This is a genomic window from Pseudonocardia sp. CA-107938 (assembly GCF_050936315.1).
In the GTDB taxonomy this organism is placed as follows: domain Bacteria; phylum Actinomycetota; class Actinomycetes; order Mycobacteriales; family Pseudonocardiaceae; genus Pseudonocardia.
Genome location: NZ_JBNJNA010000001.1, coordinates 2,389,058 through 2,442,929 on the forward strand (window position 1 = coordinate 2,389,058; position 53,872 = coordinate 2,442,929).

General features: G+C 72.9%; 61 protein-coding genes (2 of these 61 cut by a window edge). 40 read left to right on the forward strand and 21 right to left on the reverse strand.

What is annotated here, in order from left to right; genetic code table 11:
* Window positions 1–494 carry the 5' portion of an ABC transporter permease gene (locus ACQEVB_RS12075; RefSeq protein WP_432969076.1) on the reverse strand. The gene continues 304 nt to the left of window position 1, outside the view, so only the first 494 of its 798 coding nucleotides appear in the window; the start codon lies at window positions 492–494; its stop codon lies beyond the left edge, outside the window.
* Window positions 487–1,272: an ABC transporter permease gene (locus ACQEVB_RS12080; protein WP_432969079.1), complete on the reverse strand. Its 786-nt coding sequence runs from the start codon at window positions 1,270–1,272 to the stop codon at window positions 487–489. The genes ACQEVB_RS12075 and ACQEVB_RS12080 overlap by 8 nt, the downstream gene beginning before the upstream one ends.
* A 108-nt stretch (window positions 1,273–1,380) precedes the next feature.
* Here ACQEVB_RS12080 and ACQEVB_RS12085 point away from each other — a divergent pair, with 108 nt between their 5' ends.
* The 4 genes from ACQEVB_RS12085 to ACQEVB_RS12100 are packed head-to-tail and all read left to right on the forward strand — an operon-like array spanning window position 1,381 to window position 3,270.
* The gene (locus ACQEVB_RS12085) at window positions 1,381–1,611 is read left to right on the forward strand and encodes a hypothetical protein (RefSeq protein ID WP_432969081.1); all 231 of its coding nucleotides are present in this window, start codon (window positions 1,381–1,383) and stop codon (window positions 1,609–1,611) included.
* Entirely contained in the window at window positions 1,611–2,120 is a 510-nt protein-coding gene (locus ACQEVB_RS12090) for a DUF6879 family protein (protein WP_432969084.1), read from the forward strand. The genes ACQEVB_RS12085 and ACQEVB_RS12090 overlap by 1 nt, the downstream gene beginning before the upstream one ends.
* A gap of 9 nt (window positions 2,121–2,129) precedes the next feature.
* The gene (locus ACQEVB_RS12095; protein WP_432969086.1) at window positions 2,130–2,987 is read left to right on the forward strand and encodes a helix-turn-helix domain-containing protein; all 858 of its coding nucleotides are present in this window, start codon (window positions 2,130–2,132) and stop codon (window positions 2,985–2,987) included.
* Window positions 2,988–3,042: 55 nt separating this feature from the next.
* Entirely contained in the window at window positions 3,043–3,270 is a 228-nt protein-coding gene (locus ACQEVB_RS12100) for a hypothetical protein (protein ID WP_432969089.1), read from the forward strand.
* Window positions 3,271–3,335: 65 nt separating this feature from the next.
* On the opposite strand, the gene ACQEVB_RS12105 is transcribed toward ACQEVB_RS12100, so the two are convergent.
* Genes ACQEVB_RS12105 through ACQEVB_RS12115 form a run of 3 tightly spaced genes read right to left on the reverse strand, consistent with a single transcriptional unit; the run spans window position 3,336 to window position 5,536 of the window.
* Window positions 3,336–4,109, reverse strand: a complete 774-nt coding sequence (locus ACQEVB_RS12105) for an SGNH/GDSL hydrolase family protein (protein ID WP_432969092.1) — start codon at window positions 4,107–4,109, stop codon at window positions 3,336–3,338.
* Between the two features lie 31 nt (window positions 4,110–4,140).
* Entirely contained in the window at window positions 4,141–4,896 is a 756-nt protein-coding gene (locus tag ACQEVB_RS12110) for a nucleotidyltransferase domain-containing protein (RefSeq protein ID WP_432969095.1), read from the reverse strand.
* The gene (locus ACQEVB_RS12115; protein WP_432969098.1) at window positions 4,886–5,536 is read right to left on the reverse strand and encodes a hypothetical protein; all 651 of its coding nucleotides are present in this window, start codon (window positions 5,534–5,536) and stop codon (window positions 4,886–4,888) included. The genes ACQEVB_RS12110 and ACQEVB_RS12115 overlap by 11 nt, the downstream gene beginning before the upstream one ends.
* 34 nt (window positions 5,537–5,570) lie before the next feature.
* Between ACQEVB_RS12115 and ACQEVB_RS12120 the strand changes: the two genes are divergently transcribed.
* On the forward strand, window positions 5,571–6,422 hold the full coding sequence (locus ACQEVB_RS12120) for an ATP-grasp domain-containing protein (protein ID WP_432969101.1): 852 nt from the start codon (window positions 5,571–5,573) through the stop codon (window positions 6,420–6,422).
* Here the strand turns inward: ACQEVB_RS12120 and ACQEVB_RS12125 are convergent, their stop codons facing one another.
* Window positions 6,423–7,184 carry a YybH family protein gene (locus tag ACQEVB_RS12125; protein ID WP_432969104.1) on the reverse strand — a complete coding sequence of 254 codons (762 nt, stop codon included), beginning with the start codon at window positions 7,182–7,184 and terminating at the stop codon, window positions 6,423–6,425.
* Between the two features lie 86 nt (window positions 7,185–7,270).
* Between ACQEVB_RS12125 and ACQEVB_RS12130 the strand changes: the two genes are divergently transcribed.
* Window positions 7,271–8,293, forward strand: coding sequence for a GNAT family N-acetyltransferase (locus ACQEVB_RS12130; RefSeq protein WP_432969107.1), 1,023 nt, complete (start codon window positions 7,271–7,273; stop codon window positions 8,291–8,293).
* On the opposite strand, the gene ACQEVB_RS12135 is transcribed toward ACQEVB_RS12130, so the two are convergent.
* Window positions 8,262–8,825: a TetR/AcrR family transcriptional regulator gene (locus ACQEVB_RS12135; RefSeq protein WP_432969110.1), complete on the reverse strand. Its 564-nt coding sequence runs from the start codon at window positions 8,823–8,825 to the stop codon at window positions 8,262–8,264. The genes ACQEVB_RS12130 and ACQEVB_RS12135 overlap by 32 nt on opposite strands.
* 98 nt (window positions 8,826–8,923) lie before the next feature.
* On the opposite strand from ACQEVB_RS12135, the gene ACQEVB_RS12140 reads away from it, so the two are divergent.
* Window positions 8,924–9,868 carry an SDR family NAD(P)-dependent oxidoreductase gene (locus tag ACQEVB_RS12140; RefSeq protein WP_432969113.1) on the forward strand — a complete coding sequence of 315 codons (945 nt, stop codon included), beginning with the start codon at window positions 8,924–8,926 and terminating at the stop codon, window positions 9,866–9,868.
* A gap of 367 nt (window positions 9,869–10,235) precedes the next feature.
* A complete protein-coding gene (gene glgX / locus ACQEVB_RS12145) occupies window positions 10,236–12,353 on the forward strand; it encodes a glycogen debranching protein GlgX (RefSeq protein WP_432969116.1) in 2,118 nt (705 codons plus the stop codon).
* 185 nt (window positions 12,354–12,538) lie between these two features.
* Here glgX and ACQEVB_RS12150 read toward each other — a convergent pair whose 3' ends face one another.
* Both ACQEVB_RS12150 and ACQEVB_RS12155 read right to left on the reverse strand, forming a co-directional pair.
* Window positions 12,539–13,603, reverse strand: a complete 1,065-nt coding sequence (locus ACQEVB_RS12150) for a 3-deoxy-7-phosphoheptulonate synthase (RefSeq protein WP_432969119.1) — start codon at window positions 13,601–13,603, stop codon at window positions 12,539–12,541.
* Window positions 13,604–13,743: 140 nt separating this feature from the next.
* A complete protein-coding gene (locus tag ACQEVB_RS12155) occupies window positions 13,744–14,223 on the reverse strand; it encodes a winged helix-turn-helix transcriptional regulator (protein ID WP_432969122.1) in 480 nt (159 codons plus the stop codon).
* A 58-nt stretch (window positions 14,224–14,281) separates the two neighbouring features.
* Here ACQEVB_RS12155 and ACQEVB_RS12160 point away from each other — a divergent pair, with 58 nt between their 5' ends.
* Complete coding sequence (locus ACQEVB_RS12160; RefSeq protein WP_432969125.1) at window positions 14,282–15,430, forward strand: MFS transporter; 1,149 nt, start codon at window positions 14,282–14,284, stop codon at window positions 15,428–15,430.
* Window positions 15,427–16,293 carry an alpha/beta fold hydrolase gene (locus ACQEVB_RS12165; protein WP_432969128.1) on the forward strand — a complete coding sequence of 289 codons (867 nt, stop codon included), beginning with the start codon at window positions 15,427–15,429 and terminating at the stop codon, window positions 16,291–16,293. The genes ACQEVB_RS12160 and ACQEVB_RS12165 overlap by 4 nt, the downstream gene beginning before the upstream one ends.
* Here the strand turns inward: ACQEVB_RS12165 and ACQEVB_RS12170 are convergent.
* Window positions 16,269–17,162: a LysR family transcriptional regulator gene (locus ACQEVB_RS12170; protein ID WP_432969131.1), complete on the reverse strand. Its 894-nt coding sequence runs from the start codon at window positions 17,160–17,162 to the stop codon at window positions 16,269–16,271. The genes ACQEVB_RS12165 and ACQEVB_RS12170 overlap by 25 nt on opposite strands.
* Window positions 17,163–17,276: 114 nt before the next feature.
* Here ACQEVB_RS12170 and ACQEVB_RS12175 point away from each other — a divergent pair, with 114 nt between their 5' ends.
* The 5 genes from ACQEVB_RS12175 (at window position 17,277) to ACQEVB_RS12195 (ending at window position 21,878) form a co-directional block, all read left to right on the forward strand.
* Entirely contained in the window at window positions 17,277–18,668 is a 1,392-nt protein-coding gene (locus ACQEVB_RS12175; RefSeq protein ID WP_432969134.1) for a M20 family metallopeptidase, read from the forward strand.
* Window positions 18,665–19,936 carry an MFS transporter gene (locus ACQEVB_RS12180; protein WP_432969137.1) on the forward strand — a complete coding sequence of 424 codons (1,272 nt, stop codon included), beginning with the start codon at window positions 18,665–18,667 and terminating at the stop codon, window positions 19,934–19,936. The genes ACQEVB_RS12175 and ACQEVB_RS12180 overlap by 4 nt, the downstream gene beginning before the upstream one ends.
* Before the next feature lie 14 nt (window positions 19,937–19,950).
* Window positions 19,951–20,814, forward strand: a complete 864-nt coding sequence (locus ACQEVB_RS12185) for a LysR family transcriptional regulator (RefSeq protein ID WP_432969140.1) — start codon at window positions 19,951–19,953, stop codon at window positions 20,812–20,814.
* Window positions 20,815–20,888: 74 nt separating this feature from the next.
* Entirely contained in the window at window positions 20,889–21,071 is a 183-nt protein-coding gene (gene dmpI / locus ACQEVB_RS12190) for a 4-oxalocrotonate tautomerase DmpI (protein ID WP_432969143.1), read from the forward strand.
* Window positions 21,072–21,089: 18 nt separating this feature from the next.
* Window positions 21,090–21,878 carry a carbon-nitrogen hydrolase family protein gene (locus ACQEVB_RS12195; protein ID WP_432969146.1) on the forward strand — a complete coding sequence of 263 codons (789 nt, stop codon included), beginning with the start codon at window positions 21,090–21,092 and terminating at the stop codon, window positions 21,876–21,878.
* Between the two features lie 10 nt (window positions 21,879–21,888).
* Here ACQEVB_RS12195 and ACQEVB_RS12200 read toward each other — a convergent pair whose 3' ends face one another.
* The 4 genes from ACQEVB_RS12200 to ACQEVB_RS12215 are packed head-to-tail and all read right to left on the reverse strand — an operon-like array spanning window position 21,889 to window position 25,016.
* On the reverse strand, window positions 21,889–22,185 hold the full coding sequence (locus tag ACQEVB_RS12200; protein ID WP_432969149.1) for a 4a-hydroxytetrahydrobiopterin dehydratase: 297 nt from the start codon (window positions 22,183–22,185) through the stop codon (window positions 21,889–21,891).
* A 25-nt stretch (window positions 22,186–22,210) separates the two neighbouring features.
* A complete protein-coding gene (locus ACQEVB_RS12205) occupies window positions 22,211–23,062 on the reverse strand; it encodes an ABC transporter permease (protein WP_432969152.1) in 852 nt (283 codons plus the stop codon).
* Window positions 23,059–24,024: an ABC transporter ATP-binding protein gene (locus ACQEVB_RS12210; protein WP_432980310.1), complete on the reverse strand. Its 966-nt coding sequence runs from the start codon at window positions 24,022–24,024 to the stop codon at window positions 23,059–23,061. Before ACQEVB_RS12210 ends, ACQEVB_RS12205 begins: the two co-directional genes overlap by 4 nt.
* A gap of 11 nt (window positions 24,025–24,035) precedes the next feature.
* Window positions 24,036–25,016, reverse strand: coding sequence for a LolA family protein (locus ACQEVB_RS12215; protein ID WP_432969155.1), 981 nt, complete (start codon window positions 25,014–25,016; stop codon window positions 24,036–24,038).
* Between the two features lie 131 nt (window positions 25,017–25,147).
* On the opposite strand from ACQEVB_RS12215, the gene ACQEVB_RS12220 reads away from it, so the two are divergent.
* The 14 genes from ACQEVB_RS12220 to ACQEVB_RS12285 all read left to right on the forward strand — a co-directional run bounded on the left by ACQEVB_RS12220 (window position 25,148) and on the right by ACQEVB_RS12285 (window position 40,606).
* Entirely contained in the window at window positions 25,148–25,831 is a 684-nt protein-coding gene (locus ACQEVB_RS12220; RefSeq protein WP_432969158.1) for a response regulator transcription factor, read from the forward strand.
* Window positions 25,828–27,162: a sensor histidine kinase gene (locus ACQEVB_RS12225; protein ID WP_432969161.1), complete on the forward strand. Its 1,335-nt coding sequence runs from the start codon at window positions 25,828–25,830 to the stop codon at window positions 27,160–27,162. The genes ACQEVB_RS12220 and ACQEVB_RS12225 overlap by 4 nt, the downstream gene beginning before the upstream one ends.
* Window positions 27,147–27,539 (forward strand): (deoxy)nucleoside triphosphate pyrophosphohydrolase, encoded by a 393-nt coding sequence (locus ACQEVB_RS12230; RefSeq protein WP_432969164.1) that lies wholly within the window; start codon window positions 27,147–27,149, stop codon window positions 27,537–27,539. Before ACQEVB_RS12225 ends, ACQEVB_RS12230 begins: the two co-directional genes overlap by 16 nt.
* A 103-nt stretch (window positions 27,540–27,642) precedes the next feature.
* On the forward strand, window positions 27,643–28,188 hold the full coding sequence (locus ACQEVB_RS12235; RefSeq protein ID WP_432969167.1) for a hypothetical protein: 546 nt from the start codon (window positions 27,643–27,645) through the stop codon (window positions 28,186–28,188).
* Between the two features lie 58 nt (window positions 28,189–28,246).
* Complete coding sequence (typA, locus tag ACQEVB_RS12240; RefSeq protein WP_432980313.1) at window positions 28,247–30,163, forward strand: translational GTPase TypA; 1,917 nt, start codon at window positions 28,247–28,249, stop codon at window positions 30,161–30,163.
* 172 nt (window positions 30,164–30,335) lie between these two features.
* On the forward strand, window positions 30,336–32,102 hold the full coding sequence (locus tag ACQEVB_RS12245; protein ID WP_432969170.1) for an ABC transporter substrate-binding protein: 1,767 nt from the start codon (window positions 30,336–30,338) through the stop codon (window positions 32,100–32,102).
* Between the two features lie 197 nt (window positions 32,103–32,299).
* Window positions 32,300–34,003, forward strand: coding sequence for a peptide ABC transporter substrate-binding protein (locus ACQEVB_RS12250; RefSeq protein WP_432969174.1), 1,704 nt, complete (start codon window positions 32,300–32,302; stop codon window positions 34,001–34,003).
* A gap of 66 nt (window positions 34,004–34,069) precedes the next feature.
* Window positions 34,070–35,002, forward strand: coding sequence for an ABC transporter permease (locus ACQEVB_RS12255; protein ID WP_432969177.1), 933 nt, complete (start codon window positions 34,070–34,072; stop codon window positions 35,000–35,002).
* Between the two features lie 37 nt (window positions 35,003–35,039).
* Complete coding sequence (locus ACQEVB_RS12260; RefSeq protein WP_432969180.1) at window positions 35,040–35,993, forward strand: ABC transporter permease; 954 nt, start codon at window positions 35,040–35,042, stop codon at window positions 35,991–35,993.
* 1 nt (window position 35,994) lies between these two features.
* Window positions 35,995–38,103: an ABC transporter ATP-binding protein gene (locus tag ACQEVB_RS12265; protein ID WP_432969183.1), complete on the forward strand. Its 2,109-nt coding sequence runs from the start codon at window positions 35,995–35,997 to the stop codon at window positions 38,101–38,103.
* Window positions 38,100–38,510, forward strand: a complete 411-nt coding sequence (locus ACQEVB_RS12270; protein ID WP_432969186.1) for a VOC family protein — start codon at window positions 38,100–38,102, stop codon at window positions 38,508–38,510. The genes ACQEVB_RS12265 and ACQEVB_RS12270 overlap by 4 nt, the downstream gene beginning before the upstream one ends.
* A 76-nt stretch (window positions 38,511–38,586) precedes the next feature.
* Window positions 38,587–39,447 (forward strand): N-acetyl-1-D-myo-inositol-2-amino-2-deoxy-alpha-D-glucopyranoside deacetylase, encoded by an 861-nt coding sequence (gene mshB / locus ACQEVB_RS12275; protein ID WP_432969189.1) that lies wholly within the window; start codon window positions 38,587–38,589, stop codon window positions 39,445–39,447.
* A 3-nt stretch (window positions 39,448–39,450) separates the two neighbouring features.
* Window positions 39,451–39,828 carry a hypothetical protein gene (locus ACQEVB_RS12280; protein WP_432969192.1) on the forward strand — a complete coding sequence of 126 codons (378 nt, stop codon included), beginning with the start codon at window positions 39,451–39,453 and terminating at the stop codon, window positions 39,826–39,828.
* Window positions 39,821–40,606: a hypothetical protein gene (locus ACQEVB_RS12285; protein ID WP_432969195.1), complete on the forward strand. Its 786-nt coding sequence runs from the start codon at window positions 39,821–39,823 to the stop codon at window positions 40,604–40,606. The genes ACQEVB_RS12280 and ACQEVB_RS12285 overlap by 8 nt, the downstream gene beginning before the upstream one ends.
* On the opposite strand, the gene ACQEVB_RS12290 is transcribed toward ACQEVB_RS12285, so the two are convergent.
* Window positions 40,585–41,547, reverse strand: coding sequence for a GNAT family N-acetyltransferase (locus tag ACQEVB_RS12290; protein ID WP_432969198.1), 963 nt, complete (start codon window positions 41,545–41,547; stop codon window positions 40,585–40,587). The genes ACQEVB_RS12285 and ACQEVB_RS12290 overlap by 22 nt on opposite strands.
* A 90-nt stretch (window positions 41,548–41,637) precedes the next feature.
* On the opposite strand from ACQEVB_RS12290, the gene fdxA reads away from it, so the two are divergent.
* From fdxA to ACQEVB_RS12305, 3 genes are read left to right on the forward strand one after another with little or no spacing between them, the layout of a single operon-like run.
* Window positions 41,638–41,964, forward strand: a complete 327-nt coding sequence (gene fdxA / locus ACQEVB_RS12295; RefSeq protein WP_432969201.1) for a ferredoxin — start codon at window positions 41,638–41,640, stop codon at window positions 41,962–41,964.
* The gene (dapC, locus tag ACQEVB_RS12300; protein ID WP_432969204.1) at window positions 41,961–43,055 is read left to right on the forward strand and encodes a succinyldiaminopimelate transaminase; all 1,095 of its coding nucleotides are present in this window, start codon (window positions 41,961–41,963) and stop codon (window positions 43,053–43,055) included. The genes fdxA and dapC overlap by 4 nt, the downstream gene beginning before the upstream one ends.
* 51 nt (window positions 43,056–43,106) lie before the next feature.
* Window positions 43,107–43,670, forward strand: coding sequence for a hypothetical protein (locus ACQEVB_RS12305; protein WP_432969207.1), 564 nt, complete (start codon window positions 43,107–43,109; stop codon window positions 43,668–43,670).
* Between the two features lie 3 nt (window positions 43,671–43,673).
* On the opposite strand, the gene ACQEVB_RS12310 is transcribed toward ACQEVB_RS12305, so the two are convergent.
* From ACQEVB_RS12310 to ACQEVB_RS12320, 3 genes are all read right to left on the reverse strand, one after another.
* Window positions 43,674–44,585: a CHAD domain-containing protein gene (locus ACQEVB_RS12310; RefSeq protein WP_432969210.1), complete on the reverse strand. Its 912-nt coding sequence runs from the start codon at window positions 44,583–44,585 to the stop codon at window positions 43,674–43,676.
* A 126-nt stretch (window positions 44,586–44,711) separates the two neighbouring features.
* Window positions 44,712–44,921 (reverse strand): DUF397 domain-containing protein, encoded by a 210-nt coding sequence (locus ACQEVB_RS12315; protein ID WP_432969213.1) that lies wholly within the window; start codon window positions 44,919–44,921, stop codon window positions 44,712–44,714.
* A gap of 15 nt (window positions 44,922–44,936) precedes the next feature.
* Window positions 44,937–45,776 (reverse strand): helix-turn-helix domain-containing protein, encoded by an 840-nt coding sequence (locus tag ACQEVB_RS12320; protein WP_432969216.1) that lies wholly within the window; start codon window positions 45,774–45,776, stop codon window positions 44,937–44,939.
* A gap of 184 nt (window positions 45,777–45,960) precedes the next feature.
* Between ACQEVB_RS12320 and ACQEVB_RS12325 the strand changes: the two genes are divergently transcribed.
* On the forward strand, window positions 45,961–46,146 hold the full coding sequence (locus ACQEVB_RS12325) for a hypothetical protein (protein ID WP_432969219.1): 186 nt from the start codon (window positions 45,961–45,963) through the stop codon (window positions 46,144–46,146).
* Window positions 46,147–46,314: 168 nt separating this feature from the next.
* Here the strand turns inward: ACQEVB_RS12325 and dapD are convergent, their stop codons facing one another.
* Window positions 46,315–47,244 (reverse strand): 2,3,4,5-tetrahydropyridine-2,6-dicarboxylate N-succinyltransferase, encoded by a 930-nt coding sequence (gene dapD, locus ACQEVB_RS12330; RefSeq protein WP_432969222.1) that lies wholly within the window; start codon window positions 47,242–47,244, stop codon window positions 46,315–46,317.
* A gap of 44 nt (window positions 47,245–47,288) precedes the next feature.
* Here dapD and dapE point away from each other — a divergent pair, with 44 nt between their 5' ends.
* A complete protein-coding gene (dapE, locus tag ACQEVB_RS12335) occupies window positions 47,289–48,347 on the forward strand; it encodes a succinyl-diaminopimelate desuccinylase (protein ID WP_432969225.1) in 1,059 nt (352 codons plus the stop codon).
* A gap of 49 nt (window positions 48,348–48,396) precedes the next feature.
* Window positions 48,397–48,798, forward strand: coding sequence for a hypothetical protein (locus ACQEVB_RS12340; RefSeq protein ID WP_432969228.1), 402 nt, complete (start codon window positions 48,397–48,399; stop codon window positions 48,796–48,798).
* On the opposite strand, the gene ACQEVB_RS12345 is transcribed toward ACQEVB_RS12340, so the two are convergent.
* On the reverse strand, window positions 48,767–50,008 hold the full coding sequence (locus ACQEVB_RS12345) for an FAD-dependent oxidoreductase (protein WP_432969231.1): 1,242 nt from the start codon (window positions 50,006–50,008) through the stop codon (window positions 48,767–48,769). The two genes, ACQEVB_RS12340 and ACQEVB_RS12345, sit on opposite strands and share 32 nt — an antisense overlap.
* 64 nt (window positions 50,009–50,072) lie before the next feature.
* Between ACQEVB_RS12345 and ACQEVB_RS12350 the strand changes: the two genes are divergently transcribed.
* Window positions 50,073–50,648, forward strand: coding sequence for a TetR/AcrR family transcriptional regulator (locus tag ACQEVB_RS12350; RefSeq protein ID WP_432969234.1), 576 nt, complete (start codon window positions 50,073–50,075; stop codon window positions 50,646–50,648).
* A gap of 6 nt (window positions 50,649–50,654) precedes the next feature.
* Here ACQEVB_RS12350 and ACQEVB_RS12355 read toward each other — a convergent pair whose 3' ends face one another.
* Window positions 50,655–51,221, reverse strand: a complete 567-nt coding sequence (locus ACQEVB_RS12355) for a Uma2 family endonuclease (protein ID WP_432969237.1) — start codon at window positions 51,219–51,221, stop codon at window positions 50,655–50,657.
* A gap of 63 nt (window positions 51,222–51,284) precedes the next feature.
* Here ACQEVB_RS12355 and ACQEVB_RS12360 point away from each other — a divergent pair, with 63 nt between their 5' ends.
* The 4 genes from ACQEVB_RS12360 to ACQEVB_RS12375 all read left to right on the forward strand — a co-directional run.
* On the forward strand, window positions 51,285–52,049 hold the full coding sequence (locus ACQEVB_RS12360; protein WP_432969240.1) for a TIGR00730 family Rossman fold protein: 765 nt from the start codon (window positions 51,285–51,287) through the stop codon (window positions 52,047–52,049).
* The gene (locus tag ACQEVB_RS12365; protein ID WP_432969243.1) at window positions 52,050–52,595 is read left to right on the forward strand and encodes a TIGR00730 family Rossman fold protein; all 546 of its coding nucleotides are present in this window, start codon (window positions 52,050–52,052) and stop codon (window positions 52,593–52,595) included. It begins immediately after the preceding gene.
* A 7-nt stretch (window positions 52,596–52,602) separates the two neighbouring features.
* Entirely contained in the window at window positions 52,603–53,466 is an 864-nt protein-coding gene (gene folP / locus ACQEVB_RS12370; RefSeq protein ID WP_432969246.1) for a dihydropteroate synthase, read from the forward strand.
* 118 nt (window positions 53,467–53,584) lie between these two features.
* Window positions 53,585–53,872, forward strand: partial view of a glucosyl-3-phosphoglycerate synthase gene (locus ACQEVB_RS12375; RefSeq protein WP_432969249.1) — the 5' portion only. It continues 687 nt past the right edge of the window; 288 of the gene's 975 nt are visible here — the first part of the coding sequence; the start codon lies at window positions 53,585–53,587; its stop codon lies off the right edge, out of view.

The following is a 53,872-nucleotide window of genomic DNA, read 5'->3' on the forward strand; positions in this document are numbered from 1 at the left end:
CACGTGGCGATCCAGATCGCGCCGATGATCACGGCGCCGGTGAGCGGCGTGACGACCAGCAGCGCGACCACCAGGGGAGTGGCGGCGACCCCGCCCTGGACGAGCCCGGCGACGAGCACGGCCGAGCTCACCAGGACCCGGCCGAGCCGACGCAGCTGCACATCGCTGGTCAGCAGCTGCAGGAACGTGGAGAGCGGGCGGACGAGCAGCACGTCGAACGTGCCGGTGCGGATCCAGGTCGGCAGCTCGTCCAGCTGGCCGACGAGCATGTCGGCGAGCCCGAACGCGATGCCGGACAGCGCGAAGATCAGCAGCACCTCGTCGCGGGTGAAGCCACCCAACGCGTCGACGTGCCCGAACACGGCGATGATCACGACAAGCTCGCCGGCCTGCACGAGCGCCTGCGCGAACACGTCGAGCGCGAACGAGCGCGGGTAGGCGAGCTGGCTGCGGATCCGCGAACCGACGATCCGCGCGTAGATCAGGTCAGCCACCCTGCACCACCAGCTTGCGGGTGGCCCTGGCCAGCGCGACCTGCGCCATGACGGTCGCGCCGGCGAGCCACAGCACCTGGTGCCCGACCAGCGCCCAGGTGGGGCCGCGCTCGGAGAACACGTCGATCGGCGTCTGCAGCAGGCCGGGGAACGGGGTGGCGTAGACGGCGGCGCGGACGCCGTCGGGGAAGAACGCGAGGGGCACCGTCAGCCCGGCCAGCACCCCGCTGACCGCGGCGTAGAGCGAGCGCACGCCGCGCCCGTCCAGGAGCCAGAACGAGGTCAGCTCGACGAGGAACCGGACCGTGGAGCTGAGCGCGACCGCCAGCACCACGGTGACCGCGAACAGCACGAGCGTGCCGGGCGAGGTGGGCCATCGTAACGGCAGCACGAGCGCGCCGAACACCACCGGCGGCACGAACCGCCACAGCAGTGCGTGCCCCGCCCGGCCCAGGTCGGTGGCGAGCAGCGTGAACTGGAGGTTCACCGGGCGGGCCAGGTCGACGGCGACGTCACCGCTGCGCACCCGCTGCGACAGCTCCGGGTCGCCCCACAGCACGACGACCGCGAGCAGCCCCTGCCCGAGCCACACGAACGTGCCGACGCCGGCGGCGTCGTAACCCGCCGCCGACCCGCTCGCGGCCACGACGGCCAGCAGCACCGACACCCGCAGCAGCCCGAACACCGTGTTGGTGGCGAGCCCGGCCAAGGTGGCGGTGCGGTAGGTGGAATGTCTCAGGAAGCCGGCCCGGACCAGCCGGGCGTAGGGCGAGAGCACGTCGCTCGACGGTACGGGGCGGGGCAACCGCTTTTGGCCCATTGACCCTGTGTGCACGCCCGGCCACACTGAGGTCTCGCACGTTCCTGAATATTCTGGGGGGTAGGCATGCGCGCAGAGTTCCTCGGCAAGGATCCGAACTCGAAGTCGGGCGGTAGCCCAGCCGCCTACGCGACCAACCGAGCGGATCGGAGGACGTACCTGATTCAAGGCTGGCGGATCACCGACGGTGAGGCGCTGGCAGACGTCGGGCACGTGCCCGACCACGAGGGGATCAACGAGGTCCCGGTCGAGGTGTTGCGCCTCGTGGCCGTCCGCGAGGGATGGATCACCGACTGATGACGGACCGGCCCTGGCTCAGGTACTTCGACGAGTTCGAGCACACCGCCTTCCGGTTGGAGGTCCGTGACCGCTACAACGAGCCCGAGGAGCAAGCCGACTTCCAGCGCTTCCTTGCAGGCGAACCAGTGAGACTGGACTGGCGACAGGACTGGCTGACCATGATCCGCAACGGTGTGCGGGCGGGTAAGACGTTCCGTAGAGTCCGCGTGGTCAGCGAGCCGCTCACCGACTACAGCCGCTTCGGCGTGATGTTCGCGGGCCAGTCCAACGCTGCCGGCGACGACATCCGCTACCTGGGACGGGGCGAGGCCGAGGCGCTCGGGCTGCCGAACCACGACTACTGGCTGTTCGACTCCCACATCCTGGTCAAGCTGCACTTCGGTGACGACGACCTGCTGCTCGACGGGGAGGTCGTCACCGATCCGAAGGAGATCGTCGACGCCAACCGGTGGCGCGACATCGCCTGGCACCACGCCTGGTTGCGGGAAACTTTCGTCACCCAGTAGAAAGTCCCGGTGCCTTCCGTCCAGGACGCCAGGGAAGCTCTCGGCGCCCGGCTGCGTGAACTCCGCCGCGCAGCCGGGTTGACCGGTGCCGAGCTCGCATCGTCGCTGGGCTGGCCCACGTCGAAGATCTCCAAACTGGAGAACGCCCGGCAGACGCCCAGCGAAGGCGACATCCGGGCGTGGACCGAGCGCACGGGTCGGGCCGATCTCACCGCCGATCTCACCGCCTCGCTGCACACTCTCGAGGCGCAGTACGCCGACTTGCAGCGGCTGATGCGCCGCGGGCTGGCAGCCAACCAGCAGAGGTTCGGCGACAGCGAGTCCAGTGCGCGCCTGCTCCGGGTGTTCGAGCCGGGCGTGATCCCCGGCCTGCTCCAAACCGCGGACTACGCACGCAGCCAATTCGTCGACACCGAGTCCTACGCCCAAACCGGGAGTGTCGACATCGACGCCGCCGTACAGGTCCGTATGCAGCGTCAGGAGATCCTCTACCGGGCCGACAAGCGCTTCCACCTGATCCTCACCGAGGCGACCCTGCGCTACCGGCCGTGCCCCCCGGAGGTGATGCTGGGGCAGCTCGACCGCTTGATCGCGCTCGCCGCGCTGCCGACCATCAAGCTGGGCATCATCGGGTTCGACACCGTGGGGGTCTCCCCCTTGCACGGCTTCTGGATCTTCGACGACGACCAGGTGAAGGTGGAGGTCTACTCCGCCGAGTTGACCCTGGCCCAACCCACCGAGGTGGCGATCTACCGCCGGGTGTTCGACCAGCTTGCCGAGGCCGCCAGCTACGGCCGCGAGGCCCGGCTCATCATCACCCGCGTGATCGACGATCTGCTGGCCGCGACCGGCGGGGACGACGAATAGCGAACATTCGCGCACATTTCTTGGCGATGCGACGGTGCGCTCGTAGCGTCGCCCCGTGCCCGACGAGACGCGCGACGACTGCATCCGGGAAGCCGCGCGGCTGGTCGCCGGCCAGGCCGGCGCCGCCGAGCTCTTGCTCGACATCCACGTCGCTGATCGGTCGGGCCGGTGCCGCGGCTGTCGCCAGCACGACCGACCGACCCCGCTCTGGCCGTGCGTCCTCGTCGCGATCGCGCGGTGCGCCGCCGAGCGCACAAACCCGTCGAGAACGACGTTGTGGTGATCAACAAGGCCTGTTGATCACCATAACGTCGTTCTCGACGAAGGGGCCGGCGAGGGCCGCACCCCTCAACTCGTCGTGATCACCGCGCTCACCTGCGGCCGCTTGGCCACGCGGCCGTCCCCCGACGACCGCCCCGTGACCCGCCGCAGCAGCCACGGGCCGAGGACGCCGGCGGCCCAGCTGAGCTCGGTGCCGGCGCGCCGCCACGGCCGGACCGGCGGCAGCACCGGGAAGGGGTCGGCCCAGGTCGGGTCGTCGACGGGCAGGCCGAGGGCGTGGGCGGTCGCGGCGGCGATGCGGGCGTGGCCCTGCGGGGAGGCGTGGATGCGGTCGCGGCTCCACATGCGCAGGTCCGTGGTGAAGGGGTACTCGAACGCGTCGACGAGCACGGCGCCGTGCTGCTCCGCGAGGGTGCGGATGCGGGCGTTGAGCGCCAGCACGCGCGGCCGCAGTCGGCGCACCAGCGGGGCGATCAGTGCGATGTCGGGGAACGTGAACGTGACGACCCTGGCCCCCGCCGCGGTGAACGCGTCGATCATGGCGGCGAGGTCGGCGCCGACGGCGTCGGCGTCGAACCCGGGGCGGAAGACGTCGTTGAGCCCGCCCATGACGGTCACGAGGTCGGGTTCCATCGCGAGCGCCGGCGCCGTCTGCTCGGCACGGATCTCGCCGGCCAGCCGCCCTCTGACGGCGAGGTTGGCGTACGCGATCCCCGGGTTGTGCACGGCGAGGATCTCGGCGAGGCGGTCCGCCCAACCCCGGTAACCGGCCTGCTCGGTACCGTCTTCGAGGCCTTCGGTCTGGCTGTCGCCGACGGCGACGTAGCGCTGGTAGGGCACGGGCTCACCTCGTCCGGACGTCGTTGCGCATTCAGTGATCATGCACCGAGCGGCACAGACTCCTGGCCGCGTCGACCGCCGCGCGCAGGGTGTCCGGCTCTGGCGACAACCCGGCCACGATCCCGTCCACCCCGCGCAACCCGGCCCTGGCGAGCAGCGCCTTCTCGTTGGTGATCCATTCGCCGCGGGCTGCCAGCACCGCGTGCCCCGCCTGCGTCGTTGCCTGCGCCACGAGCCCCGCCACCTGGGCGAGCCGGCCGTGCGCGGCGTGCGCGGTGGCCGCGTAGTCGAAGGTGAGCGTGGCCCGGTCCCACCAGGCCCGGCGGGCGGCGGCGCGCAGCGCATCCGGGTACTCGACGGCGGGCAGGCTGCCGTGCAGCACGCGGTTCACCGCGACCTCCGCGAGCAGCAGGTACGTCGGCACTCCGGCGAGGTGGAAGAGCAGGTGCTCGATGTGCACGCGGCCCGCCCGCGCCTCGGCGATCTCGCGGTCGACGACGGCGAGGTCGCGGTAGTGCACGTCCGTGCGCCGGCCGTCGATCTCCAGCCAGGCGCCGCCGTTGTAGATCCCACCGCCCCAGCCACCGATCGGGGACACCTCGCCGGGCCAGCCGACGTCGCGCAGGTCCTGCGGGTCGAACGGGCCGCGGTAGTAGACCGCGAGATCCCAGTCGCTGCCCGGCCCGTGCGTGCCCTGCGCCCGCGATCCGCCGAGCGTGACGGTCTCGACGTGCGGCAGCGCGGCGAGCCGCGCGGTCACGTGGTCGAGGAACGCGTCATCGTCCATGATCCTCCTCGCCCGCGATGCGGCGCACCGCGCGCAGCATGGCTGCGTACGCGATCGGCATCGACGGGTGGTTCGGGTTGAGGCAGTCCCAGGTCAGCTCGACCTGCACGGCCCGGAGTCCCTTCCGCTGCAGCGCCGCGGTGACGGTGCGGCCGCGGGCCGCGAACGGCCAGTTCACGGCGGCCCGCAGCCCGGCGGCCACGGCCTCCTCCACGAGCGGCTGCCACAGCCCGTCGGCGAGCTCGGGATGGGGCCCGAGTCCCACGCAGAGCTCGACGCCGCGGTCCTTCATGATGTGCAGGTCGACGACGGGCGCGTGGCCGGCCAGCTCCGCAAGCCGCGCCGTGTAGGGGTGGTCGGCGTCCCAGTTCGGGTCGCCGGTCTGCGGCCCGTACGTGCGGATCCCGGCGCCGCCGACGGCTCTGGCCAGCGCGAACGCGAGCCGCCCTGTTCCGCGTTCGGCCTGCTTGGCCACGCCGTCGCGCAGGTGCAGCACCTCGTGCGGCGCCGAGAGCACCGGGCCGTCGCCGGGTGTGGTCTCCCACGCTCCGGTGGGTCCGGGCTCGACCGTGCCCGGCTCGGCGCCGAGCACGCGGAGCGCGGCGATCTCCTCAGGGACGACCGGACGTGCCACGACCACGGTCCGACGCTACCTCCGGGTAGGGTTCGCGGGCGTGCTCGGGATCCCGCGCAACCCGTACTCGCCGCGCGTCGCGGCCATGCTCGCGACCGCCGCGGACGCCGCGGGCGTTCCGTACCGGCCGATCGACCTGCCGACGCTGACCGTCGAGTTCGCCGCCGACGGGACGGCGACCGTGTGGGACGCCGCCGGACCCGTCGCCGTCACCGCGGTGGCACCCGCCGTGCTGTTCGGCTTCCCCGCCGCCGTGCACGGGCTGCGCGCGCTGGCCCGCACCGCCTTCCTGCAGAACCCGGTGGACGCCGGACTCGCCGCCGACGACAAGGCCGCCACCGCCGAGCTGCTCGGCCGGGCGGGCGTGCTGCAGGTGCCCACCACCGTCGTCGAGTTCGACGGGGCGGCAGCCGCGGCGGCGGCGCTCGGCTACCCGGTCGTCGTCAAGCGGACGCACGGCGCGCAGGGCCGCTGGGTGCGCCGGGCCGCCGACGCCGCGGAGCTGGGCAGAGCGCTCGCCGAGTTCGCGCCGGAAGGCCCGTCGGCCCTGGTGCTGCAGCCGGAGATCGTCGAGTTCCGCGGCCGTACGCTGCGCGTGATCGTGACGGGCGGGCGCGTCGTCGCGGCGAGCCTGCGCACCGCGGCCGGCGACGAGTGGCGCAGCAACGTCGCCCGCGGCGCGAGCCAGGAGCTCGTCACGCCCTCCGCGGAGGAGGCCGGGCTCGCCCACGCCGCCGTCGCCGCGCTCGGGCTGCGGCACGGCGGCGTGGACGTGCTGCGCACCGCGGACGGGCCGCGGGTGCTGGAGGTCAACGCCTGCCCCGACGTCACGAGCATGGTGCCGCTGCTGCCCGACCTCCCCGAACTCGTGCTGCGGGCGTGCACGCCGTAGCTACGGCGCCTCCACCGGGAACGACACGTGCTGGTGCACCATCTCCCAGCCACCCGCGCGCTTGCGGAACACCCGGGTGCCGCGTGACCAGCTCACCTGCCCGTCGTGCTCCATCCGGTTGTGACCCCACCCGACGGCGAGGTCGTCGCGAACCTGGATCTGCAGGTCGGGCACCGTCCAGGCGACGTCGAGGCCCTGGTCCAGGCCCTTCGCGCACTCGGCCCGCACCTCCTCCACGCCGTTGACCTCGCTCCCGTGCTCGTAGGAGACGACGTCGTCGGCGAGGTGGGCGACGATGCCGTCGAGGTCCTTCGCGACGGTGGCGGCGTACCAGTCCTCGTGCACGGCGCGCACCTGCTCGGTCGAGCGTGCGTCGTCGCCATCGGTGAACGAGTGGTGCTCGTGCGCCACCACCCAGCCGGAATCCGTGCGGCGCAGCCCCAGCGTGAGGCGCAGGCGCCGGATCCCGACCTCGTCGGGCATGCCGCAGCGCAGCAGCGCCCACGCGAACGCGACGTCACCGCCGGCTTCGACGTGCAGTTCGACGATCTCGAACACGGCGCCGCTCGCCTGCCACTCGAAGAACCCGGGCCAGGCCTCGCGGTAGGCGGCGAGGCCGCGGACGCCGTCCTCGGGCTCGGGCACGTCGAACATCACGATGTCCTCGGCGTGCGCGGCGAGCGTCGTCTCCAGGTCGCCGTCGTGCACGGCGGCGGCCCAGCGCTCGATCAACGTGCAGATCTGCTGTTCATCGGTCGTCATGTCCGCTGTGACCAGCCGATCGGGCCCGAGTCATCGCGGGTGTCATCGCGGAGTGGGTGGTTGCGCGCCGCAGTATCGTCGGCCGGATGGACCGTCGCGTGCCGGCGCTGCCAGCGGAGGACCACCACTGCCCGTCGTGCGGGTTCCGCTACGCCGATCTCGCCCCGGAAGCGGCGACGGCGGTGATCGCGGAGGCGCCCGCCCGCGCGGCGGCGGCAATGGTCGAGGTGCCGCAGCACCGGTGGCGGGTGGCGTCCGATCCGGGCACCTGGTCGCCCGTCGAGTACCTGTGCCACCTGCGTGACGTGGCCGTCTCCTCGACAATCCGGCTGCACCGCGCGCGCACGGAGGAACGTCCGGTCGTCGAGCCGATGCTCAACGACCTGCGCGCCCGCCGCTTCCGCTACGTCGACGCCGATCCGGCTGCCGTGCTCGCCGAGCTGGAGCGGGTGGTGGCGGGCCTGGTCGACGAGGTCGCGCGGATCGGCGACGGATGGGACCGCACGGTGACCCGGCTGCCGGGCGAGGAGCGCACCGTCCGCTGGCTGGTGCGCCACGCGGCCCACGAGTTCGGCCACCACGTGGCGGACGTCCGGCGCGTGGGCAGCGTCGTGGTGGTGGTGCGCCCGCGCGTCGAGGCGGACCTCGCCGTGCTCGCCGCGGTGCTGCGCGACCTGCGCCGGCGCGAGGGCTACCCGCTGCGCATGCAGGAGGACCTGGGCAGCTGGCTCTGCTACCCGCCCGTGCTCGGTGCGTGGGTGGCCGACCACGGCGGCGGCGTGGTCGGCCACGTCGCCCTGCGGCTCCCCGAACCGGACGATCCCGTCGCCGCGCTGGTCGACGAGCCCGCGGCCATCGTCTGCCGCCTGTTCGTCGCCCGGGACGAGCGGGGCAAGGGGCTCGGCGAGCGCCTGGTCCGCGCGGCCTGGCGGGCCGCGGACGAGCGCGGGTTGCGCCCGGTGCTGGACGTGCTCGTCCGCGACTCCGTGGCCGTCGCCCTCTACGAGCGGCTCGGCTGGGTGCGGATCGGCGAGATCACCCACACCATCGACGGGACGGTCGTCCCGGCGGTCTGCCTCACCGCTCCCGGACCCGCAGGCCGTCCATGAGCAGGTCGAGCAGGCGCGCGGCCTGCTCGGGCTCGGTGGCGACGAGCGTGAGGCCGGAGAGGCTCACGAGCACGTCCTCGGGCGCCACGTCACCGCGGACGGTGCCGGCCGCGGCCCCGGCGTCCAGCAGTGTGCCCAGGCCGGTGAGCAGCCGGGCCCGGCTCTCGGCGAACGGGTTGCCGTCGGTGCCCACGATCGCCCTCAGTGCGTCGGCCAGCCCGCGCTTGGTGGCCATGTAGCTCACGAAGCGGTCCATCCAGGCGCGCAGCGCGGCGTCCGGCGGGAGCTCGCGCAGCAGCTCGGACCCGGCCTCGCACTGGCGGGCCAGCTCGTTGCGGTAGACGGCCTCGACGAGCGCCTCGCGGGTGGGGAAGTGGCGGTACAGCGTGCCGATGCCGACGCCGGCGTCCTTGGCGATCGTCTCCAGCGGGACGTCGGGGCCGGTGGTGGCGAAGGCACGGGCGGCGGTGTCCAGGAGGCGGTCGCGGTTGCGCTGCGCGTCGGCACGCAGCTGCTTTGTGACGGGCGACACATTCCCTCCTCTCGGGAATCAACCGGAGGTTCCTCCACTTGCTAGAAGTGGATCGGAGGAACCTCCGCTTTCCACAGTACCGCGGGAGGACCGGCACGATGACCGCACTCGTCGACAGCTCCACCCCCTTGTTCCACCAGCACTTCTCGGCCACGACGACGGCGTTCGACGTCGTATCCGGCCTCGACCTGACCGGCCGCCGCGCCATCGTCACCGGCGGCGCCACCGGGATCGGCCTGGAGACCGCTCGCGCGCTCGCGCTCGCCGGCGCCTCGGTCACCCTCGCCGTCCGCGACGAGTACGCCGGCCTGCGTGCCGCCGCCGACATCGCTGCCACCACCGGCAACACCGACACCCTGATCGCGCGGGTCGACCTCGCCGAACCCGCCTCCGTGGCAGCCTTCGTCCGCACCTGGGACGGGCCGCTGCACATGCTCGTCGCCAACGCCGGCGCGACGCCGGGGCCGCTCGTCCGCACCGCCCGCGGGCACGAGCTCCAGTTCGCCGTCAACCACCTCGGCCACTTCGCGCTGGCCACCGGCCTGTGGCCGGCGCTCGCCGCCGCCGGCGACGCGCGGATCGTCACGCTCAGCTCCAGCGCCCACCTGCGCGCGCCGATGCGCTTCGACGACCTGCAGTTCACCCGCCGCCCGTACCACCCCGGCGAGGCGTACGCGCAGTCCAAGACCGCCGCCGTCCTGTTCGCCGTCGAGGCGACCCGTCGGTGGGCGGCCGACGGCATCACCGCCAACGCCGTCATGCCCGGTGGCGTCCGCACCGCCCACCGCCGCGACCCGTACCGCAGCGTCGACTTCGACGCCGCCGTCCGCTGGAAGACCGCCGCCCAGGGCGCCGCCACCCCCGTCATGGTGGCCACCTCACCCGCCCTCGCCGGCGTAGGCGGACGGTACTTCGAGGACTGCGACGAGGCCCACCCCAACGTGCCCGGCACGCGCAACGGCTACGCCGCGCACGCGGTGGACCCGGCCGCGGCGGAGCGCCTCTGGGAGGTCTCCGCCGCGCTGCTCAAGCCGCGCTGGTGAGGGCCCTCCGCCCCGCGAGTTGGCCGGTTGAGCAGGGCGAGTTGGCCGGTTGAGCAGGGCGAGTTGGCCCGCTGCCGGTGACGACTCGCGCGAACGGCACACCACGGCTAGTTCCGCGCCCGTGGAACTGCACTGGTGTGCCGTTCGCGCGGTCGATCGGGTGACAGCGTCGACAAGGCCGGCGTCGCGGGTGACGCCGCCGCCATCGTCCGCGCGGCGAACCTCACGGAGCTGGCGCGAACGCGGCCCTCGTCGTGAACGCGCAGGCGCAGGTCGCGGTGGCGGGACGGTCGGCGCCGGACCTGACGGCGATCGCGCGCGCTTCGCTCGATTAGCGGTCACTCGTCCGAGGGATGAGGATGGGGTGATGCGCGTCTGGCCCGGGCAACCCTTCCCGCTCGGCGCCACGTACGACGGCCAGGGCACGAACTTCGCGCTGTACTCCGAGGTCGCCGAGCGGGTCGAGCTGTGCCTGGTCGACGACGACCGCCGCGAGACGCGCATCGTGCTGCCCGAGCGGGAGGGCATGATCTGGCACGGTTACCTGCCGCGGGTCGGCCCCGGCCAGCGGTACGGCTACCGGGTGCACGGCCCGTACGACCCGGCGGCGGGGCTGCGCTGCAACCCGGCGAAGCTGCTGCTCGACCCGTACGCGAAGGCGTTCGACGGCCGGTTCGTGTGGAACGAGGCGCTGTTCTCCTACCGCTTCGACGACCACGGCGCCCGCAACGACGACGACTCGGCGCCGTACGCGATGACGTCCGTGGTGGTCAGCCCGTACTTCGACTGGGGCACCGATCACCCGTTGCGCATCCCGTACCACGAGACCGTCATCTACGAGGCGCACGTGAAGGGGATGACGGCGACGCATCCCGGCGTGCCCGAGGAGCTGCGCGGCACCTACTCGGGGCTCGCGCACCCGGCGATGATCAAGCACTTCCAGCGGCTCGGGGTGACGGCGGTCGAGCTGATGCCGGTGCACCAGTTCGTGCACGACCACGCGCTGGGCGACCGCGGCCTCACCAACTACTGGGGCTACAACACGATCGGCTTCTTCGCCCCGCACAACGACTACGCCTCCGCCGGCCCCCGCGGCGGGCAGGTGCAGGAGTTCAAGGCGATGGTGAAGGCGCTGCACAGCGCCGGGATCGAGGTGATCCTCGACGTCGTCCACAACCACACCGCGGAGGGCAACCACCTGGGCCCGACGCTGTCGTTCCGCGGCATCGACAACCGCGCCTACTACCGGCTCGTCGACGACGACCCGCAGTTCTACTTCGACACGACGGGCACGGGCAACAGCTTCAACGTCCGCAACCACGGCTCGCTGCGGCTGATCATGGACTCGTTGCGGTACTGGATCCTCGAGATGCACGTCGACGGGTTCCGGTTCGACCTCGCGTCGACGCTGGCGCGGGAGTTCCACTCGGTCGACCGGCTCGCCGCCTTCTTCGACCTCGTCAACCAGGACCCGGTGGTGAGCCAGGTCAAGCTCATCGCCGAGCCGTGGGACGTCGGCGAGGGCGGCTACCAGGTCGGCGGTTTCCCGCCGGGCTGGACGGAGTGGAACGGTCGCTACCGCGACACGGTGCGCGACTTCTGGCGCGGCGAGCGCGGCACGCTCGGCGAGTTCGCGTCCCGGTTCACCGGCTCGTCGGACCTGTACGAGGTGAGCGGTCGCCGGCCCTACGCGTCGATCAACTTCATGACGGCGCACGACGGGTTCACCCTCGCCGATCTCGTCTCCTACAACGAGAAGCACAACGAGGCCAACGGCGAGGACAACCGCGACGGGGAGAGCCACAACCGCTCGTGGAACTGCGGGGTGGAGGGCCCGACCGACGACAGCGCCGTCACGACGCTGCGGGAACGGCAGAAGCGCAACTTCCTCGCGACGCTGCTGCTCTCGCAGGGCACCCCGATGCTCGCGCACGGCGACGAGCTGGGCCGCACCCAGCAGGGCAACAACAACGTGTACTGCCAGGACAACGCGCTGGCGTGGATGGACTGGGTGGCCGCGCGGCACGAGGAGGTGCTCACCGACTTCGTGACGGCCCTCGCGCGCCTGCGGGCCGAGCACCCGGTGTTCCGGCGGCGCCGCTTCTTCCAGGGCCGTCCGATCCGCGGCTCGTCGATCGAGGACATCGCGTGGCTGCGGCCGGACGCACGGGAGATGGCGGAGGCCGACTGGGTCAGCTCGACCGTGCCGGCGCTCGCCGTCTACCTCAACGGCGACGGCATCCCGGAGCTCGACCAGATCGGCGAACGGGTGCGCGACGACTCGTTCCTGCTGCTGTTCAACACCCGCCCGCAGGCCGTCACGTTCGCGGTGCCGGACGAGACGTACGGGCGGGTGTGGGAGGTGGTCGTCGACACGGCCGACCCGCTGCTCGCGGTCGCCAGCCGGCGTCGCCGCCCGATCGGGCCGGGCACCCGGCTACGGGTGGTGTCGCGCAGCCTGCAGGTGCTGATCCGCCGGCTCTGAGCGCTGCACCGCTGCCCAGAGGTTCGCCGCCCGGTGATCCGCCACGCCTTCCACGACGTGGTGCTCGGTCCGGACGTCACACAGCGCGCGGCCACCGCACACACGTTGCAACCTGTGTGCGGTGGCCGCGCGCTGTGTGAGGTCGGCGGCGTGCCGTCGTTGCCGTCGTCCCGTCCCTGCGCGGCTCAGGCGCGGCGGGCCGCCACGGCGTCGGCCAGCGACTCCAGCAGGGTGGCCGTGGTGTCCCAGCCCAGGCACGCGTCGGTGACGCTCTGCCCGTACGTCATGTCGGCGCCGACGTCCTGCCGGCCCGGCACCAGGAAGCTCTCCAGCATGATCCCGGTGACGTCGCGGTCGCCGGCCGCGATCCGCGCGGCGAGCTCCGCGGTCACCTCGGCCTGCCGGACGTGGTCCTTGCCGCTGTTGCCGTGGCTGGCGTCGACGATCACCCGGCGGGGCAGGCCGGCGCGCTCGATCCTGGCCAGCGCGTCGGTGACGTCGGCGGCGCCGTAGTTCGGACCGTTCGAGCCGCCGCGCAGGATGACGTGCCCGTCCGGGTTGCCGGACGTGGAGATCAGCGCGGCCAGCCCGTCCGGGTTGATGCCCATGAACACGTGCCGGCTGGCGCCCGCGCGCACCGCGTCGACGGCGACCTGCACGTCGCCGTCGGTGCCGTTCTTGATCCCGATCGGCATCGACATGCCGCTGACCAGCTGGCGGTGCACCTGGCTGGCCGCGGTGCGGGCGCCGATCGCGCCCCACGTGACCAGGTCGGACAGGTACTGCGGGGTGATCGGGTCGAGGAACTCGCAGCCCACCGGCAGTCCGAGTGCGAGCACGTCGAGCAGCAATGCGCGGGCGGTGCGCAACCCGCGGTTGACGTCGAACGACTCGTCCAGGCCCGGGTCGTTGATCAGGCCCTTCCACCCGACGGTCGAGCGCGGCTTCTCGAAGTACGTGCGCATGACGACGACCAGCCGGTCGGACAGCCGCTCGGCCTGCGCGGCGAGCCGGTGCGCGTAGTCCAGTGCGGCGGCGGGGTCGTGGATCGAGCACGGCCCGACGATGACGAGCAGGCGGTCGTCGCGCCCGTCCAGCACGTCGACGACGTCGGCGCGGGAGCGGGTGACGCACTCGGCGACCTGCTCGTCGGCGGGCAGCTCGTGGCGCAGCAGTGCGGGGGAGAGCAGCGGGCTGATCGCGGTGGTGCGATGGGAGTCCAGCGCGGCGACCGCGGATTGCGTTCTCACGGGTGTTCCTTCGGGTTCGGTACCGACCCGTCGGGAACGCCGAGCCGGTGGTTTCCGGCTCGGGGGATGGTCAGCGCAGCGGTTCGCCCGCCGACCCCTCGCGGGCCGGATCGGTAAACCAGTAGTAGCGCGCCACGCCATCACCCTAGCGCAGTCGTCATCCTGATCTCGGTGTCACCCGGGCCGAGTCGCCGGCCGTCGGCCGAGCGCACCTCGACCGTCGCGACGGGTCGGTGCTGCTCCTTGTCGACGAGCCGGGCGCGCACCTCGTCCGGGGCGAAGAAGTGCTGGTCGCCCCACTGCCGCAGCGCGGCGAGCACGGGGAACAGGCCGAGCCCCTTCTCGGTGAGCTCGTACTCGTGGTGCCGGCTGCCGTCCGCGGCCGGGACGGTGCGCAGGATGTCGTGCGCCACCAGGGTCTGCAGGCGCGCGGAGAGGATGTTCTTCGCCAGCCCGAGGCTCTTCTGGAACTGGCCGAAGCGGCGCAGCCCGTCGAACGCGTCCCGGACGATCAGCAGCGACCAGCCGTCGCCGATCACGTCGAGCGGGCGCGCGATGGCGCAGCTCTCGTCCTGGTGGCTCGTGCGCTTGACCACGCCGCCCGCCCTTCGCGGTTGCATGTTGAAACCATGACTTGCTACGGTCCGATGGTAGCAAGTTGCAACCAAGGGGGACGGGATGTCGGTCACGACCACGCGCCGGGTCTCGCCGGTGCCGTTCGCCGTCGCGGCCGGCCTCGCGGTCGCCGACGTCTACTACGCGTCCCCGCTGCTCGCGACGATGGCCGCCGAGTTCCGGGTCGAGGAGTCGGCGATCGGCGCCGTCGTGACCGTCACGCAGGTCGGCTACGCGCTCGGCCTCGCACTGGTGGCGCCGCTGGGCGACCGGCTCGACCGGCGCCGGCTGGTCGGGGCGCAGTCGGGGCTGATGGCGGTCGCGCTGCTGGCCGTCGCGCTCGCCCCGAGCATCGGGGTGCTGCTGGTCGCGCTGTCCGCGGTCGGCGTGCTCGCGGTGCTGGCGCAGGTGCTCGTCGCAGCCGCGGCGAGCCTGGCCGACCCAGGCGACCGCGGACGCGTGGTCGGCGTCGTGACCAGCGGGATCGTGCTTGGCATTCTGCTGGCACGCACGGTCGCCGGGGCACTGGCCGAGGTCGCGGGCTGGCGCTCGGTGTACCTGGTGTCCGCCGTCGCGACGCTGCTCGTCGGCGCGGTGCTGCTGCGGACCGTGCCGCACTCGCGCCCGTCGGGGATCCCGTACCCGCGGCTCGTCGTCTCCACGCTCCGGCTGTTCGCCGAGGTCCCGGTGCTGCGGGCACGGGCGGCGCTGGCGTTCCTGGTCTTCATGGCGCTGAACGTGCTGCTGGCACCGATGGTGCTCGAACTGGCCGCGCACGGGCTCTCCACCGGCGAGATCGGCCTGTTCGGGCTCGCCGGCGTCGCGGGCGTGCTCGGCGCCACCCGTGCGGGCCGGCGCGCCGACCAGCGGGTCACGCTCATCGGGCTGCTGGTGATGCTCGTGGCCTGGCTTCCGGTCGCCCTGCTGCCGTGGTCGCTCGCCGGGCTCGTCGTCGGCGTGCTGCTGTTCGACTACGGGCTGCAGTCCGTGCACGTCGCGAGCCAGGGCCTGATCTACCGCACGCGGCCCGAGGCGCAGAGCCGGCTCACCGCCGCCTACATGCTGCTCTACTCCGCCGGCTCCGCCGTCGGAGCCATCACCGCGACCGCCGTCCACGCCGCCGCCGGATGGACCGGCGTGTCCGTCCTCGGCGCCGCGGTCATCGCCACCGCCCTGCTGCTCTGGGCGCTCACCCGAGGGAGGACCCCATGATCCGCCACCGCACCGTCGACGTCGACGGGCTGCCGATCCACTACCGCGAGGCGGGCACACCGGGCAACCCGGTGCTCCTGCTCCTGCACGGCTTCCCGGCGTCGTCGTTCATGTTCCGCGACCTGATGCCGCTGCTCGCCGACCGCTTCCACCTGGTCGTGCCCGACTACCCCGGCTTCGGCCACAGCGCCCTCCCCGACGGGTTCGACTTCACCTTCGAGGGGCTCACCGACGCCGTCGAGGCGTTCACCGAGCGGCTCGACCTCCCGAGCTTCGGGCTGTACCTGCAGGACTTCGGCGGCCCTGTCGGGTTCCGGCTGGCCACCCGGAAGCCCGAGCGCGTCGAGTTCCTCGTGGTGCAGAACGCCAACGCGTACGAGGAGGGCCTCCCGGACGGCTTCTGGGCGACGCCGCGGCAGGTGTGGGCCGACCCGTCACCGGCCAACCGGACCGCCCTGCGCGAGGCGGCCATGAACGACCAGGTGCTGGAGTGGAACTACACGCACGGCACCGTCGACCCGTCCGCGATCAGCCCGGACAGCTGGGTCCTGCAGAAGGCGCTGCTGGACCGGCCGGGCAACCGGGACGCGATGCTCGACCTGCTCGTCGACTACCGCAGCAACCCGCCGCTCTACCCGCAGTGGCAGGCGTACCTCCGCGCCCACCGCCCGCCCACGCTGATCGTGTGGGGCCGGAACGACGAGATCTTCCCCGCCTCCGGCGCGCGCGCCTACCTGCGCGACCTGCCCGACGCCGAGCTGCACCTGCTCGACACCGGCCACTTCGCCCTGGAGGACCACGCCGACGTGATCGCCGAGCACATCCGGCGGTTCGCAGCTCAGCCGATCAGCTCCACGAGGTGACCGAGGAACGCGCGCACCGCGGGCGGGAGCGTGCGTCGGGCCATCGACTGGATCTGGACGCTGCGGCGGCGCAGCTCGGAGTTGCGGATCGGCACCAGCACCATGCCGTCGGACGCGAGTGACCTCCGTACCGTCAGCGGGCCGACCAGCGTCACCCCGCCGCGCAGGGCGGCGAAGGCCTGCAGCGCGCCCGAGTAGTTGGTGACGAACGCCGGCTCGACGACCAGCCCCTCCAGCGCCACGCAGATGTCGAACAGCTGGCGGATCGTCGTCTCCTCTGTGGGCAGCGCCAGCGGGTACGCCGCCAGCTCCGCGAGGTCGACGTCGGGCTGCCCGGCCAGCGGATGGTCGGCCGGCATCAGCGCGCAGATGGGCTGCGGCTGCGAGAACTGCACCTCGATGTCCTTCTCCGGCGCGAGGCTGTAGGTGATCGCCAGATCCACGGTGCCGTCGCGCACCTGCTGCGTCGCGGCGGCCGGGCCGCCGACATTCAACCGGAATCGCACGCCGGGGTAGGTCCCGCGGAACGTCATGATCGCCTCGGGAATGAGCTCCCGCGCGAATCCCTCCGAACTGGCGAGCTTCACGGTCGTGTGTTCGAGCGCGCGCACGCCGTGCACTTCGGCGAGCACCTGGTCCGCGTCGAGCCGGCTGCGCCGTGCGTACGCCGCGAGGATCTCGCCGGCCTCGGACAGTGCCATGCCGCGCGGCCTGCGCTCGAACAGCGGCGCGCCCACGTCGTGCTCCAGCTTGGCGATCTGCCGGCTGATCGCCGACGTCGCCACGTGCAGGCGCTCGGAGGCCTCGGTGATCGAGCCGGTGCGCGCGACCTCGAGGAAGTAGCGCAACGCGATCGGCAGCAGGTTCACCGGCGGATCCTAACCGTTGCCGCACCGGCAACTCAGCGTGCGAAAACGTGCAATTGTCGTGCGGTATCGCCGTCCATAAGCTCCCCGGAAACGTTTCCGGCTGCCGGGAGAATGATGTCGAGATCCGTCGCCGTCGCGCAGTCCGTCGAATACCTCGATTCCGGCGCCTTCCGCGCGGATCTCGCCCGCCGGGTCGCCTACCCGACGGAGAGCCGTGATCCCCGGCGCGCCGCGGTGCTGCACGCCTACCTGGCCGACGAGATGGTTCCCGCCGCCGAACGGCTCGGCTGCACCGCCCGCATCGTCGATGACAGTGCCGACACCGACCTGCCGTTCCTCGTCGCGCACCGGCACGAGGCGGACGACCTGCCGACGGTGCTCGTCTACGGCCACGCCGACGTCGTCATGGGTGACGCAGAGCGGTGGCGGCCGGACCTGGACCCGTGGCGCGTCGATGCCGACGGGGAACGCTGGTACGGCCGCGGGACGGCCGACAACAAGGGCCAGCACAGCGTGAACCTGGCCGCGCTGGAGCAGGTGCTGCGGGTGCGCGGCCGGCTCGGCTTCAACCTCAAGATCATCTTGGAGACGGGCGAGGAGGTGGGCTCGCCGGGGCTGCGCGAGCTCTGCGTGCGCCTGGCCGACGAGCTCGCCGCCGACGTGCTCGTCGCCTCCGACGGGCCGCGGGTATCGGCCGAGCGTCCGACGCTCTTCCTCGGCTCGCGCGGCGCCACCCCGTTCACGCTGCGGGTGGATCTGCGGGAGGGCGCCCACCACTCCGGCAACTGGGGTGGGCTGCTGCGCAACCCGGCGACCGTGCTCGCCAACGCGCTCGCCACGATCGTCGACGGCCGGGGCCGCATCCTGGTGCCGGCGCTGCGCCCGCCGGCGATCCCCGACAACGTCCGGGCCGCGCTCGCCGACCTCACGGTGGGCGGCGACCCCGGCGATCCGGTGATCGACGATGGGTGGGGCGAGCCCGGCCTCACCCCGGCCGAGCGGCTCGTCGGCTGGAACACGGTCGAGGTGCTGTCGCTCGCCGCGGGCAACCCGGACACACCCGTCGGCGCCATCCCGGGCACGGCGCACGCGCACTGCCAGCTGCGCTCGGTGGTCGGCACGGACGTCGACAAGCTCGAGATCGTCCTGCGCGAACACCTCGCCGCGCACGGCTTCGGCATGGTCGACGTGCAGGTCGGCGCGACGATGCGGGCCACCCGCACCGACCCGGACGACCCGTGGGTGCGGTGGGCGCTGGCCTCGATGGCCGCGACCACGGGCACGCGGCCCGCCCTGCTGCCCAACCTCGGCGGCAGCATCCCCAACGAGGCCTTCGCCGACGTGCTCGGGCTCGTCACCCTCTGGATCCCGCACTCCTACCCCGGCTGTTCCCAGCACGCCCCGGACGAGCACCTGCTGACCACGGTCGCGCGGGAGGGCCTCGCGATCATGGCCGGCCTGTTCTGGGACCTCGGCGAGAACCCACCCTCCAGGAGGCAGGCATGACCACCGCCCCGGCTGCGCCGACCGTCGCGAACCCGCGTCGGGTGATCGTCGCCGCGTCGATCGGCAACGCGCTCGAGTGGTTCGACGTCCTGGTCTACGGCTTCTTCGCCGCGACGATCTCGAAGCTGTTCTTCCCCAACGACGACGAGACGGTCTCGCTGCTGCTCGCGCTCGGCACGTTCGCCGTCGCGTACGTGGTGCGGCCCATCGGCGGGCTGGTGCTCGGCGCGTACGCCGACCGCGCCGGGCGCAAGGCGGCCCTGATGCTGTCGATCCGGCTGATGATGCTCGGCACGCTGCTGATCGCGATCATGCCGCCGTACGCGCAGATCGGGCTCGTCGCGCCGATCGTCATCCTCGCCGCGCGCCTGGTCCAGGGGTTCTCGGCCGGCGGCGAGTTCGGCAGCGCCACCGCGTTCCTCGTCGAGCACCACCCCGAGCGGCGCGGTTTCATGGCGAGCTGGCAGTTCGCCAGCCAGGGCCTGGCGACGCTGCTCGCGTCCCTGTTCGGCACCGTATTGACCAGCACGCTCACCGACGCGCAGCTGGAGTCGTGGGGGTGGCGCATCCCGTTCTTCTTCGGGCTGCTCATCGGCCCGGTCGGCTACTACATCCGCCGCTACGTCGACGAGTCCGCCGAGTTCGTCGCCACCGCGGACGCCGAGCGCGCGCCGGTGCAGGACACGTTCCGCCGCCACTGGGGGCGCATGCTCGTCGCGATCGGCGCGCTCGCCGTCTCCACCGCGATCAGCTACCTGATCACGTACATGCCGACGTTCGCCGTGAAGGACCTGCACCTGCCCGCCTCGACGGGATTCGCGTCGACGCTGCTCACCGGGATCGTCCTGACCGGCCTCACGCCCGTCGTCGGCCACCTGTCGGACCGGTTCGGCCGCACCCGGATCATGCTGGCCTTCGGCGTCGCCATCCTGCTGCTGATGTACCCGAGCTTCGCGTTCCTCGTCGCCGCACCCGGGTTCGCCGTGATCCTGGCCGTGATGTTCCTGGTGGGCGTGCTGAAGTCGGGCTACTTCGCGCCGCTGCCCGCGATGCTCGCCGACCTCTTCCCGGTCACGAGCCGCGCCACCGGCATGGCCGTGAGCTACAACGTGGGCGTGCTGGTGTTCGGCGGCACGACGCCGCTGGTCATCGCCTGGCTCGTCGCGGCGACGGGCGACAAGCTCGCCCTGACCTGGTACCTGATGGCACTTGCCGTCCTGAGCCTGGTGTCGGTCGCGATCGCCCGGCGGAGGCTCGGCATCACCTGATTACCGTTGCGGCCATGGAGCTGCGCCAGTTGCGCTACGTCGTGACGGTGGCGGAGGAGCGGCACTTCGGGCTCGCCGCAGCGCGGCTGCACATCGGTCAACCCGCCGTCAGCCAGCAGATCCGCCGGCTGGAGCGCGAGCTGGGCGTCGAGCTGTTCGACCGGTCGCCCCGCCACGTGCGGCTCACCGAGGCCGGTGTGCGGTTCGTCGTCGCGGCTCGGGAGGTGCTGGCAGCGGCCGACCGCGCCCGCGCGGCCGCCACGGGCGAGGTGCAGCCGCTCCGGCTGGGCACCGCGTCCGGCCTCGGCGCGCAGCTCGACGACGTGCTGGAACGGCTCGCGGTCCCGGTCGAGCTGGAGGCGGTGCCGCCCGCCGCCCGGCTCGAGCGCCTGCTGGCCGGGGGCATCGACGCCGCCTTCCTCCGTGGCCCGGCGCCCGACCCGCGGCTGCGGGCCATCGCCACCTGGACCGACGAGCTGCTGGTCGCGCTGCCCGCCCGGCACCCGGCCGCCGCCGGATCGGCCGTCGCGCTGCGCGACCTCGCGGAGCTGCCGTTGCGCATCGTCGAGCGCCGGTTCAACCCGGCACTGGTCGACCTCGTCGCTGCGGCCTGCCACGACGCCGGGTTCGAACCGGTGCTGTCGTCGGGTCGCGGGCCGCTCGAGGAGACGATGGCGATCATCGGGTCCGGGGCGGGTGCCTGGACGGTCGTGTTCGCGACGCAGGCGGTCGTCATGGCCCGACCCCGCGTGCGCTTCCTGCCCGCGCTGCCCGCGCTGTGCCTGCCGACGTCGCTGGTCGTGCGCGCGGACCACCCCACCCCGCACGTCGACGCGCTGCTGCGAGCGATCGACGACGGTGATCGCAGCAGGTCCTGATCACGTCTGGTTCGCGGGCCCGCGCGGGGGTCGGATGAAGGGGTCAGGAACACCGATCACCAGGGAGAACCCCGATGCCCGTCGTCACCGTCCAGCAGGGCCCGCGCACCCCGGAGCTGCGCCGTGCGCTCGTCGCGAAGATCACCGAGGCGTTCGTCGACGCACTCGCGGTGCCCGCAGAGAGCGTCCAGGTGTGGATCCACGAGGTCCCGACCGACGCGTGGGGCGTCGCCGGGAAGCTGCAGTCCGACCGGTAGAGGACCTACGCTCGGCTCATGCGAGTCGCGCTGGCCCAGATCGCCTCCACCGCCGATCCCGCCCACAACCTCTCGCTGGTGCGGGACGGGATTCGCGAGGCGGCTGCGGCCGGCGCGGCGCTCGTCGTGTTCCCCGAGGGCACGATGTGCGCGTTCGGCAACCCGCTCGGCCCGGTCGCGGAGCCCCTCGACGGGCCATGGGCCGACGCCGTGCGCGCCGCCGCCGCGGACGCCGGGATCACGGCCGTCGTCGGCATGTTCACCCCCGCCGACGAGGGCCGCGTGCACAACACGCTGCTCGCCACCGGGCCGGACGTGGAGGCGTCCTACGACAAGATCCACCTCTTCGACGCGTTCGGCTTCGCCGAGTCACGCACGGTCGCGCCGGGCGCCAAGCCCGTCGCGATCACCGTCGACGGCGTGCAGGTCGGCCTCGCCACCTGCTACGACGTGCGGTTCCCCGCCCTGTTCCAGCTGCTCGCGGCCGACGGCGCGCAGGTGGTCGTGCTGCCGGCGTCGTGGGGCGACGGTCCGGGGAAGCGCGAGCAGTGGGACCTGCTGGTCCGCGCCCGCGCACTCGACTCCACCGCGTACGTCGTGGCGTGCGACCAGGCCGACCCGCGCACCGTGGGGCGCGACCCGGGGGGTGCGCCCTGCGGGATCGGGGCGAGCCTGGTGGCCGGACCGCTCGGCCAGGTCGTCACGCAGATCGGCCGCGAACCCGGCCTGGCGCTCGCCGACCTGGACCCGGCCGCTGTGGAAGCTGCCCGACGAACGGTCCCGGTGCTGGCCAACCGCCGGATCTGACGCTCACGGGTCAGCCCCCGGCCGCCGCCACCTGCTCGTCGATCGCGCGGGCCAGCGTCACGTCCAGCTCGGTGATGCCGCCCGCGCTGTGCGTCGAGCAGCGGAACGTCAGCGTGCGCCAGCGGATGTCGATGTCCGGGTGGTGGTCGGCCTGTTCGGCGACGTCGGCGACGCGGTCCACGACCGAGATCGCGGCCGGGAAGCTCGGCAGCTGCGCGGTGCGCACGAGCGAGTCGCCGTCGCGCGTCCACGCGGTCAGCGTGCCGAGGGCGTCCGTGATGGCGTCGTCGTCCAGCAGGTTCGGCATGCCGCCATCCTGCCGGTTCGACGCGTCAGGCGTCGCGGCGGAGCATGCGCCCGACCGTCACCCCGCCGCCGATCGCGACGTAGCAGAGCGCCCGCAGCGACGACTCCACCAGGTCCTCGAACGGCAGGGGGTCGCGCAGCACGTCGGCGCCCGCGCTCCAGCCCGTCGTGAGCAGGTAGGGGCGGATCCACTGCAGGGCCGGGATCGCCGCCAGCACCCCGAACACGATCAACCCGCCCAGCACCGACGCCAGCACCACCAGCGGGTGCTCGGTGAACGCCGAGATCGCCAGCGCCACCGCGCCCACCGCGACGAGCTGCCCGACCGTCCACGCGACGGCCAGCCCGACCCGGCCGAGCGCGTCACCGAAACCCACCGTCGAGCCGGAGAGGGTGACCAGCTGCCCGTCCGCCCAGCCGACGATCACGAGCCCGGCGAGGATGCCGAACACGGCGATCACCAGCGTGGCCAGCACCGCCACCACCAGCACGCCGAACGCCTTCATCGCCACCAGGCGCAGCCGCCCCACGGGCGCGACGAGCAGGCCGCGCAGCGTGCCCGCCGCGCTCTCCCCGGCCAGCGCGTCGGCCGCCGACATGGCCACGGCCAGCGGCAGCAGCAGGGTCAACGCCACCATCAGCGACGTGACCGGCAGCACCAGCCCGTTGCCCGCCACCGCGCCGATCAGTCCCGGACCCGGACCGTCGGCCTGGTCCGCGACGGCCACCCCGATCGCGATCAGCACCGGCACCAGCGCGAACACCACCAGGAACGCGATCGTGCGCGGCCGCCGCAGCGCCCACCGCACCTCCGCCGCGAGCAACCGGCCCAGCGGCGCCCGGACGACCGGCCCTGCCGCGAGGGTCCCAGCGCTCACGACCCGTCCTCCGTCAACTGCGCGAACAGCTCCTCCAGGTTGGTGCGCCGCCGCCGCGCCTCGTGCACCGGGATCCCGGCCCGCACCAGCAGCGCGATGACCTCCGGCGCCGGCGGCCCGTCCTCCCCGACGACGACGGCCGGTTCAGCGCTCTCCGCCCGGTAGGCGGTGGCGCCGGTGGCCCGCAGCGCGCGTACGGCCCCGTCCACCTCCGGGGTGACGACGACGAGCCCACCCGTGCCCGACGCGAGCAGCGCGGAGAGCTCACCCGTCGCGACCAGCCCGCCTGCCTGCAGCACGGCGACGTGCGTGCACGTGGCCTCCACCTCCGCCAGCAGGTGCGACGACACGATCACCGTCGCACCGCCCGCGTGCAGCTCGCCGATGATGCGGCGCACGTCGCGGGTGCCGGCGGGATCGAGCCCGTTCGTGGGCTCGTCGAGCACGACCAGCCGGCGCGGCACCAGCAGCGCCGCGGCCAGGCCCAGCCGCTGCTTCATGCCGAGCGAGTAGCCGCGGTAGCGGCGGTCCGCCGCGGCGGCGAGCCCGACCCGCTCCAGCACCGCCGCGACCCGCCCGCGGGCGTCCCGCGACGGCAGCAGCGGCTCGGCCGCCGCCATGCGGGCGAGGTTCTCCCGGCCGGAGAGGAACGGGTGGAACCCCGGACCCTCGACCAGTGCACCGACGTGCGGCAACGCCCGATCCGCCGCCGCCGGCACCGGATGGCCGAGCAACTCCACGGTGCCCGCGGTGGGCCGGGTCAGGCCCAGCAGCATCCGGATCAGCGTCGTCTTGCCGGAACCGTTCGGCCCGAGCATGCCCAGCACCGAACCGGCCGGCACCTCCAGGTCGATCCCGTCGACGGCGACCGTGGCCCCGAAGACCTTCCGCAGCGCGCACACCCGGGCCGCGGGCGCGGCCGCGACGCCGGCCAGCGGGTGTTCCACCGTGCCGGCCGTCATCGTCGGCCCGTTCACTTCGTCAGCGCCTCCGTCAACACCTGTTCCGGCACCGCGCCGGCGGCCACCCGGCCGTCGTCGGCGACCAGGACCGAGCCGACGGCGGAGGTGATCAGCCGCCCGGAGCCCCACGCGCCGCTGACCGGCGTGCCGAGCTTGTCCGGATCCGGTCGACCTTCCTGGTGCTGGCCCGGCGTGCGCTGGGCAATGTAGACCGTGTCCCAGCCGTCGCCCACAGTGCGCGTCGGAACGTTCGGCGCGCCGGGTGCGGGGTTCCGCACGGAGGCGCCCGGCGGCGGGGTGAACGTGAAGAGCTTCGGATCCTGCGGCCCGAACGCGATGTCGGTGAACCCGAGCCGCAGTGCCGGATCGGCCGACCCGTTGGCCAGCACCACCAGCCGCAACGGCACCCGCTTGTCCGCGTCGACGGCGATACGGATCTCGCGCAGCAGCGTCCGCTCGGTGGGCTGCGGCGCCAGCACCAGCTCGTAGGCGGGCCGGCCCGCGACCTCCGCGGTGCCGTCCACCGACAGGGTGCTCGAGGGGCTCAGCCGGTCGATGACCTCCGCGGCCACCCGCTTGGGATCGGCGCCCGGCTGCTGATCGTGGTTGGCGTCGGCGCGTCCGGTGACGACCTCGCGGGTCCGCGAGTCCCACGCCCAGAACGTGGTGCCGTCCGTGACGACGGTGCGTTCGCCGTCGGGGGCGGGCAGCTGCAGCCGCCCCTGGTGCTCCCCGCCGGACCACACACGGGCGCGGGTGGTGCCGTTGCCGATCTCGGGCATGCCGGGCAACACCGGAAGGCCCAGCGCGTTGTCCGCCTCCACGGACCCGTTGAACGGGCCCGGCTTCGCCTCCAGCACCGAACGCACCAGCTCCTGCGGGCTCACCGGCGGCAGCACCGGCGCGGCTCCGGCCCCGGCCGGGACGGCCAGCAACCCGAGCCCGACGAGCCCGGCGACGGCGATGCCGGTCGCCACGGAGCGTCCTGTCATGCGTGCGTGCCTCCCGGGGGGCGGCGAGCCGGCGGGGTGGGTGGGGCGAGCCATGGGTGAAGCGTGACCCATTGTCGCTGAGAGTGTTCTGAGGTGCGCGGTTCCGGGTGCCGGTAGCGTCCCATCCCGTCATGGCACGCGTACTGGTGGTCGACGACGAGCCCGGGATCCGCACGGCGGTCGCCCGCGGGCTGACTGCCGAGGGCATGGAGGTGGTCGCCCTCGGCGACGGCCGTGCTGCCCTCGACGCGGCCCTGACCGGCGGTTTCGACGCGATCGTGCTCGACATCATCCTTCCCGGCCTGTCCGGCTACCGGGTGCTGGAAGGGATGCGGGCGGCCGGCGTCGACACCCCGGTGCTGCTGGTGTCGGCGAAGGACGGCGAGTTCGACCAGGCCGACGGTCTCGACCTCGGCGCCGACGGGTACCTCGTCAAGCCGTTCGCGTTCGTCGTGCTGGTCGCGCAGCTGAAGGCGATCCTGCGCCGGCGCGACGCGGCGATGGGCCGCAGCGGGCAGCGGGTGCGGCTCGGGCCGCTCGTCGTCGATCCCGTCTCCCGCTCGGTGAGCTGGGAGGGCGAGACGATCGAGCTGTCGCCGCGCGAGTTCGCGCTGCTGCACACCCTGGCCAGCCGACCCGACACCGCCGTCGCCAAGGACGACCTCCTGCGCATGGTGTGGGGCGACGAGCAGGCCGCCAGCCGCAACGTCGTCGAGGTGTACGTCGGCTACGTCCGGCGCAAGCTCGACGCCGTCGGTGCCGGGCACGTCCTCAAGACCGTGCGCGGGTACGGGTACCTCGTCGGCACCCCATGAGCAGGTTCGGCGCCCTCACCGACTGGTGGGCGCACCGGTCGTTGCGCACCCGCATCACGCTGGTGGTGGGGATCGTGGCGCTGGTGGCGCTGACCGCGCTGTCGCGGCTGGGCGGGAGCCTGCTGGTCACCACGGTGGTCAGCGCGGCGGACGTGGAGCTGGAGGCGAAGGCGGAGTCGGTCGCCGAGTCGGTGCGCGCCGGCGTCGACCCGGCTGAGGTGCGGATCGCCGGTGTCCGCGTGGTCGACGTCGCGGGCCGGCCGGTCGACGGCGGTGCTGCGCTGCCGCTGTCGGACGCGCAGGTGCGCCGGATCGCGGGCGGCGAGGCGCTGTCCACCGGCGATGCCACCGATCTGCGGCGCTGGCTGGGCCGGTCCACGGTCGGGCCGGACGGCGTGGTGCGGATCGTGGTCGCGACGGCCGATCTCGTCGGCTCGTCGACGATATTGGCGAACGCGGCCGGCTGGTTCCTCGTCGGTGCGCTGCTCGCCGCGTGCGTGGTGGCGTTGGCGGCGTGGTCGGCGACGCGGGCCGCGCTGCGACCAGTCGACCGCCTGCGCGCGGCCGCGGCCGGCCTGCCGCCGGGTGCGCGGCTGCCCGTCCCGCCGGCGGACGACGAGCTGCGCGCGCTCGCCGAGGAGATCAACCTGCTGCTGGCCCGCCGCGACGACGCCGCCGCCCGGCTCGAACGGTTCACCGGCGACGCGGCGCACGAGCTGCGGTCGCCGGTCGCGGCGATCCGAGCGCAGGCCGAGGTCGCGGTGGCCCACCCCGACCCGGCGCTCACCGGCGAGACGCTGCAGTCCATCGCCGACGAGGCCGCGCGGCTGTCCAGCCTGCTCTCCGCCCTCCTCGCGCTCACGCGGGCCGACTCGGGGCAGCGGCCGCCCGCGCAGCCCGTCGACCTGGTGGCGGCCGCGCGTTCCGCCATCGACCGCGCAAGCTCCTCCGCCGCCGAGGACGCGCCCGCGCTGACGCTGGCCGCGCCGACCCCGGCCGTCGTGGCCGCCACCGCGTCCGAGGTCGCGCTGGTGCTGGACAACCTGATCGGCAACGCGTCGCGGCACGCTGCCACCGTCGTCCGGGTCGGGGTGCTGCCGGCGGGGCGGTGGGTGCGCCTCGTCGTCGAGGACGACGGGAAGGGCATCGCCCCCGCCGACCGCCGCCGCGTCTTCGACCGCTTCGTCCGGCTCAACCCGGAGGCCGGCGGCGGCGCGGGGCTCGGCCTCGCGCTCGTCGCGGCGCTGGTGCACGGCCGCGGTGGGACGGTCTCGGCAGGGGAAGCGGGCTCGGGGGGCGCGCGCTTCGAGGTGCGGTGGCCGTCCCCGTGATCGTCGTCGGCACTGCGCTCGTGCGGGACGGGCGGCTGCTCGTCGCCCAGCGGACCCGCCCGCCCGAGCTGGCCGGGCTGTGGGAGCTGCCCGGCGGCCGGGTGGAGGCGGGGGAGTCGGAGGCCGCGGCCGTGGTGCGGGAGTGCCGCGAGGAGCTCGGCGCCGAGGTCCGGGTGACGGGCAGGCTGGGCCCGGACCTCCCGCTCCCGACCGGGGTGCTGCGCGTGCACGCCGCCGAGCTGGTGGTGGGCAGTCCGGAGCCGAAGGCGCTGGAGCACGCGGCCCTGCGCTGGATCGGCCCGGCCGAGCTGGACGCGCTGGACTGGGTGGCGGTGGACCGCGCCCTGGTCCCGGATCTGCGGCCGCTGTTGCGTTGATCATGGGCAAAACGTCGTCGAACAAGATCGACCAGCAACGTTTTGCCCATGATCAACGCCAACTCGCGGGAGCCGATCCGGCCCCACGTCCGTCCAACCCGGCATGACGAACCTCGACGAGCTGCTCGCCCGCCAACGCGGCCTGCTCACCCGCGCCCAGCTGCTCGCCGCCGGCGTGCCGGCCTCCCACATCGACGGGCGCGTTCGCGCCCGCGTGTGGACCCCGGTGCTGCCCCGCACCTACCTCGTCCACCCGGGCCTGCCCGATGACGAGCTGCGCGTGCGGGCGGCCGTGCTGTGGGCCGGCGCCGATGCCGCGCTGGCCGGGTTGGCGGCTGCCTGGTGGCTGGGGCTCGTGTCGACGCCGCCCACCCAGGTGCGGGTCGTGACGCCGCACAGGGCGCGGGCGCTGCGCCGCGCGGAGGTCGTCGCGGACGTCGCCCGGCCGGTCTGGGTGGTCGAGGTGCGCGAGGTCCGGGTGACCGCGCCGCTCGACACGCTCGTCGATGCGGCCCTCGAGCTGGGCGCCGCAGGGGTCGCGCTGCTCCGTGATCTTCGACACAAGGAAGTCGGGCGCAACTCTCCGTATGGTGCAAGAATCGCTGACCACCGCGTTGTGGCCCGCTCCGTCGGCGTGCGGCCCGGATGAGCCGCTGCTCACCTCCGCGGTGCTGCTCGACGTGCCCGGGCTACCGTGTGTCGTGAGCATTTCCACCATCGCGGACACCGCGGAACGGACTCGCGGCGACCGCGAGGCGGGTGCCGGCCTCCGCAACGTCGCCATCGTCGCGCACGTCGACCACGGCAAGACCACCCTCGTCGACGCCATGCTGCGCGAGTCGGGCGCCATCGCCACCCGCGGGCCTGCCGTCGACCGGGTCATGGACTCCGGCGACCTCGAGCGCGAGAAGGGCATCACCATCCTCGCCAAGCACACGGCCGTGCGCTGGCAGGGGATGACGCTCAACGTCGTCGACACGCCGGGCCACGCCGACTTCGGTGGCGAGGTCGAGCGCGGCCTCTCCATGGTCGACGGCGTCGTGCTGCTGGTCGACGCGAGCGAGGGCCCGCTGCCGCAGACCCGCTTCGTGCTGCGCAAGACGCTGGCCGCCGGCCTGCCCGTCGTGCTGGTCGTGAACAAGACCGACCGGCCGGACGCGCGCATCGCCGAGGTCGTCGACGAGAGCCTCGAGCTGCTGCTGGAGCTGGCCGACGAGCTCGGTCTCGACGAGGACACCACGGCCCAGCTGCTGGACCTGCCGGTCGTCTACGCGTCCGGGCGCGCCGGGCGCGCGTCGCGGCTGCGGCCCGCCGACGGCGACATGCCCGGCGACGCCGGCCTGGAGGCGCTGTTCGACGTGATCGCCGAGGCGGTCCCGCCGCCCGCCGACGACCCCGACGCGCCGCTGCAGGCCCACGTCACGAACCTCGACGCCAGCACGTTCCTCGGCCGCATCGCGCTCTGCCGCGTGCGCGCCGGCGTGCTGCGCCGGGGCCAGCAGGTCGCGTGGTGCACCGCCGACGGCGGCACCACCCGCGTCAAGATCACCGAGCTGCTGCGCACCGAGGGCCTGGAGCGGGTGCCGGCCGAGGAGGCCCGCGCGGGCGACCTGGTCGCGGTCGCCGGCATCCCCGAGGTCATGATCGGCGACACGCTGGCCGACCCGGAGAACCCGGTGCCGCTGCCGCGCATCCACGTCGATGAGCCGGCCATCTCGGTCACCATCGGCATCAACACCTCGCCGCTCGTCGGCCGCGACCCGCACCCGGGCACCAAGCTCACCGCCCGCCAGGTGAAGGGCCGGCTCGACACCGAGCTCGTCGGCAACGTCAGCATCCGGGTGCTGCCCACCGAGCGTCCGGACGCGTGGGAGGTGCAGGGCCGCGGCGAGCTGGCGCTGGCCGTGCTCGTCGAGACGATGCGCCGCGAGGGCTTCGAGATGACCGTCGGCAAGCCCGAGGTCGTCACCAAGGTCATCGACGGCAAGGTGCACGAGCCGTTCGAGCAGCTCTCGGCAGACGTGCCCGTCGACAACCTGGGCGCCGTCACCCAGCTGCTGGCCGGTCGCAAGGGCGAGCTCGTGCAGATGGTGCACGGCGACACCCGCGTCCGGCTGGACTACCGGGTGCCCTCGCGCGGCCTGATCGGCTTCCGCACCGAGTTCCTCACGATCACCCGGGGTGCCGGCATCGCCAGCCACGTCTTCGACGGGTACGGCCCGTGGGTGGGCGAGATCCGGGCGCGCCTGCGCGGCTCGCTGATCGCCGACCGCACCGGCCCCACCACGGCGTACGCCATCGACCAGCTCTCGGACCGCGGCACGATGTTCGTCGGCCCCGGCACGATGGTCTACGCCGGCATGGTCGTGGGCGAGTACACGCGCGCGGAGGACCTCGAGGTCAACATCGTGCGCGAGAAGAAGCTCACGAACATCCGGTCGTCGAACGCCGACAACTTCGTCAAGCTGACCCCGCCCACGCTGCTCAGCCTGGAGCAGTCGCTGGAGTTCTGCGCCAACGACGAGTGCGTCGAGGTCACCCCGGAGTCGGTGCGCATCCGCAAGGTGGAGCTCGACTCGCACCTGCGCGCCCGGGCCCGCGCCCGCGCCCGCTCGGCCGGCTGAGCGACGTCACACACCTGCGGGCCCGTTCACACACGTTCGAACGTGTGTGAACGGGCCCAGCGGTGTGTGACGTCGTTTGCGGTGAACCCCGGAAACCTGTGCCGGGGCGCCTGGTGAAGGATGGACGGTCCGCGGGTCGGTCCGGGCCGGACCGCGTCCTCGGGAGGTGATCGTGGGCCGCCGGACGTGGATCGTCCTGCTCGCACTCGTCGCGCTGCTGGCGGCGGGGTGCACCAACGAGCCCGTCCCGCGGCCGGCGCCGACCACCCCGACCCCGACAGTGACGCCGACGCCGCCGCCCGGGAAACCGTCGGAGCTGGTCGTCGGCGTGGGGGACCTGCCGGGCGGGTTCAACCCGCACCTCCTCGCGGACGTCTCGCCGATCACCCAGGCGCTGTCGACACTCGTGCTGCCCTCGGTCTTCCGGGTCGACAGCGCCGGAACCCCGCAGCTGGACCGCACCGTCGCCACCAGCGCGACGGTCACGTCGACCGCCCCGTTCACGGTCAGCTACGAGCTGAACCTCGAGGCGTCGTGGTCGACGAACGCGCCGATCGCGGCCGAGGACTTCGTCTACCTGTGGGAGCGGATGCGGGCCGACCCGGGCGTCGCCGACGCCGCGGGCTACCGGCTCATCACCGCGGTCCGGTCGCGGGCCGGCGGCAAGGCCGTCGACGTCGAGTTCGCCAAGCCCTACCCGGCGTGGCAGCACCTGTTCTCCGGGCTGCTGCCGGCGCACCTGCTGAAGGACGCCCCCGGCTCGTGGGTCGGCGCCCTGCGCAACGGCCTGCCGGCATCCGGCGGCCCGTTCAAGGTCAACACGGTCGACCGCGGCCGCGGCGAGGTCGTGCTCGTGCGCAACGACGTCTACTGGGACACCCCGACGGGCGTCGACCAGCTGGTGCTGCGCCGCCTCGACCCGGAGGGCATCGCCACCGGCATCGGGTCGGGCGACATCGACCTCGCGGTGGCGGCCGCCGAGCCAGCCCTGCGCACCGCGCTGGTGGACCTGCAGCCCGCCCCGCACACCCAGCCCGTGCCGCGCGCCGAGGTCGTCACGCTCGGCCTGCGCACGGACAACGGCCCGCTGCGCGCCCGGGCGGCCCGGCAGGCCGTCGCCGGCCTCGTCGACCGGGAGGCGGTGCGGGCAGCCGTCGCACCCGAGGCGCTGGCCGCCGACGCGTTCGGCCGCGCGCCGTCCCAGCCCGGGTACAGCCCGTCCGCCCCGCCGCGGCCGGATGGCGCCGCCGTCACCGCGCTGCTGCAGCAGGCCGGCTGGACGCGGGCGGGCCCCTCCGCCCCCTGGACGGTGAACGGCGTGCCCGTGCGGCTCACGATCGGCGCGGGCGCCGAGCGCCCGCTGGACCAGCGCGTGGCCGCCGTCGTCGCCCAGCAGCTGACGGCCGCCGGGATCTCGACGACGGTCGTGGCCCCGCCCGCCGTCGACCTGTTCGGCGCCGCGACGGTCCCCGCGACCCCGCCGTCCCCGTCCCCGACGGCCGCCCCGACCGCCACCCCGGCGTCGACCCCGACCAGCTCGCCCACCACCACTGCAGCAGCGCCCGCCGCCGGCGTCGCCGTGGACCTGATGGTGCTGCCCCGGCCGGCGGGCGCCGACCCCGCGACGGCCATCGCGTCGGAGTTCGGCTGCGTCACCGGTGATCCGACCGGTGCCGAGGAGGCGCCCGGTCCGACCGGGTTCTGCCAGCCGCTGCTCGACCCGCTCCTGGACGAGCTGATGTCCGCCGATCCCCGGCCGAGCACGGCGGCGGTGGTGGAAAAGGAGCTGTGGGCGCAGGCGGCCGAGCTGCCGTTGTTCCAGCCGGTGGGGCTCGTCGTGAGCACTCCGGCGGCCGACGCGGCCACCGCGATCGGGCCCGGTCCGCTGCTGACGGGACCGCTGACGGGGGCGCAACGCTGGCGCGCCCTCCCGTCGTGATCGGCTGGCCCGTTCGGCGCAGCCGCCAGATCACCCTTTGGTCACGATCACAATTACCGGCTACCACGCAGTAGCAAGTCGTTTCTACCGTCCCCTGGTTGTCCGCGCACCGATCGATCACATGAGCCGGTGCGCAGCGGGGTGGGAGCGGCGGTCCGACCTGGACGCCGACGACGAAGAGAGTTCAGAGGAAACACATGAGGAGATCGCGCACGGGCTTTGCCGTGGTCGCCCTGGGCGCCGCGGCAGCGATGGTGCTCTCGGGCTGTGCCCAGCGGAGCAACCAGGGAGGCGGCCCCCAGAACACCGCGCCTGCGGTGGGTCTGCCGGAGACGGCGCCCATCCCGGTGGTGCCGGGCAAGCCCGGCGGCGTGTTCCGCCTCGGGATCACCGAGCCGACGGCGATCGACAGCTTCAACGTGCAGGAGTCGGAGGGGCAGGCGGTCGCGGGTGCGATCTACACCCCGCTCGTCACGCTGGAGCCGAACGGGGACGTCAAGCCCGGGGTGGCCACGGACTGGTCGCAGAACGCCGACTGCAGCGTGTGGACGTTCAACCTCAAGCCCAACACGCACTTCTCCAACGGGGAGGTCGTCGACGCCGCCGCGTTCAAGCGCGGCTGGATGCGCGCCATCGCCCCGAACTCCGGGTCCGAGGTCAACTACCACCTCGACGAGATCCAGGGCTACAACGAGTTCCAGGCCGGCACCGCGACCGACCTGACCGGTGTGAACGCCACCAACCCGAACCAGCTGGTCGTCACGCTGACGAAGCCGGACTGCGAGTTCAACCTGCGCACGGCGCACGTCGTGTCGAGCCCGGTGCCCAGCAAGGTCGGCGCCACCACGGACTCCAACTACACCGACGCCCCGATCGGCAACGGGCCGTTCAAGATCGACGGCAAGTGGAACCACGACCGCGGCATCCGCCTGGTCCGCAACGACGCCTACGACGCCGGTCAGAAGCCGTACCTCGACGCCATCGAGTTCACGATCCTGAACCCGACGAACGGCGTCCAGCTGGAGAGCGACGGGTTCCACAACGGCACGTTCGACTGGGCCCGCATGCCGGTTCCGCTCATCCAGCAGAACCGCGCCGACTTCGAGCCGCAGGGCAAGTGGCTGTCGAAGAAGACCAACGGCATGAACATGTTCATGGTCATGAACGAGACCGCGCCGTTGAACTCGGTCGACGCCCGTAAGGCGGTCTCGATGGCCATCGACCGCGCCGCGATCGCCCAGGGCGTGTTCAAGGGCGCCCAGGCGCCCGCCGACTCGCTCGTCCCGGCGGTCTTCCCCGACGCCTACCAGCCCGGCGTGTGTGACGCGTGCAAGTACGACCCGGCCAAGGCGAAGGAGCTCGCCGCCAAGGCGGGGCTGACCCCGGGCAAGGAGCTCAACCTGTCGTTCAACACCGGCGCCGGTCACGAGGAGTGGACCGCCGCGGTGCGCCAGCAGCTGGAGACCAACCTCGGTCTGAAGATCAACTACAAGGGTGCGCCGTTCACCGACCACCTCAACAACCAGGAGGCCAAGGGCGCGTCGGGGCTCTTCCGCTACGCGTGGGGTGCCGACTACCCGACCCCGGGCAACTACCTGATCCCGCTGCTGGCCACGTCCTCGATCAAGCCCGACGCCGAGGGCAAGGTCACCGGCAACAACTACGGCCGCTACAGCAACCCGGAGTTCGACGCGCTGGTCGCCAAGGCGGCCGCGACGAAGGACAAGGCCGAGCGCAACAACCTGTGGAAGCAGGCCGAGCAGATCGCCATCGGGCGTGACCTCGCGACGATGCCGCTGTTCGCGCGCCAGCAGTTCCGCCTGGTCGACAACAGCAAGTGGGGCAACGTCAACATGGACTTCCAGGAGAACCCGACCTTCGAGTCGATCTTCCAGAAGTAGTCATGGCGCGGGCCGGCGGCTCCGGCGATCCCGGAGCCGCCGGCCTTCGTCGTGGGGAGGAACACCATGGGAAAGTTCATCGTCCGCCGCGTCGGCCAGGCGATCCTGGTCGTGCTGGCCACGACGCTGCTGGTCTACATCGCCACGTTCGCCCTCGGTGATCCGTTCGCCTCCACCGGCGACCGGCAGGTGCCGCCGGAGGTCGCCGCCGCCAACCGCGCGCTGTTCGGCCTCGACAAGCCGCTGTGGCAGCAGTACCTCACCTACCTCGGCCACATCGTCACCGGTGACCTGGGGATCGACTACGACCAGAAGCGCCCGGTCGCGGAGATGATCGGCGCTGCCCTGCCCGCCACCGTGCGGCTCGCGCTGGTCGCGATCGTCATCGACATCATCATCGGCGTGACCGTCGGCATCATCGCCGCGGTCAAGCGGTACTCGTTCGCCGACGTGCTCGTCACGGTGGTCTCCACGGTCGCCATCGGGTTGCCGACGTTCGTGATCGGCATCGTGCTGCTGGCCTACCTCGCGGGGGTCGGGCCGTTCCCGGTGGTGCCGCGCAGCTTCGCCACCGAGGTGCCCTGGTACCAGGAGGTGCTGCTGCCGGCGTTCACCCTCGCCATCGTCGACGCGGCGTTCGTCGCCCGCCTGATGCGCGGCTCGATGCTGGAGGTGCTGCGCGCCGACTACATCCGCACGGCCCGCGCGAAGGGCCTCGCGGAGCGCACCGTGATCGGCAAGCACGCGCTGCGCAACTCGATCATCCCGGTCGTCACCTACCTCGGGGTCTCGCTCGGCGTGCTCATGGGCGGGGCGCTGATCACGGAGACGATCTTCCAGTACAACGGTGTCGGGTACCTCCTCTTCCGGTCCATCGCGGGCAACAACGTGCCGGTCATCGCGGCGGTCGTGATCTTCAGCGTGCTGGCCTTCGTCGTGCTGTCGCTGATCGTCGACATCCTGTACGCCTACCTGGATCCGCGGATCCGGCTGAACTGACGTCCCGCCCACCACCACCACCTCGAGGCGATCCCTCATGACGAGCCTTCCTCCGCCGACCGGCGGATCCGGCGACCAGATGACGGCGCTCGTCGTCGCGCCGGCCGACCCCACCCAGGAGCAGGAGCCGACCAGGGCGCAGGGGCAGTTCCGCGACATCTGGACCCGCTACAAGCGCAACAGGCTCGCCCTGATCGGGCTGGTCGGAGTGATCCTGCTGGTGCTGCTGGCCATCTTCGAGCCGTTCATCACCCCCTACGACCCGTTCGAGCAGAACCTGCTCAACACCACGGCGCCACCGAGCGCCGACCACCTGTTCGGCACCGACGTGCTGGGCCGCGACATGTTCTCCGCGCTCATCTACGGCACCCGGCTCGCCGTGATCGTCGGGCTCGGCACGATGCTGATGTCGCTGATCGTCGGGGTGGCGCTCGGGGCGCTGGCCGGCTTCTCGCGCGGCCTGACCGACTCGGTCATCATGCGCTTCACCGACATCTTCCTCGCGTTCCCGCTGCTCGTGGGCGCCATCGTGGTGGTGCGCGCGTTCGGCTCCGGGGTGCTGCCCGTGGTGATCGCGCTCGTGATCTTCAGCTGGCCCACGTCCGCGCGGCTGATGCGCGGCCAGACGCTCGCGCTGCGCGAGAGCGAGTACGTGGAGGCGGCGCGCTCGATCGGCGCCTCCAACGCGCGCATCGTGACCCGGCACATCCTGCCCAACGCCATCGCGCCCGTCGTCGTGTACGCGTTCACCAGCGTGGGCGTCGTCATCGTCGCGATGGCGTCGCTGTCGTTCCTCGGTGTCGGGGTGCCGGCCGACGTGCCCGAGTGGGGCCGCATGATCTCGCAGGCGTACTCGTTCATCCGGGTGCCGGACAAGCAGCACCTGTGGATCTTCCCCGCGCTGGCCATCGTGTTCACGACGCTCGCGTTCGCGTTCGTCGCCGACGGTCTCCGCGACGCGCTCGACCCCAAGCTGCGCGGGGGGCACTGAGATGCCTGAGCTGGTGCAACCCCACGAGGACGTCCTCGCCGACACCGGCGCCGCCTCGGCTGAGCGGGTGCTCGAGGTGCGCGACCTGCGCGTGCACTTCGACACGCCCGCCGGCACCGTCAAGGCCGTCGACGGCGTCAGCTGGCACGTCGACGCCGGCGAGACGCTCGCGATCGTGGGCGAGTCGGGATCGGGCAAGTCCGTCTCGGCGATGACGATCCTCGGCCTGGTGCCGAGCCCGCCCGCCACGTTCCCCAGCGGGGAGGTGCTGCTGCGCGGCCGCTCGCTGCTGGACCTGCCGGAGGCGCAGCAGCGCAAGCTGCGCGGCAACGACATCGCGATGATCTTCCAGGACCCGCTGACGGCCCTGAACCCGGTGTTCCGGGTGGGTGACCAGATCGCCGAGATGGTGCGCGTGCACCAGAAGGTGAGCAAGGCGGCGGCGAACAAGAAGGCCGTCGACCTGCTCGCCGAGGTCGGCATCCCGAACCCGAACACCCGCGCCCGGCAGTACCCGCACGAGTTCTCCGGCGGCATGCGGCAGCGCGCGATGATCGCGATGGCGCTCGCCAACGACCCGACGGTGCTGCTCGCCGACGAGCCGACGACCGCGCTCGACGTCACCGTGCAGGCGCAGATCATGCAGCTGCTCGTGGAGCTGCAGGAGCGCCGCAACACCGCGATCGTGCTGATCACGCACGACCTCGGGCTCGTGGCGAGCCACGCCGACCGCATCGCCGTCATGTACGCGGGCCGGATCGTGGAGACCGGCCGGACCGACGAGATCTTCGCTGCGCCGCGGCACGCCTACACCTACGGCCTGCTGTCCAGCCTCGCCCGCATGGACCACGCCCGGCCGGCCAAGCTGGAGCCGATCCCGGGCCAGCCGCCGAGCCTGTCGCGGGTGCCGCGGGGGTGCGCGTTCCACCCGCGCTGCGCGTTCGCCACCGACGCGTGCCGCGACGACGTGCCCGAGCTGCTGCCCATGGCGCCGGGATCCGACCACCGGCACGCCTGCGTCCACCCCGACGCCGTCGCCGCGGCGCTGGCGGCGCCCAAGGAGGTCGCGCCGTCGGCCGAGCGCTCGGCGACCACGGGCAAGGCGCCCGTCGTCGAGGTGACCGACCTGGTCAAGCACTTCCCCATCCGCGCCGGGCTGCTCGTCTCCCGGACGGTGGGGGCGGTGCAGGCCGTCAACGGGTTGTCGTTAGGGATCGAGCCCGGTACGACGCTGTCGCTCGTCGGCGAGTCCGGCTGCGGCAAGTCGACGGCCGCCCGCGCGATCCTGCGCCTGCACGAGCCCACGTCGGGCAGGGTGCAGATCGGTGGGCTGGACGTCACCGCGCTCGGCGGGCGCGAGCTGCGCAAGGCCCGGGAGGACATGCAGATCGTCTTCCAGGACCCGTACGCGTCGCTGAACCCGCGGCTGACGATCCGCCAGATCCTCACCGAGAAGTACCGCCTGCTCGGCGGGGAGCTCACCAAGGACACCATCCCGGACCTGCTCGACACCGTCGGGCTCTCGGCGGAGTACGCCGACCGCTACCCGCACGAGTTCTCCGGCGGGCAGCGCCAGCGCGTCGGCATCGCCCGCGCGATCGCGCTCAACCCGAAGTTCGTGGTGCTCGACGAGCCGGTGTCGGCCCTGGACGTGTCGATCCAGGCGCAGATCCTCAACCTGCTGGAGAACCTGCAGGACGAGTTCGGGCTCACCTACCTGTTCATCGCGCACGACCTGTCGGTGGTGCGGCACATCTCCGACCGGGTCGCAGTGATGTACCTCGGGCAGATCGTCGAGATCGCCGACCGCGACGACCTCTTCGAGCACCCGCAGCACCCGTACACGCAGGCGCTGATCTCGGCCGTGCCGATCCCGGACCCGGAGGTGGAGCGGGTCAGGGAACGCATCGTGCTGACGGGCGACGTGCCGAGCCCGGCGAACCCGCCGAGCGGCTGCCGCTTCCGCACCCGCTGCTGGAAGCACCTCGAGCTGTCGGAGTCGGACAAGCAGCGGTGCATCACCGAGCCGCCCCCGCTGCGCAGCACGGGCGCCGAGCGACACGACGTCGCGTGCCACTTCGCGGGAGTGCGGGAGGTACTGCACGCGTGAGCCTGCACCACGTCGAGCTGTGGGTCCCGGACCTGGAGCGGGCGGTGGCGGAGTGGGGCTGGCTCCTCGGTGAGCTCGGCTGGACGCCGTTCCAGGACTGGCCGGCGGGGCGCAGCTGGTGCAGCGGCGACGTCTACGTCGTCGTCGAGGCCTCGTCCGCGGTGACGGGCCCGCACGACCGGATGCGGGCCGGGCTCAACCACCTCGCGTTCCACGGCGGCGACCGGGCAGCCGTGGACGCGCTGGCCGCGGCCGCGCCGGAGCACGGCTGGACACCGCTGTTCGCCGACCGCTACCCGTGGGCCGGCGGGCCGGACCACTACGCGGCTTACCTGGAGAACGCGGACGGCTTCGAGGTCGAGGTCGTCGCCCAGGGACTCGTCGAGAACGACGTTGCGGTTGATTGAATCGATTCATTTTCACCACAACGTCGTTCTCGACGCGTTCGCCGGGCCTGGGTGCGCTGCGGCCTAGGGTGGAGCCGTGACCTCCCGGCTGCTGTTCGTGCACGCCCACCCCGACGACGAGACCCTCGCCACCGGCGGCACGATGGCCCACTACGCCGCCCGTCCCGACGTCGAGGTGACGCTGGTGACGTGCACGCTCGGCGAGCAGGGCGAGGTCATCCCGCCCGAGCTGGCGCAGCTGGAGGCCGGCCAGGCCGACCAGCTCGGCGGCTACCGCATCGGTGAGCTCGCGCTGGCCTGCGCGGCGCTGGGCGTCACCGACCACCGCTTCCTCGGTGGCGCCGGACGCTGGCGCGACACCGGCATGGCGCTGGCCGGTCACGGCACCCGGGCGGCGCTCCCCGAGGTGCTGCACCCGCGCGCGTTCGCCCACCCCGACGCGTTCGCCGACGAGGTGGACGCGCTGGTGGAGATCCTGGAGGAGCTGCGGCCCGCCGCCGTCGTCACCTACGCGGCGGACGGCGGCTACGGCCACCCCGACCACGTGCGCGCGCACGACATCACCGTCGCCGCGGTGGGGCGGGTGCCGTCCCGGCTGTTCCACGTCGTCACCCCGCGCGGCGACCTGGAGAAGGGGATCGCGGAGCTGGCCGGCCACGTCGTCCCGCCGCTGCGCCTGCCGGAGCCCGACGAGCTGCCCAGCGTGCCCGACGAGCTGGTCACCACCCGCGTCGACGTCTCGGCGCACCGCGCCGCTCGCGTGGCCGCGATGCGGGCGCACGCGACGCAGGTCCTCGTCCAGTCCGACGGCACGGACGGGCCCGTCGTGTACTCGGTGTCGAACCTGGTGGCGCAGCCGTTCACCGAGGTGGAGAGCTTCGTCGCCGCCTCGGGTACGGTCACGGCGCCCCACGACCTACTGGCGGAAGGTGCCTGACCCGTGTACGTGGCGCTGTCCGCGCTCCTCGGCCTCGCCGGCGCCGTGCTGGGCGCGTTCGGGCTGCTGTTCACCCCGCAGTACGCCGGCGCGATCCCGGTCCCGCTCGGCATCGTGGTGACGCTGCTGTCGCTGCCGTGGCTGGTCCGCGCGTCCGGCGAGCTGGACCCGCGGCCCCTGCCGGCCGCCGTCCCGCTGATCGGCTGGGTGGTCGCGGTGCTCGGGTTGACCCTGTTCGGCCCCGGCGGCGACGTGATGCTGCCGCTGACCTGGCAGTCCCTGCTGTTCCTCTGCGTCGGTTTGGGCTCCGGGCTGTGGGCCCTGCGCTCGGTGCTGCTGGAGGAGAACGGCCCGCCGTACACCCCGTCCGACGGTGGCTGAGCCCGCCATCCCGGACCGCGCGATCGTCGCGGTCCTGCGCCCGTTCGTGCGCGCCACCCGGCCGGTGCTCGACGGGCTGCGCGAGTCCGACCCGTTCGGGCTGCGCGAGCGTGTCCGCGCGCCCGACGACGCCGAGCGCGGCCTCGCCGAGACCGTGCTCGACGCGCTGGCGTCCGTCGAGGTGCCGGGCACGAAGGCGTGGGCGGACATGGACACCGCCGCCCGTTCGCGCTGGTGGGTGCGCCGGGTCGGCCGGTTCACGACGCTCGTCGCGGCGGTGCCGGGCATCGGCGGCGCGCTGGCCAACCGGCTGCCCGTGTCGAAGGCGATCGGGGCGGCCGGGCAGGGCCTGGTGCTCGTCGCGATCGCCGGCGAGTACGGCGTGCACGACGAGCAGACCCTCGTCGAGCTGCTCGGCACGGTCCTGTTCCGGCGGGACCTGGCGGTGCCGCCGCCCGACGCCGAGGCCGACGCGCAGGCGGCCGAGCAGGCGGACGAGATCACCGGGGACCTCACCGACGACTCCGGGCCGTCGGTCAGGAAGGTCGCCGGCGCCATGTGGCGGCTCGGCCGCGCCCTGTTCGCCCTGGAGGGCGAGCTGGACAAGCGCCCCCACGGCAACCTGCTGACCGAGGGCCTCGGCATGCTGCCGGTGATCGGCGCGGTGGGGAAGTTCCTCGGCGAGTGGTCGGGGATCCAGGAGGCGGCGCAGGAGGCCGAGGAGTGGCTGCGCCGGCCCCGGGGCGTTCCGCGCGACTACCCCGGCGGCACCAGGTAGCGGTAGCGGTGGTGCTCGACCATGCCCACCCGCCCGTACAGCGACCGGGCGCCGGCGTTGTGCAGCGCCACCTGCAGCACCATCCAGCGGGCACCGCGCTCGCGGCCCCAGGCCGCTGCGGCGGCGAGCATGCCGGTGGCGATGCCCCTGCCGCGGGCGGCCTCGGCGGTGTGCAGCATCGCGACGTGGACGTGGTCGGCCACCAGGCAGGCGCGGACCCGGCCGAGCACGGCCGTGCCGTCGTGGGTGCCGTCGTGGGTGCCGGCGCGCGCGATGCCGAACCCGACGGGCGGGGCACCGCCCGGGTCCAGGACGGCGCGCGCGGCGGGGGCGTACTCCTCGCGGAACCACTCCGGGTCCGGCCGCTCCGGCAGCTCGACCGGCACCGGGACGGGCGCGCCGGCGATCGTCGCGAGATCGCCCACCAGCACCGCCACCTCGGCGCCTGCGGCGTGCCCGACGTCGAGCACCCACCCGGCCCGCTCCACCGCCTGGTCCCACGGCGAACCGACCGGCACCTGGACGCGCGGCCGGGTACCCGTCCGCTGCGCGAACGCGACCACGGCGGCCAGCGCGTCGGGGATCGGCAGGCCCGGGTCGCCGATGGCGAGCGCCGAGTTCGCGCGGCCGGTGAATCCGCCGGCGGCCCGCAGCCGCCACGCACCCAACGGCTCGTCGACCGCGGCCGGCCAGGCGTCGGCGCACAGCGACTCCAGCGCGACGATCGCGGCGAGCCCGGCCCGGCGCGGCGCAGCGGGCGGCACGGCCCGCGCGGCGACCACCGCGTCGGGATCGATCCGGACGGGCCCGCGACGGGTGTTGACGACCAGTCCGGAGCGATCTTCGACCAGATCACCCACCGCGTCGCTGTAGAGCGGGCGCCCGTCGCGCTCGCCGACCCGCTGCCGCACCGACACCCGGCTCCCCACCAGCCGCTCCATGTCGTTCCTCACAGCGGGCCCCGCCTCTCGTGTCCCGGGTTGTCCGGACATACTGTGGGGTAGCCCCCGAAGGTCTAGTGGAGGACCCCCGTGACGTACGTGATCGCCGAGCCCTGCGTCGACCTGCTCGACAAGGCGTGCATCGAGGAATGTCCGGTGGACTGCATCTACGAGGGCGCCCGGATGCTCTACATCCACCCCGACGAGTGCGTCGACTGCGGAGCCTGCGAGCCGGTGTGCCCCGTCGAGGCCATCTACTACGAGGACGACGTGCCCGAGCAGTGGGCGGCCTACACGAAGGCCAACGTCGACTTCTTCGACGACCTGGGCTCGCCGGGCGGCGCGTCCAAGGTCGGCAAGATCGACCGCGACGTCGAGCCGGCGCTGTCGCTGCCGCCGCAGTCGCACGACGAGTGAATCTGCAGCCCTCGTTCGACCTGCCCGACTTCCCCTGGGATTCGCTGGCCGGCGCCACCGAACGCGCGCACGCGCACCCCGATGGCATCGTCGACCTCTCCGTCGGCACGCCGGTCGATCCCGTGCCGGACGTCGTGCGGGCGGCGTTGACCGGCCCGGCCGCCGACGACCCGGGGTACCCGACGACGCACGGGCCGCTCGCGCTGCGCATCGCGATCGCGGGCAGCCTGCGCCGGCGCTTCGGCGTCACCGTCGACCCGCAGGCGGTGCTGCCGACGATCGGCTCCAAGGAGCTCGTCGCCTGGCTGCCGACCCTGCTGGGCGCCGGCCCCGGCCACACGGTCCTGATCCCCGAGCTGGCGTACCCCACGTACGAGGTGGGGGTGCGGCTGGCCGGCGCGACGGCGGTCCGCGCGGACGCGACCACGGCCGTCGGTCCCGGGCGGGTGTCGCTGATCTGGGTCAACTCGCCGTCCAACCCGACGGGTCGGGTGCTGCCGGCCGAGCACCTGGCGAAGGTGGTCGAGTTCGCGCGTGAGCGAGGGGCGATCGTCGCCTCCGACGAGTGCTACCTGTCGTTGTCGGACGGGGCGCCGTCGATCCTGTCGCCCGAGGTGTGCGGCGGTTCGTTCGACGGCCTGCTGGCCGTCCACTCGATGTCGAAGACGTCGAACCTGGCCGGGTACCGCGCCGGGTTCGTCACCGGTGACCCGGCGCTGGTCGCCGGGCTGCTGGAGGTGCGCAAGCACGCCGGCATGATCGTGCCGCGGCCCGTGCAGGCCGCCATGGCCGCCGCCGCGGACGACGACGCGCACGTCACCGCGCAGGTCGCGGTCTACGCGCGCCGCCGCGAAGTGCTGCGTGCCGCCGTCGAGAAGGCCGGGCTGCGGGTCGAGCACTCCACGGCCGGCCTCTACCTGTGGGCCACCGCCGACGAGCCCGGCCGGCGCACCGTCGACCGGCTCGCCGAGCTGGGCATCCTCGTCGCTCCCGGCGAGTTCTACGGCCCGGCCGGGGCGCGGCACGTCCGGATCGGCCTCACCGCGACCGACGAACGGATCTCGGCGGCAGCCGAACGCCTCGCCGGATAGGCTCCTGCCCGGCAACGACCGGGGGGCTGGGGGATGTCGCATGTTCGGGGTGTGCGGAGAGCACGCCTTCTCGGGATCGCGCTGCTCGCGGTCCTCCTCGCAGGCTGCGGCGCGCTGCAGACGACGCTCGACATGTCGGGCCGCCTCCAGAAGGACGGGTTCCGGTCGGCGTCGGTCCTGCTGAACAGCAAGAACGGGCACGACGTCGTGACCGTCCGCGCCGAAGGGCACGACACGCTGCGAGGAGACGACGCGTTCGACCGCGCGGCCCGCATCGTCTGGCAGGAGCTGCCGCTGCGGTTCGACGAGCTCCAGGTCACCATCGCGGGGGAGACGGCCAGGGCGGCGCGACAGGATCTCGAGGACGCCTTCGGGTCGCGGAACCCGGCACTGGACCAGCGGAGCATCGGCCAGGAGATCGGCGGCGGGTTCGTCACCGTCGGCATCGTCGTGCTGGTCGTGTTCGTCGTGGGGACGATCGGCATCGTGCTGCTGGTGGTGTGGCTGGTGCGGCGCTCGCAACGCCGCCGGGCTTCTGCCCCGCCCTGGCCGCCCCGTCCGCCGTACGGTGGACCACCGATGCCGCCGGGGCCGCCGCCGGCCGGGCTGCGCTGATCGTCAGAGCACGGCGATGTGGACGTCGACGCGCTCCCACGCCGACCACCACAGGCTGCGCTGCAGCTCGGCCCGGGCCCGTTCCCGTTCGACCAGCCGCCCGCCGACGAACACCACCTCGGCCGGGGGCAGCTCGCCGAGCCCGTCCAGGAGCTGCCGGATGCGCTGCTCGGCGACGCACGCGTCCTGGTGGTCGCCCAGCACCTCCTGCAGCTCGGCGGTGGCGGTGAGCAGCTTCTTGACGACCCGGCCGGTGTCGGTGCCGCGCAGGCCCGGCGCCACCAGCTCGCCGGTGTAGCGCACCCGCTTGCCGCGGATGCGCAGCTCGTGCAGCACGGCGTCCTCGGGATCGGGCCCGGCCTTCAGCACGGCCTTGCGCAGGCGGCGCGCCTCGTCGCGGACGAGGTCGGCCAGCTCGGGCTGGGCCTGCGTGGCCGACGGGGTGGGCAGCGGCAGCCGCACCGCGTCGGCGAGGCGCTCGACGAGCGCGCCGTAGCGCGGCGAGTCCAGAGCGGCGAGCATCGTGGCGCGGGCGACGGCGTGCTCGTCACCCAGCGCGGCGACGAGTCTGTGCCCGGCCGGCTGCTCGGCCTCGGGCAGCGCGTCGATCTCGCCGCGCAGCCGCAGCAGCATCACGTCCAGGTCCCGGACCGGGCCCAGTGCCCCGCCGAGCCAGCCCAGCTCGGCCCGCAGACCGTCGGCCCACGAGGCGTCGAGCAGCGGCCGGGCCGCCTTCAACCCGGCCCGCATGCGCCGCACCGCGACCCGCATCTGGTGCAGGTCCTCGATGTCGGCGCCGCTGCGCGTGCCCGCCTCGTGCGCGAGCAGGGCACGCAGCCGCAGGTCCAGCGCGGCGCGCACGTGGTGCACGGGCGCGTCGGCCGGGCCGGCCAGAACGGGTTCGGGGAGCGTCACGGGCGTGGCATCGGGCACAACGGACAAGATTAGTGACCGCCGAGTGTCTGGAGGCGGCCGGTCTGATCGGACAACACGAAGCCCCCGATCTCTGAGAAGACCGGGGGCTGGAGTGACGCAGCAGCCTTACGTCAGGTCGTCGAACTCGCCCGCCCGGGCGCCTTCCACCCAAGCGCGCATCTCAGCGCGAGTGAAGATCAAGGTGGCGCCGGCCGGGTCCTTCGAGTCACGCACCGCGATCATGCCGGACGGCAGGGCCGCAAGTTCGACGCACGAGCCGTTGCTCTGGCTGACCTTGCTCTTGCGCCACTGGAGGGTCGTTGTCGTCTCTGTCACGGGTACGCCTCCTGGCTACTGCTTGAGCATCGATGCGATGACCTCGCGTGACTGCTCTGGGCCCAGTGCGACCTGCTGGAGGTCGGTGAACACCATCCTATACGCGCCGACCTGGAGTTCTTCCTGGAGATAGACGGCCCCGTCCTTCAGCTCGATATACACCACGGGGCGAACGGCTTCCCCGAAATCGAGGTGGGCGAAGCCACCGCCGAGGGCTTGGTGGGGGCCGTCCTCCGGGCGGAGCACCTGGATCGTGACGTTCGGGAGATCGGACATCTCGAGAAGGTGTTCGAGCTGCGCTCGCCGGACCTCGGGGGTTCCGACCGCGAGATCCAGCGCCCACTGGGGGATGACCGAGTGCAGTTCCAGCGGGTTGTCAGGATCGGTCAGCCGGCGCGCCCTCGCCATGCGGAAGCTCACGAACCGATCGCCATGGTCGGGTCTGATCGACTTGGCGCTGGCGGTGACGGCCGCCGCGTAGTCCGGCGTCTGAAGCAGGCCGTGGATGACCATGGCCTCGAAGACGAACATCCGTTCCGCTAGAGCTTCCAACCCCACGTAGGTCTTCAGCCAGTCGGGGACCACCTGTGCCCAGGGCGCCCACCACATCGCTTCGTCGGCGCGACCCGTGAGCGTTGTCAGCCGGTCAATGTCGCGGGCAGGCACCCCGTAGGCCGTCAGCAGGACCGCGATGTCGTCGGGATCTTGGATCTGTCGACCCGCTTCGAGGTTGTTCACCTTGTGCCGGGTGACGCCGGCCCTTTCGGCCGCCTCGTTCAGCGACAGCTTGGCCTCGGTGCGGTACCGAGCCAGTTCCGTACCGATCAACCACCGGATAGGCGGCGTCGTAGCCACGCGCCCAACCTCTCTCGCATCGCTATGCGTATACGACGTCGTATGCTACGGTCGCATCGCGCTCGCGGCCGCATGACAGTGATCAGCCACTCTCCCATGGAGTACCCGTGTGCCCCAGCGCGCCCATGTCATGCCCGGATGCAGGAAGAGACTCGAAGCCGGCTGGGAGCTGGTGGCGAGTCGGATGAACGAGCTGTCACGGCTGATGGCCGGGTTGCCCAACGTGGTCGAGACGCTTCTCGCCAAGCACGTCCCGGACGACCGCGGCCGCTGCCGAGGGTGCACCAAAGCCGGTACCGGTCTGCCCGAGAAGAAGTGGCCATGCTCGCTGTACTGGTTCGCGAACGCAGCGAAGCAGGAGTCCCTGTGAACTGGGTCTGTGACGCCTGCTGGCAGCCGGTCGAGTTCTCGGTGACCAGCAGGGACTACCGCCATGTGCTCCCGACCCCCTGTACCGGCATAGACGGGATCGTGCTCGGCGTCCGAGCACCGGCAGCTGAGCGAGCCGTGTCCGGAGACCTTCCGCTGGACGACCAGCTCAGTTGGCGTGCAGAGCCGTGTTCAGCTCCACAGTGCCGCCCGCGCGGGGGAGCACCTCCACCGCGCCGCTGACCGAGTTGCGCCGGAACAGCAGGTTGGACTGGCCGGACAGTTCCAACGCCTTCGTCACCGTGCCGTCCGGCAGGGTCACGCGGGTGCCGGCCGTGACGTACAGCCCGGCCTCGACGACGCAGTCGTCGCCGAGGGAGATGCCGATGCCGGCGTTGGCGCCGAGCAGGCAGCCGCGGCCGATGCTGATGATCTCCTTGCCGCCGCCCGACAGGGTGCCCATGATCGACGCGCCGCCGCCCACGTCGGAGCCGTCGCCGACCACCACGCCCGCGGAGATCCGGCCCTCGACCATGGCGTTGCCCAGGGTGCCGGCGTTGTAGTTGACGAAGCCCTCGTGCATCACGGTCGTGCCGGCGGCCAGGTGCGCGCCCAGCCGCACGCGGTCGGCGTCGGCGATCCGCACGCCGGCCGGCACCACGTAGTCGACCATGCGCGGGAACTTGTCCACGCCGTACACCGCGACCGGTCCGCGCGCCTTCAGCCGTGCCCTGACCAGCTCGAACCCGTCCACGGCGCACGGGCCTTCGCTGGTCCACACCACGTTGGTGAGCAGCCCGAAGATGCCCGTCAGGTCGGCCTCGTGCGGGCGGATCAGCCGGTGCGAGAGCAGGTGCAGCCGCAGCCAGACGTCGGCGGTGTCGGCCGGCGGATCGGCCAGCGACGCGATCGCGGTGCGCACCACCCGCGTCGTCACGCCGCGGGCGTCGTCGCTGCCGGCGAGCGGCTCCAGATCGGCGGCGACGTCGGCGGCCTCCGCGCCGAGCGCGGGCGCGGGGAACCAGACGTCGAGGACGGTGCCGTCGGCGGTCACGGTGGCCAGTCCGGTGCCCGAGGCACCGTCGGTGCGGAAGCTCACGGACCGACGGTATACAGCAGGAGCCGCGCTGGTTGACTGGGCCCGTGGCTCTGGACCTCACCGCCGACCCGGTCGACCTGTGCGCTGCCCTCGTCGACGTGCCCAGCGTGTCCCGCGACGAGGCGCTCCTCGCCGACGAGCTGGAGGCGGCGCTGCGGGCGCAGGCCCCGCACCTTGAGGTGCTGCGGTCCGGCCAGGCGGTGCTCGCCCGCACCGACCTGGGCCGGGAGCGGCGGGTCCTCCTGGCCGGGCACATCGACACCGTGCCGATCGCCGACAACGTCCCCAGCCGCCGCGACGGCGACCTGCTCTACGGGTGCGGCACCTCGGACATGAAGGCCGGCGACGCCGTGTTCGCGCACCTCGCCGCCACGATCACCGAGCCCCGGCACGATCTCACCCTCGTGTTCTACGACTGCGAGGAGATCGAGGCCGTGCACAACGGGCTCGGCCGCGTCGAGCGCGAGCACCGCGACTGGCTCGACGCGGACCTCGCCCTGCTCGGCGAGCCCACCAACGGCGCCGTCGAGGCCGGGTGTCAGGGCACCCTGCGGGTGGAGGTCACCCTGCGCGGGCGGCGTGCGCACTCGGCCCGCTCGTGGCTGGGCGAGAACGCCGTCCACGCGGCGGGTGAGGTGCTGCGCCGCCTTTCGGACTACCGCGCCCGTGACGTCGACATCGACGGCTGCGTGTACCGCGAGGGGCTGCAGGCCGTCGGCATCCGCGGCGGCGTGGCCGGCAACGTCGTGCCGGACGAGTGCGTGGTGCTGGTGAACTTCCGGTTCGCGCCCGATCGCTCCGTCGACGCGGCGGAGGCGCACGTCCGCGAAGTGCTCGACGGGTACGACCTGCGGCTGACCGACTCCTCGCCCGGCGCGCTCCCCGGACTGGCCCAGCCCGCCGCCCAGGAGTTCCTCGCCGCCACCGGCACGACCGCGTCGGCCAAGTACGGCTGGACCGACGTCTCCCGCTTCGCCGCGCTCGGCATCCCGGCGTTGAACTACGGTCCCGGCGACCCCGACCTCGCCCACACCCGCGACGAGCACGTGGACACCCGGCTGATCACGAGCGCCGCGGCGGCCCTCCGCGCGTACCTCACCTGACCGGTCACCTCGTTACGGGCGTGTTGCGTCGATCGGCCATCATGAGCCCGTGACCACCGACGAACGCCCCTCGGCCGCCACCGCGAACACGGTCGGGCTGTTCGCCCTCGGGCTGGGGATCGTGGGGCTGATCAGCTCGTGGACGGGCTGGGGCGGACTCGTGCTCGGGTTGCTCGCGATCGTCTGCACCGTGGTGGCGCTCTGGCTGGCCCGCCACGGTGGCGCGCGGCGCGTGCAGGCGATCGTCGGCGGGGTGCTGGGCGTCGCCGCGCTCGTCATCGGGCTCGTCATCGAGTGGGACACGCTGTTCGGGACCGACGAGTCGCACTTCGGCGTCGGCCTCACCCTCGACCAGTGCATGGCGCAGGCCGACACGGCCAAGCTGCAGCACCTGTGCAAGACCCAGCACCTCGACGAGTTCATGAAGCGGTACCCCGACTCCGACGAGTGAGCGCGCCGGCCGCGCGGAACCCGCCGCGCAGCCCGGCCCGCAGCAGCCGGCTGTCCGACGCCGCCATCCGCGCGTTGCGCAGGGACTGCCGCACCGCCGCGAACCCGTAGCGCAGCATCGCCTGCTCGTAGCCGGCCACGGCGCGGGCGAGGTCGCCGCCCGCGGTGAGCGCCGCGGTCAGCGTGGCCGCGTCGCGCAGGGCCGTGTTGGCGCCGATCCCGGCCATCGGCGTCATGCTGTGGATCGCGTCGCCGAGCAGCGTGACCGGGGCACCGGGCATGGCCGTGACGGGTGCCGCGCTGCGCACGCGGACCCCGTTGACGGTGGCCGGGTCCGAGCCCGCCACCAGCACGTCCAGGCCGGGCGCCCAGCCGGAGATCCGCTCCCGGACGGCGGCCTGGAGCACCGCGCCGTCCGGCTCCTCCGGCGACGGCATGCGCGCGGCGGCGTCGGCGTAGGCCCAGAAGACGTAGTCGGCGTTCGGGTCGAGGAGCAGGTCCGCGGGCGGCCCGTCCAGCCGGCGTCCGTCGCCGAGCCACATGGCGGTGAACAGGAACCCCGGCGTCGGTGGCACGACCATCGTGGAACCCGCGGTGACTTCGGCCGGCAGCAGCGCGCGGGCCTCCGCCGTGAGGTGGTGCTTGCCCGCGATCGCGGTGACGCCGATGTCGACTCGGTCGGTGCCGGGCAGGAGCTGCCGGCGCACCCGGGAGTTGCTCCCGTCGGCGCCGACGAGCAGGTCGCAGTCGCGGGTCGTGCCGTCGGCGAACGCGGCGCGCACCCGACCGTCGGGCAGGAAGGTGTAGCCGGTGAACTCGGCGCCGAGCTCGGCGACGTCGTCGAGACCGGTGAGCAGCGCGTCGCGCAGGGCGATCCGGCTGATGCCGCGGTGCTGGTCCTCCGGGTCGGTGGCGCGGGCCGCGGGGTCGATGTGCAGGAGGGTCCGCAGCTGCTCGGTGTAGACGGTCATGCCGGTGGGCTGGGTCGAGACCGCGGTCACGAACCGGTCCCATGCCTCGGGGGCCAGGCAGTCGTGCAGCGCGGTGGCGCCGGTCGGGCTGATGTGGATGCGGTAGCCCTGCAGCCAGTCGGTGCGCACCAGCGTGCGCTCGACGACGGTGACGGGCACGCCGCCGCGGCGCAGCCCGTGCGCGAGGCACAGGCCGCCGATGCCGCCGCCGACGACCAGGACGTGGGGTGAAGAGGTCATGCGCCAAGTGTCAATCAATCACATGAATGAAGTCAACCATGTGATTGAGTGATACCGTCGGCGCATGGCAAGGCGCGACCCCGAACGCACCCGCGAGCAGATCCTCGACGCCGCCCTGCACGAGTTCGGCGAGCACGGTTACGCCGGCGCCCGCACGGCCGCGATCGCCGCCCGGGCCGGGGTCAACCAGCAGCTGATCTCGTACCACTTCGGCGGCAAGGCGGGCCTGCACCAGGCGGTCATCGACCGCTGGCCGGCCACCGGCGCCCCGCTGCGCGACGGCGACCTCGCCGAGGTCGTCGCCAACTTCGTCCGCGCCGGAGCCGCCGAGCCGGCGTGGGGGCGGATGCTCGTCTGGTCGGAGCTGACCGGGGAGCTCGACGCGGAGTCCCGGGACACCGTCGACAACGGCTACCTCGGCGCGATGGTCGACGACCTGCGCGCCCGCCAGGAGCGCGGCGAGCTCGCCGCCGACCTCGACCCCGCCTACGTGCAGCTCATGCTGTTCGCGGCGACGGTCGCGCCGTACGTCCTGTCCAGGACCGCGCGCGGGATGACCGGACTCGACCCCGCGTCACCGGAGTTCGTCGAGCGCTACGCCGAGACGCTCGGGCGCGTGGTGGCGCGGCTGCAGGGCTGACGCGCGTCAGAAGAGGTCGGCGACCGGGATGGTGACGTCCTCGACGGTCGTGGGGACCAGGACGTCACCGATGCCGAGCGATCGGACCGTGCGGTAGCTCCGGCCCTCCGGCTCGGTGTGGACGTGCACGACCTCGGCCTTCACATCCACGATCCACACCTCGGGGATGCCCTGCTCGGCGTAGATCGGGATCTTCACCCCGCGGTCGAGGGCCATCGTGGAATCGGAGACCTCGATGACGAGGAAGACATCCTCCGCGGTCGGGTGCGCCGACGCGTAGTAGTCGCGGCGGGCGCGGGAAACGACGACATCGGGTTCCGGCTCGGACCGGGGAAGCAGCCGGATCGGGTTCTGCACTCGGATCGACACCCGACCGATCGCGGCGCGGTAGAGGCTCTCGGTGACGCGCTCGACCACGCCGGCATGGGTCGGTCCGATCGGTGACATGGCGACGATTTCCCCGTCGAGCAGTTCCCAGCGTTCGTCCTCGGCGAGGATGCCGACCTTGCCGAGCAGCTCGTACTCGTCGACGGTGAAGCGCTTGCGGGGCGCGATCGTCGGGTCGGCGGCCATGGTCGAAAGGGTAGCGCGGGGCGGCCCCCGCCCGGGCCCGTTCGCCGTGGATACCCTGGCCGCATGACGTCAGGCGGGCGCGAGCGGCCCGATGAGAAGCAGCGCGGCCCGGTGGTCCTGCGCGGGAACCGCCGCATCGAGGACACCACCACCGACCAGCGGCTGCTGGACTCCCGCGGTCCCAGCGACTGGGTGCACACCGACCCCTGGCGGGTGATGCGCATCCAGGCCGAGTTCGTGGAGGGGTTCGGGCTGCTGGCCGAGTTGCCGCGTGCGGTCACCGTGTTCGGCTCCGCCCGGACGAAGCCCGACAACCCCGAGTACGCCCAGGGGGTCGCGCTGGGGCGTGCGCTCGCCGAGGCCGGGTTCGCGGTGATCACCGGCGGCGGGCCGGGCGCGATGGAGTCCGCGAACCGCGGCTGCAAGGAGGCCGGCGGGCTCTCGGTCGGGCTGGGCATCGAGCTGCCGTTCGAGCAGGGCCTGAACGACTGGGTCGACGTCGGCATCAACTTCCGCTACTTCTTCGCCCGCAAGACGATGTTCGTGAAGTACTCGCAGGCGTTCGTCTGCCTGCCCGGCGGCTTCGGCACCCTCGACGAGCTGTTCGAGGCGCTCACGCTGGTGCAGACGAAGAAGGTCACGAAGTTCCCCGTCGTGCTGCTGGGCTCGGAGTACTGGGGCGGGCTCTACGACTGGATCGCCAAGACCCTCCTCGACGCCGGCAAGATCAACGAGAAGGACCTCACGCTGCTGCACGTCACCGACGACGTCGACGAGGCGGTCGAGGTCGTCCACGAGGCCTACAAGGCCTGGGAGGACGCGCACTAGATGACGGCAACCTTCTCGGTCTGCGTCTACTGCGCCTCCATCGAGGGCATCGACCCGCGCAACCTGCAGCTCGCGGCCGACGTCGGGACGGCGGTCGGGGAGCGCGGCTGGCAGCTCGTCTCCGGCGGCGGCCGCAGCGCGATGATGGGTGCGCTGGCGATCGCTGCGCGCAAGGCGGGCGCCCGCACCCTCGGCGTCATCCCGCACTCCATGGTCGAGCGCGAGTGGGCCGACCACGACTCCGACGAGCTGCTCGTCGTCGACACCATGCGCGAGCGCAAGGCACTGATGGAGGCGCACGCCGACGCGTTCGTCGCGCTGCCCGGCGGGGTGGGCACGTTGGAGGAGCTGTTCGAGGTCTGGACGTCGGGCTACCTGCGGCTCCACGCCAAACCGGTGGTGCTGCTCGACCCGTACGGCCACTACACCGGGTTGCTGGAGTGGGTCCGCGGCCTGCGCGATGCGGGCTTCGTGCGCGACGAGGCGATCGACCGGCTCGTCGTCACCACCACGGTCGACGAGGCGCTGGACGCCTGCGTTCGATGACCAGACCATGATCAGGTTCGGCACCCGCACCCCGGCGCAGGACCGGGCGCTGGTGATGGCGATCGTCAACCGCACCCCCGACTCGTTCTACGACCGCGGTGCCACGTTCGGCGACGCGGCGGCCATGGCCCGGGTCGACGCGGTGGTCGCCGAGGGCGCCGACATCGTCGACATCGGCGGGGTCAAGGCCGGCCCGGGCCCGGTCGTCGACGAGGCAGAGGAGATCCGCCGCGTCGTGCCGTTCGTCGCGGCGGTGCGCGAGCGGCACCCCGACGTCGTGATCAGCATCGACACGTGGCGGGCAGCGGTCGGGCGGGCCGCCGTCGCCGCCGGTGCCGACCTGATCAACGACACGTGGGCGGGCGCCGACCCGGGGCTCGCCGAGGTGGCAGCCGAGGCTGGCGTCGGCATCGTCTGCTCGCACACCGGAGGCGCGACGCCGCGGCAGCGGCCGCACCGCGTGCGCTACCCCGACGTCGTCGCGGACGTGCTGCGCGAGGTCACCGGGCAGGCGGAGCGGCTCGTCGCGATGGGGGTGCCGAAGGAGGGGATCCTGGTCGACCCGACCCACGACTTCGGCAAGAACACCTTCCACGGGCTCGCTCTGTTGCGCCGATGTGACGAACTCGTGGCGTCCGGTTGGCCGGTCTTGATGGCGCTGTCGAACAAGGATTTCATCGCCGAGACGCTCGGCGTGACGGCCGTCACCGATCGGCTGGAGGGCACGCTCGCGGCCACCGCGCTCGCCGCAGCCGCAGGTGCGCGCGTGTTCCGGGCCCACGAGGTCGCGGAGACCCGGCGCGTCACGGACATGGTGGCGTCGATCATGGGGACGCGCCCGCCGGCGCGCACCGTGCGCGGCCTTGCGTAAAGGCTGGGTTTCCGCCACACGCTCCGAACGCCCGGCCCGTACCGTGTTGATCGCAGCTGCAGTTCCCCGTTCGGCAGCGCCGCCGATGCGACTCCCCCTTCGACCGGAGGAGAGGTAGATGGACGCCGCCATCGAGAGCTGGTTCACCCGACGGACCTGGCAGGAACCCGACTGGACGCCGGCCGATCTCGTCGCCGCCAAGGCGGGCCGCCGCGTCGCGGTCGTGCTGCCCGCGCTGGACGAGGAGGCGACGGTCGGGGCGATCGTCGCTGCGATCCTCCCGTTCACCTATGGCCCCCACCCGCTCGTGGACGAGCTGGTCGTGGTCGACTCCGGGTCCACCGACCGCACGATGGACATCGCCGCCGCTGCTGGGGCCCGGGTGGTGCAGCGCGAGGACGTGGTG

What these genes read in the sequence shown, in the direction of transcription:
- ACQEVB_RS12220 (WP_432969158.1), top strand. Translation starts at nt 25,148, where the DNA reads ATGGCACGCGTACTGGTGGTCGACGACGAGCCCGGGATCCGCACGGCG.
- ACQEVB_RS12265 (WP_432969183.1), top strand. Translation starts at nt 35,995, where the DNA reads ATGCCTGAGCTGGTGCAACCCCACGAGGACGTCCTCGCCGACACCGGC.
- ACQEVB_RS12325 (WP_432969219.1), top strand. Translation starts at nt 45,961, where the DNA reads ATGAACGAGCTGTCACGGCTGATGGCCGGGTTGCCCAACGTGGTCGAG.
- ACQEVB_RS12185 (WP_432969140.1), top strand. Translation starts at nt 19,951, where the DNA reads ATGGAGCTGCGCCAGTTGCGCTACGTCGTGACGGTGGCGGAGGAGCGG.
- ACQEVB_RS12345 (WP_432969231.1), bottom strand. Translation starts at nt 50,008, where the DNA reads ATGACCTCTTCACCCCACGTCCTGGTCGTCGGCGGCGGCATCGGCGGC.
- ACQEVB_RS12215 (WP_432969155.1), bottom strand. Translation starts at nt 25,016, where the DNA reads ATGACAGGACGCTCCGTGGCGACCGGCATCGCCGTCGCCGGGCTCGTC.
- ACQEVB_RS12195 (WP_432969146.1), top strand. Translation starts at nt 21,090, where the DNA reads ATGCGAGTCGCGCTGGCCCAGATCGCCTCCACCGCCGATCCCGCCCAC.
- ACQEVB_RS12355 (WP_432969237.1), bottom strand. Translation starts at nt 51,221, where the DNA reads ATGGCCGCCGACCCGACGATCGCGCCCCGCAAGCGCTTCACCGTCGAC.
- ACQEVB_RS12140 (WP_432969113.1), top strand. Translation starts at nt 8,924, where the DNA reads ATGACCGCACTCGTCGACAGCTCCACCCCCTTGTTCCACCAGCACTTC.
- ACQEVB_RS12235 (WP_432969167.1), top strand. Translation starts at nt 27,643, where the DNA reads ATGACGAACCTCGACGAGCTGCTCGCCCGCCAACGCGGCCTGCTCACC.
- glgX (WP_432969116.1), top strand. Translation starts at nt 10,236, where the DNA reads ATGCGCGTCTGGCCCGGGCAACCCTTCCCGCTCGGCGCCACGTACGAC.
- ACQEVB_RS12225 (WP_432969161.1), top strand. Translation starts at nt 25,828, where the DNA reads ATGAGCAGGTTCGGCGCCCTCACCGACTGGTGGGCGCACCGGTCGTTG.
- folP (WP_432969246.1), top strand. Translation starts at nt 52,603, where the DNA reads ATGATCAGGTTCGGCACCCGCACCCCGGCGCAGGACCGGGCGCTGGTG.
- dmpI (WP_432969143.1), top strand. Translation starts at nt 20,889, where the DNA reads ATGCCCGTCGTCACCGTCCAGCAGGGCCCGCGCACCCCGGAGCTGCGC.
- ACQEVB_RS12365 (WP_432969243.1), top strand. Translation starts at nt 52,050, where the DNA reads ATGACGGCAACCTTCTCGGTCTGCGTCTACTGCGCCTCCATCGAGGGC.
- ACQEVB_RS12260 (WP_432969180.1), top strand. Translation starts at nt 35,040, where the DNA reads ATGACGAGCCTTCCTCCGCCGACCGGCGGATCCGGCGACCAGATGACG.
- ACQEVB_RS12160 (WP_432969125.1), top strand. Translation starts at nt 14,282, where the DNA reads ATGTCGGTCACGACCACGCGCCGGGTCTCGCCGGTGCCGTTCGCCGTC.
- ACQEVB_RS12250 (WP_432969174.1), top strand. Translation starts at nt 32,300, where the DNA reads ATGAGGAGATCGCGCACGGGCTTTGCCGTGGTCGCCCTGGGCGCCGCG.
- ACQEVB_RS12125 (WP_432969104.1), bottom strand. Translation starts at nt 7,184, where the DNA reads ATGACGACCGATGAACAGCAGATCTGCACGTTGATCGAGCGCTGGGCC.
- ACQEVB_RS12200 (WP_432969149.1), bottom strand. Translation starts at nt 22,185, where the DNA reads ATGCCGAACCTGCTGGACGACGACGCCATCACGGACGCCCTCGGCACG.
- ACQEVB_RS12085 (WP_432969081.1), top strand. Translation starts at nt 1,381, where the DNA reads ATGCGCGCAGAGTTCCTCGGCAAGGATCCGAACTCGAAGTCGGGCGGT.
- ACQEVB_RS12290 (WP_432969198.1), bottom strand. Translation starts at nt 41,547, where the DNA reads ATGGAGCGGCTGGTGGGGAGCCGGGTGTCGGTGCGGCAGCGGGTCGGC.
- ACQEVB_RS12130 (WP_432969107.1), top strand. Translation starts at nt 7,271, where the DNA reads ATGGACCGTCGCGTGCCGGCGCTGCCAGCGGAGGACCACCACTGCCCG.
- ACQEVB_RS12110 (WP_432969095.1), bottom strand. Translation starts at nt 4,896, where the DNA reads ATGGACGATGACGCGTTCCTCGACCACGTGACCGCGCGGCTCGCCGCG.
- ACQEVB_RS12360 (WP_432969240.1), top strand. Translation starts at nt 51,285, where the DNA reads ATGACGTCAGGCGGGCGCGAGCGGCCCGATGAGAAGCAGCGCGGCCCG.
- ACQEVB_RS12210 (WP_432980310.1), bottom strand. Translation starts at nt 24,024, where the DNA reads ATGACGGCCGGCACGGTGGAACACCCGCTGGCCGGCGTCGCGGCCGCG.
- ACQEVB_RS12175 (WP_432969134.1), top strand. Translation starts at nt 17,277, where the DNA reads ATGTCGAGATCCGTCGCCGTCGCGCAGTCCGTCGAATACCTCGATTCC.
- ACQEVB_RS12155 (WP_432969122.1), bottom strand. Translation starts at nt 14,223, where the DNA reads ATGCAACCGCGAAGGGCGGGCGGCGTGGTCAAGCGCACGAGCCACCAG.
- ACQEVB_RS12255 (WP_432969177.1), top strand. Translation starts at nt 34,070, where the DNA reads ATGGGAAAGTTCATCGTCCGCCGCGTCGGCCAGGCGATCCTGGTCGTG.
- ACQEVB_RS12090 (WP_432969084.1), top strand. Translation starts at nt 1,611, where the DNA reads ATGACGGACCGGCCCTGGCTCAGGTACTTCGACGAGTTCGAGCACACC.
- ACQEVB_RS12165 (WP_432969128.1), top strand. Translation starts at nt 15,427, where the DNA reads ATGATCCGCCACCGCACCGTCGACGTCGACGGGCTGCCGATCCACTAC.
- ACQEVB_RS12180 (WP_432969137.1), top strand. Translation starts at nt 18,665, where the DNA reads ATGACCACCGCCCCGGCTGCGCCGACCGTCGCGAACCCGCGTCGGGTG.
- ACQEVB_RS12350 (WP_432969234.1), top strand. Translation starts at nt 50,073, where the DNA reads ATGGCAAGGCGCGACCCCGAACGCACCCGCGAGCAGATCCTCGACGCC.